This is a genomic window from Bradyrhizobium sp. WYCCWR 13022 (assembly GCF_030435535.1).
Taxonomy (GTDB): Bacteria; Pseudomonadota; Alphaproteobacteria; order Rhizobiales; family Xanthobacteraceae; genus Bradyrhizobium.
Genome location: NZ_JAUIZJ010000015.1, coordinates 113355 through 170599 on the forward strand (window position 1 = coordinate 113355; position 57245 = coordinate 170599).

Genomic DNA, 57245 nt, shown 5'->3' on the forward strand with positions numbered 1-57245 from the left:
ACCAGGTTGGGTGAGGGATCCCTCTTAAACTGATCTTCGTTGCGTACCATCGGCTGTCTCACTCTGCCTCATCGAGGCTATAGCGCTTGATCTTGTTGGAAAGTCCAACGCGCGAGAGTCCAAGTTCGTTCGCAGCCTTGCTTTGATTCCACCGATGCCGCGACAGCACTTCGGCGACAACTTGCTTTTCGAGGCATTCGACCTTTTCTTTCAAGGTGGTGCCCCGCAGCTCGTACCCGCCGGCTGACTTGAAGCGGGAGCGCGGCGGGGCCGCCAATATAGCGGGCGACATGTGCGTGGTGGTGACGTACTCCCCCTCCTCCGTCAGTGACACCATGCGGCGGATTTCGTTCTCAAGTTCTCGAACGTTTCCCGGAAAGTCGTAAGCGGAGAGCTTTTCGAGAACGGCTGCAGAAATTCCAAGGATCTTGCGCCCCATCGCCTCGCTGTGCTTGGCGGCAAAGAACTCCGCTAGCACCGGGATATCCTCTCGGCGATCACTCAGCGAGGGAACTTCCAGCTCGAATCCCCGCAGGCGGAAATAGAGATCCTGTCGGAATTTGCCCGCGGCGACCAACGCGCGGAGAGGACGGTTGGAGGCAGCGATAATGCGGACATTGCTGGTGACGATCTTGTCGGAGCCGAGCGGCTTGACCTCTCCCTCCTGCAGGAAACGAAGCAGGCTCACCTGAAAAGATGAAGACACCTCGGATATTTCATCGAGGAATACCGTTCCCCGGTCCGCGGCGCGAAAAAGGCCCAGCCGGTCTGAGACAGCGCCCGTAAAAGCGCCGCGCTTGTGCCCAAAGAGCTCGGATTGTAAGAGCTCATCGGACATCCCCCCGCAGTTTTGGACCAGCAACGGGCTGTCGCGGCGGCCAGAGTTGTAATGAATGGCGCGAGCGAGAAGCTCTTTGCCCGTCCCCGTTGCCCCCTGAATCAAGATAGGCAGCTCCGTTTTGGCTGCTTTTCGCGCGAGCTCGCTGAGGTTGTGTAGTTTTTCACTGACGTAGACGAGCTTTTCGAAACGGCGGCTCTCCGGCTGCATCGGCAGAATGGGCCTTGCGTGAATGCCTGTGGCATTCGCTGGAAATTTGAACTCTCGTGTAAGAAGGCGATGTCGACGGGCAAGTTCACGGGCCTCAAGGCCACGCTCCACCATAAGTCCAATCTGGTTGGCGTCCAGCGGCTTACGGATGAGCTGATAGATGCCGGCGGGCGCCATTTCCCGTTGGCCGATCTCGGTCTTGGCCTCGAGCGCCAGGATGCGGATCACGTCAGGATGAGATACTCGTAGATCAACGAGGAACTTCAGACCTTTGCCTTCGCCATACTCGACGAGAGCAATGTCTACTTGGGCGTCGGCCAGGGATGCCCTCGCATTTTCGACCGAATCGGCGGAAAGAACGCGGTAGTCGTATTGGTCTGACAAGGTGTCTGCGATGGCAGCCCATTCAGGGCCGCTCCGCGCGATGATCAGCACTGTTTGCAGGTCGCGCATGCAACATTCTTTCCAAAATGCAAAGCAGGTTAGCAATATCTGCAAGATAAATCAACTTCGCGAGGCTTGCGCTGTCCATAGTGGTTCGGCAGGTCCGTGAACCCGCAATTAACCCCGCCGCAATTCCCCAAAGGCCGGCAACCTTTTCGCAGCTTCCCCCACTTACTATCGCGGCCTCGCTGTTTGGGGGCAGTGCAAATGGCATTTCCGGTCAACTTTATCGCGGCGGCGCTTGCAAGCTGCATGAACGATGTCCGCTGTTGGTTGACTGCAGCAAAGCCTAGCCCGCTAGAATCATGTCGCTCTGGCGAAGCCGGCCCGCTCGAGCAGCTTAGATTGGACAATGACCGTTTGAGGCGCGAGCTCAAACGCCTGAGCGATTTCCTTGATACCTCTTCGGAGGTCGTCTGGGAAACCGATGACCAGCTGACGATTACAAGCGGCAAGGAAGACCTCGGGCTGCCGGCCGGCCAAATTGGAATCAAGTTGGCGGAGGCCTTGGGGATCAATCCGCTCGCGAGCAAATCCTGGATCGAATATCTGCAGGCTCTTTCCAATCGAAAGCCATTTCGGGGGTTCGAAATCTGCTTGGACGGACGTGCGGGGGACGAGCTTTGGCTGGAGATCAACGGCAATCCGACATTTGCGAGGGGTAAATTCCAGGGTTATCGAGGCACCTGCCGGAATGTGACCGAGCGCAAGCTGCACGAGGCGCAAATTGCATTTCTGGCGGCCCACGATCCCCTCACAAGACTGGCCAACCGGCGCAGCTTTCACGAGCTTGTGGAGCGCGCGGTTGGAACACGAGGGCGGCACAAGCGCATTGCGATTTTGTGTCTGGACCTTGATGGCTTCAAAAGCGTCAATGATACGCTTGGACATGGCGTTGGCGATGCCCTGCTGCTTGAGGTGGCGCAGCGATTGAAATCTTGCGCCAAGACGACAGACCTCGTCGCTCGGCTTGGCGGGGACGAGTTCGCGATTCTGCGGGTTGATGCCGCCGATCCTGAGGACGCCAGCAGCCTCGCTGAGAGAATCCTCGCATCCATTGGCGAACCCTACTTCCTCGATGAACACCGGGTGATGATTGGCACGAGCATTGGCATAAATATCACGGCATGCTCCGAAAACGGAACAGACGAAGTGATTAAGAATGCCGATGTGGCGCTCTATCAGGCAAAGTCCGATGGACGCGGCACCTATCGAATATTCCAGAACGAAATGAACGTCCGTTTGCAAGAGCGCCTGCAGCTCGAGGTAGACCTTCGCCAGGCTTTGCAACGATCTGAGTTCGAACTGTTTTATCAGCCCATCGTGAATATCGAATCCAAGCAGATTGTCACGTTCGAAGCGCTCTTACGCTGGCATCATCCGCAAAAAGGGACGATACCCCCTACGACCTTTATTCCCCTCGCCGAAGAGACAGGGCTCATCGTTCCGATTGGTGATTGGGTGCTTCAGCAGGCCTGCCGCGATGCCGCATCATGGCCGCAAGACGTAAGAGTTGCGGTCAATCTGTCGTCTGTTCAATTCAGGCGCGGAGCCTTGGAACTGTCCGTGACCCGCGCCCTGGCTGCTGCGGGCTTGCATGGGTCTCGTCTCGAACTGGAGATTACCGAGAGCATTCTGCTGCACGACGAAGAGATCACGCGCGACATTCTCAATAGGTTGCGGGTGCTAGGAGTTCACATCGCCATAGATGACTTCGGCACAGGCTACTCCGCATTGAGCTATCTGCGGAGCTTCCCATTGGACAAGATCAAGATCGACCGATCCTTTGTGCAGGATCTCAGCCGCGAGACGAGCGCGGCGGCGATTGTCAGGGCAATTTCCGAGTTGGGGCAAGCCTTGGACATGACCATTGTCGCTGAGGGGGTTGAGACAGCTGAGCAGCTTAGGATTCTTGGTGACCAACGCTGCACGCAAGCCCAAGGCTACTTCATCGCTTACCCCCAGCCTGCGGCGCAGCTGATCCGCGTCATTGAGGAGCTGAAAGCTGTTGCCTAATCTGGAGCTGCCCAAGGTTCGAGAACCCCTCGGCTATTTTAAAGCGGAAGCCACCCGCTGAGGTCTTGATGCACCTTAACACTTCGAGCCGTTCGCGCCAACACCGCGGCGGGCCGCTACTGATGTAGCCATTGGGGGCAAAGCTAGTCTACATGCTGGCAGGAGAGACTCAACGAGGAGATCAGGAGAACAAAACAGCCCTCAGGCAACAAAACGCCTTGCCTACTCCGATCATGGCTTTGAAGCTTTTCACGCTATTCTAGAAAGCCCGAATGCCTGAAAGGACCTCCCTACACTCTTGTGGCGGCCAAGTCAGGGAGGGGGCAGACAACCGGTCTTTTGGCGGAGCTCCCTCTCGTCTTTTTTGACCTGACACTGCGCCTTTGTATTGCTCAGGCCGCATGCATCGCGAGCCCAATTCGGGACAAGTGCGTGATCGTCTCGCTCATTGTCGTTTGGCACCAACGCTGAAATTCTGCCGATTGTCTGTCCTTGACTTGGCGCCTCCTGAAAACGGTAGTCTTGCGACGTTTCAAGGCCTGAGAGGCTACGCTGTTGAACAGGGCAGCAAACCAACTGCGGCTTGCCCGCCTCGCGGCCGACCCTAGTTGGTAGCATGGGAATTGCTCTGTCGATGATGGTGGTCTCAAGATCGGACAGTGCCACCATTGGTCGCTCAGGCAGCAGTCACGCGGACTGGCATACTTTTGAGCCCCCGAAGGGTGTTATTTAGCATGCGCTCGGGTTCGGCAATGAGTTCAATTGATTTTACCCGCTTCGCAAGTTCCGTTAGAACCAACTCACCCTCCAAGCGTGCGATCATCTGGCCCACACAAGCATGAATGCCGGAGCCGAAGCCCACATGTCCTGTTACAGGTCGCTCCACATCGAAGCGCTCGGGCTCTTGCCAACGAGCCGGATCACGGTTGGCGGATGCCATGAAGACCAGCACTTTGGTCCTCGCTGGTATGATATCGCCCGCCATTTCCACTTCACGCGAGGTGGTGCGGAAGAAGGTCTGCACAGGTGAATCATAGCGTAGCCCTTCCTCAAACGCATTGCGGGCGAGTGCCGGGCGCTCGTGTAGTTTGGCGAATTGCATTGGATGGCTTGCGAGTGCAAGCAAGGTATTCCCCAGTCCATTGATCGTCGTGTCGACACCCGCAGTTAGGAATGGCCGGACCAAATGCGTGGCCTCGTGTTCAGTAATCTCACCTGCATCAGCAGCTTCGTAGATCATCGTTCCAATGCCATCGGGTCTGAGCGCGCTGCGTGCGCAACGGTCCATGATCCATTTCTGCGCGGTCAGCCCTGGATCACGAGATCTGGCGAGAATGTGATTATCCGGTCCGAAGCTGTTGAAGACGAACGTGCTCCAGGCAAGCAGGTTCTCGCGTCCCTCCTCTGAGACGCCAATGGCGTCGGGGAACACCTTTAGGGGATAAGCTATGGCCAGATCTGTCATCGCGTCGAAGGTCCCCCGCTCGACGAGCTCGCCGATTTTCCTCTCGGCCTCCTTCTGAAAGGTGTCGCGCAGGTTCTTCGCTACGCCCGGTGACATGGTCCGGGCGAGGATTCGGCGTCCCTTCTCGTGATCGGGCGGGTCGATCTGTAGCGTCATCGGCCGGGGCAGCGCTGGGTTCATACCCTTTAGGCCGACGCCCTCTCCGCTGATGAAGGTCTGCCAATCCTTGAGCGTGGAATCAACCTGCTCATACCGCGCCATGGCCCAGATGTCGTACGGCTCGATCCTGAACACCGGTCCCAGTTCGCGAAAGGTCTGGTACGCCGGATACGGATCCCTCAGCACCTCATCAGCGAACGGATCGATCCGAGTAGAAGCAAACTGGCTCATGGCGGCCCCTCGACTTATTGTTTGCTGAGAGGACAATTGCCCTCGTTCTCGGGTCTGAAGGCATCTTCGCCCTTGATGATCCCGACAACCTTCAGGAGGTCCCACTTGGATTTCGACTGGTCGGGCGATTTGACCTGGAGGAGATAGAGCGGATGGATCTTACGTCCGTCCTTGCGGATGAAACCTTTGCCGAACAAGGAATCGTCGGTCGGAAGCTCCTTCATGGCGGCAACGACCGCCCTACCGTCTTTCGCGCCACCGACCTTGTCGACGGCCTTCAGGTAGTGAATGACGCCAGCGTAGACGCCGGCTTGCATGTCGTTGGGATAGGCCTTGGATGGGATGCGCTCCGAGAAGCGCTTGGCGAAGGACCGGGTGGCCTCGTTGAGGTCCCAGTAGAACGGATTCATGATTTGGGCGCCTTGGGCGAATTGCAGCCCGAGAGACGGAATGCCGTTCATGCCCAGAATCAGACCGACCAGTTTGTGATCTTTGGTCAGGCCGAACTCGGCGGCCTGCTTCATCGAAGTGATCGTATCGTCGCCGGCGTTGGCGATACCGATGATGTCGGCGCCGGAAGCCTGCGCCTGCAGCAGGAACGAGGCGAAGTCGGCCGTCCCGAGGGGATGACGGACGGCTCCGAGGACCTGTCCCCCGGATGCCTTGACCGATTCGGACGCCTGCTTCTCCAGATCGTGGCCGAAGGCATAATCGGCCGTGATGAAGAACCACTTTTTGCCGCCCTGCTCGACGATGGTCTTGCCGAGCCCGCGGCCATAAGCATAGGTGTCGTAAGTCCAGTGCACCGTATTCGGCGTACACTTTTCTCCAGTCAACAATGCCGTACCGGCGCCAGAGCCGACGAACACCTTGTTCTTTTCGGCGCTCATCCCCGCGACTGCCAGCGCAATCGCCGAGTTGGGGACGTCGAAGATTGCATCGACGCCCTCATTCTCATACCAGCGACGCGCGATGTTGACGCCGGTGTCCGACTTGTTCTGGTGATCCGCACTGACGACTTCGACCTGCCTGCCGCCAGCCTTTCCGCCATAATCCTCGACAGCCAATTGAGCCGCGATGACGGACCCAATGCCCTGATAGCTTGCAAATGCTCCGGACTGGTCATTGAGAACGCCGAGCTTCACCGTTTCCTGCGCATCGGCCGATCCGCAAATCAGCGCAAGCAAGGAGACGCACGTCGCCAATAGGCTTGTCACCCTCATGGATACTCCTCCCGGCTACCGTTGCGGTCTCAGCCGCATAATACTTATATTTTATAAGTATATTGGGCGATGTCAATTCGGCATGCGTCATGATAGATGCGAACGTGGATGACCCAGGGGAGCTAATGACAATAGCAACAACGGCGGCAGAGAAGCAGCTCGATTTGGCCGCACTTCGCAACGTCCCGGGCTTCGTGATCCGATTGATCCAGTTGAAGTTCTTCGACGGCTTCTATGAGACCTTCGCCGAGCTCGGACTGACGCCTGCGACCTACGCAATCCTCATGCTGGTGCGGGACAACCCGGGGGTCGTTCCGAGTAGCATCGCAGCACTGTTGCGGCTTCAACTCCCGAATTTGACAAAAATTCTGCACCAGCTCGAGGACGCGGGTCTGGTGAAGCGAAGCCGGTCCAAAATCGACCGGCGTGCGATTGAGATCACATTGACGTCGAAAGGCGAGAAATTGATGAGGGACGCCGTCCGGCTCACGGCGCCCTATAACCGCCGAATGCTTGCTCCCCTTAATGAAACGGAGCGATCCACTTTGATCGGCCTGCTAAATCGGATCTGCCCCTTTTAGACTCTTAATCAAATCTTGACCGTATCGTTTACAAGGAGAAGACATTGGCCATTCGCAATCAGGCGGCTGATGCGCGCGCATCCTCGCGCCAAGTTCACCAGGATGCCACGACTGGCCTTAGCGCGAGCTGATGCGCATGCGCCTCGACATCGAAGTTAGTCTGCTGCTGGAACGAAGCCGCGTGCCAGGCGGTCGAGAGCGAGGTGCACCTCACCGCTTTTTCGCTCGCTGCGCTTCATCGAAATTCAAACAGACTGCCTATTGAATTTCGGGTGGACCGCGGCGCCGGTCTGGACTAATCGTCGGCATCACAATCAGTCTGCTCGTCAACCCCGATATGAATGTACTTGCGATCGTTGCTCCGACCTTTGGGCTCATTGCTGTGGGCTACGCCGCAGCTGTTAGCGGACTGGTTTCAGAAGGTGCGCAGAAGGGCATTTCCGAGTTCGCATTCTCGATTGCAATACCAGCGCTTCTCTTCCGGACCATCGTCATCTCGCAATTTCCTGCTATGAATCCTTTGCTGGCATGGGGCGCCTACTATGGCGCTGTCGCCCTCACCTGGATCGCCGCTCTAGCTCTGTCGGCACGCCTGCTTCGCGTGACGCCCGCGGCCGGCGTTGTCGCAGCCACGAGCGCTGTGTACGGCAACATAGCGATGCTCGGTATTCCGCTCGCGCTCACGGCGTTCGGTCCGAAGGCGGCGGGGCCAATGGCGCTGATCCTTGCCATTAACACACCGTTGTTATGGCTCAGCGGAACACTTCAGATCGCCTGGATCGAGCGGAAAGATGGCGCCTCGATTTGGGCACTTGTGCTTCGCCTCCTGTTAGATCTTTTGCGCAATCCGATCATAATCGCGATTGCAGCTGGCTTCTTTTGGCGAATGACCGGGGCAGGACTGAATTCGCTGGTAGATCGGACTTGCGAGCAACTCGCTCAAGCCGGGTCTCCGGCAGCTCTGATCGCGCTGGGGGTCGGCCTTATGCGATTCGAACTCCGCGGAGAAGCACTGAGCCTCGCGGTCATGTGCTTTCTGAAGCTCATCATCATGCCCCTTGTTGCCTGGACGCTGGCCTTTCCCGTTCTACATCTGCCGCCCTTGGTTGGCGACGTCATCGTTCTATTTGCGGCCATGCCGGCAGGGGCCAATGCGTACCTGTTCGCCACGCAGTACAAATTGCTGGCGAACTCAACGTCTGCTGCGGTTGCTTTAGGCACGCTTTTGTCGGCAGTGACGCTTCCTTTGCTCATTACGATCTTGCTGATGAATCCACTCGAATAGCAACCCCGCGTTCAGCCGCCGAAGGCCTCATTGCGCACAGCCTCGGTGAGCGCTTTAGCGATCGCCGGGACCTCTAAACGTCAGCCAGGAACGCTGCAATTTGCGTCCACATGGCGATCGGATTGGAATACATCGGGAAATGGCCGCACGCCGGAATCTCGGTAAGGCGTACGCCATTTGTGCGAAGCAGGCCGAGATAGGATAACGTCGCATTCTGTTCGCCGTACATGAACATCTTCGGGCAGCGAAGGCCGATAAACTTTTGCATCAACTTTCCACTGTCCGACAGATCGACCATCGAGCGGAATATTCCAGGTACCGCAGCCGCCCTCACTTTGTGATGAAGACTGGAAGCGTAGAGCGCGCTGGCATAGGCTGGCATATGCCGGGTTCGGTCGATAAAATCGGCGAAGAACCGCTCCACGTTCTGCTCCGGAAATTGCAAGATCTGCCTGCTGAGGAAGCAGTCCTCGGGCGCAATGTTTCCCTCGATATTGACGAAGCTGAGTACGTGTTGGGGATACTTGTGCGCGAGCAGAAGTGCCGTCAGACCACCCATGGAGTGGCCAACGAGATGAAATCGGTCGAGCTTAAAATGCTCGATTACGCGCTGCGCAGTCTTTAACAAGAACGGAATTGAAATGTCTGATAGATCCGCGCAATACGTCTCTCCGCAACCCGGTGCGTCATAGGCGAGAAACGGATGCGCCGCGAGAGCTTCGTGGCGCACGATGTCAGCGTAGTCTTCTTTGGTAGATCCGAAGCCGTGCAGGAAGACGATTGGCGCCGCTTTTCCGGCGCGATGAATCGCTGACAGGTTCAATTCGACGCCATCAACTTGTGACGGCAACCGAACCAAGGCCAGTTCACGGTTTTCCGGCACGGCTTTCCCTTTGAAGCGTTAACGGGCAAAGCTGGCTCTCGCTTTGCAGCAAGAGCCAGGCCACTGGCTAAGTCTGTCCGAACCCGGATCCCGGCTTCTTATATTCGGGCCGGGGTGGGCTGAAGATGTCGAGCACACGGGCGCCCTCGGGACCAGCTCGCATGGTGTGAGGGACGTTGCCGGGCGTACGCCAGAAGTCGCCCTTGCGCACAGGGATCTCCTCCCCTCCCTGAATCCTAATGGCAGTGCCGTCCAGCAGCACGCCCCATTGTTCCTCAGGATGATGATGGAGCACGCCTTCGGCGTGCGGTGCGAAGCTCACCACCGAGAGCATCGCGTGTTCGCCCGAAAAGATGCGCGTGGTGAGTCCGGGCGCCAGCTCGCGAAGCAAGCCGTCATCCGGTGTATCAAGATTGTGAAATTCCTTTTTCTGGTCAGTCATGTCGTCCTCTGGTTCTGGTTACTACCGTCCGTAAGAGCCCTCGTAACGCCCCTCGCGAATAGCCTTCATGGTCTCCTCTTCGCGCGCGATCTGGGCACGAACAGCCTCAATCAGGGAATCTGCCATCGCGGCCGGAAAGGATACAACGCCATCCTCATCGCCAACGACGATGTCGCCAGGGGCGATCGGTGACCCACCGATCGACACTGGCACGTTGATGCAGCCTGGGCCACTTTTATAGGGGCCGCGGTGGGTCACTGCGCGGGCAAAGCAGGGGAAATCCGAACCGCTGAAGGCCGCGACGTCTCGGATGGCGCCGTCGATTACATAGCCGGCAGCTCCCCTCTCTTCTGCGATATTCTTCATGATCTCACCCACCAGTGCCCGCGTCTCGTCGCCGCCTCCGTCCACGACGATGACATCCCCGGGGCCGACCAGTTCAAGCGCCTTGTGAATTGCGAGGTTGTCTCCAGGACGCGTCCGCACGGTGAAAGCCGTTCCGACCAACCGTCCGGAACGATGGAATGGCCTCAAGCCAACAGCACCCGCCAATCGGTCGAGATTGTCCGAGATGACCGAAGTGGGGGCATCTTTGAAGGCTTCAATGAGAGCGGAAGGCGGCTTTGGCACGCTGGCAAGCGCGGTTTTGACGTTCATGGTTCACATCCGGTCAATCCGGCGATCTGGCGCCGCATCGCAAATGTGCGGCGCCAAATCGCACAAGGTGGCTAATCGATCTCGCGGCCGGCTTTTTCCGTTGCTGCCAACAAAGCAATGAGCGTGATGACGAGGGCTCCGGTCACGTAGGCTGGAATCGCATACGTGTCGGGATACTCTCTCAACAAGGTGGCGAAGATCAGCGGGGCAAAACCGCCACCGAGGACACCTGCGAAGGTGTAGGCGAGCGAGGACCCCGTGTATCGCACACGTGTTGGAAACTGCTCAGTGACGAAAGCACCTTGCGGACCAAACATCGCGGCTTGAAACACCATGCCGACTGAAACTGCGGCAATGATGATGGCTGGTGATTTTGTATCGAACAAGCCGAACAGGAGGAAGCTGCCGATGATAGATGCCAGAGCACCGAGCCCATAGACAGTGCGTCGACCAATCCGGTCAGAGAGCGCCGCAAGCAGGGGAACGGATATGGCATGCACGCCGGCGCCGATCAGAACAGCGGTCAGGGCCAATGTGCGGCTCAAACCCAGCTTCTGAGTGACATACGTCAAGGTGAATACGGCAAGCAGTCCATACACCACGTCCGAACCGATTCGAACGCTACCGGCCACTAACAGGTTGCGCCAATGGTCCCTCAGGACCTCGGCAACCGGCGCCTTGGTCGTCGCATGGCCGGCCTGCAGCTGATGGAAGTGGGGTGTTTCCTCAACGCTCCAGCGGATCCAGAATCCGAAGAACACCAGCACGGTGCTGGCCAGAAACGGAAGGCGCCAGCCCCAGGACAGGAAATCGGCCTCATTCAGCAGCGTCGTCGTGACGGCGATGGCCCCTGCGGCGAGAAGAGTACCGGCAGAGGGGCCGACTTGCGTCCACGACGCATTGAGCCCGCGATTTTGTGGCTTGCCATGCTCCACGGAAAGAAGGATGGCGCCAGCCCACTCGCCACCGAGCGCGATGCCCTGAATGGTCCTGAGACTAACGAGCAGCAGGGGCGCGGCGATTCCGATGCTCCCGTACGTAGGCAGCAAGCCCATCGCCAGGGTAGAAATGCCCATCAAAGCGAGCGTATAGACGAGGACGGCACGACGCCCGACCTTATCTCCGAGGCGACCGAAGATAATTCCGCCGATGGGACGCGAGATGTAACCTACGGCATAAGTCGAAAACGCAAGAATTGTACCGACAATCGGATCAAATGACGGGAAAAAGAGCTTATTGAAGATCAGAGCTGCCATGGAATTGTAGATTACGAACTCGTACCATTCCAGCGAGGTACCCACCATGCTGGCGAGTGCAAGCCGCGTCATCTTTCCTGCCGTGCTTGGGCCGACAGTGTCGAGCTGCGGCGTCAATGTCGTCTCTGCGCTTGTCGTCATCCCTATCTCCTGCGCGTTATCATTTGATCTGCCCGTCGTTGGCGCCCCGGCAAGCGTCACGACGTTTGATTGGTGATTGTGCTCTATGGGCTAGTGGATTGCCTCTGATAGACAGCGTGGTGCCTATTGCGGGTATGCGGCCTCACTTCGCTTGCCCATCTGCCCGCCTCGACTGCCTTTGCCCATTCGGCGCTCTTCAAGACGTCCGGATGGTCAATCTCATAAATGGCCGTATAGATCGGCTTGGGCGCCGGCATATCCTTGATGCCGTTGGCAATGGCGAACGCGAAGGGAACTCCTTTGACGCGCGTAACGCTGTGAACCCCTGGCACTTTCAGGAGATGCGGGACATGTTCCCCATCGTACACCTCGTTGAAGAGATCTTCGTGCGCAGGATCGACGTCCATTGAAGCAATCAGGACAAAGCGGGATTGGATCGGCATCAAGCGCTCCGTTGCTACTTGTGAGGAGGAGTGTATTCAAAGCCGTAGTCACGTTTCGCCGCCTCCGGCGTTACGTAACCGTCCAGCACGTCGTTGAGGATCGCCTCCCGGTCCCGACGTTTAACGTCACCGAATCCGCCGCCGCCGGGTAGCGAGAGCGTTAAAACCGTATCTGGCGGCAACATGCGGCTCAGCTTGGGGCGGACCTCCTCGCCATTCGAACTGGCGATCGAACCGGTCGCGCCGGATTTGCCATCGTACAAACCTGGTGCTGGATAGTGACATCGATCGTACATGCCTGAGAAGAGATAGGGCTTCTCGGTCAGAACCTCGACTTCCATTGTCTGGCCCAAGCCACCACGATGTTCGCCGGCTCCGCCGGAGTCAGGTCGAAGCGCTCTTTGCCGTACGACCAGAGGCGTCAAAGCTTCGATGATTTCCACGGGCACACCGGCGACACCGCTTGGATAGGAGGTGGCCGAGAGGCCATCGAGTCCCTTGAGGGCGCCAGTTCCGCCGGTAGAGAACCAAGTGTACGAGAAGAACTGATTGTCGCGCTTATCGAAGCCGCTGATATGCGTATTCCAGAGACTGTCGGCGCCGGGTGCCATCACCTTATCCGGCAGGATACCTGACAACGCGCCCATGATGGCTGAAGGGAGGAAGTGACCGACCGTATGACGGCCAGCGACGGCAGCAGGATGCTGAGCGTTGAGGATTGACCCGACGGCGGCGATCGTGCGTATCGGCGTGAACGAACCGGCGTTATTGGGCACGTCTGGCGCAATTGCGCACTTCACGCCATAGGTGGTGTAAGCAACGGTATAATTGAAACCGACGTTGATACCGAGATCAACCGTTGAGGAAGACCCTTCATAGTCGACGATGACCTCATCGTCCTTGATAGTGACCTTGGCCTGAATCTCGATCGGCTTGTCGAACCCGTCAATGGTGATCTTGAACGGATGCGATCCGTTGGGCAGAGCCGTAATGGCGGCTCTCATCGCCCTTTCGGTGCGCGCGACGATGGCGTCTGCCACCCCTTCGATATCCGCAAGATCGAACTCTTCGAGGAAAGACTTGAGCTGCTTTGCTCCGACTTCGTTCGCGGTGATCTGTGCATGAATATCGCCAATCACTTCATCGGGGGTCCGCACGTTGGCCGCGATCAGCCGATAAACGGCTTCGACGGGTTCTCCTTTCGAATGCAACTTCATGATCGGGATGAAGAGACCCTCCTCATAGACGGAGCGGGCATCACACGACAGCCCCCTGCCGCCGATATCGAGCGCGTGACAGCAGTTTGCAAAAAGCGCAACGACTCGCCCATTGTGGAATACGGGCGTTGCAATCGTGATGTCGTGAAGCTGAGAGACCGTAATCCAAGGATCATTCGTGATGATGACGTCCCCGGGCTGGAGCGTATCCAGCGGAAACGTCTTCAAGATGTGTTCCATTCCTGTCGCCATGGAATTGATGTGCCCCGGCGAGCCCGTGACCGATTGGGCCACCATCCGGCCGCGGCGATCGAACACGCACGCAGAAAGGTCTTCGGCGTCCCGGACGATGGACGTAAAGGACGAACGCATCAGGGCCGCGGCCTGCTCGTTCACGGCGGCAATGAGCCGCCCCCACATGATATCGAGCGTAATGGGGTCCAGTTCCTTGGCGCTCATCGGGCCACCTCGAGATCGACAATGAGATTACGGTTCTGATCGACGCTAATTTCGCCGGGTCCGTTGATAACAACGGTCGATTCACGTTCTTCGATGATGGCTGGCCCCTGCAGGCGATCACCGGCTCCAAGGCGATAACGGTCGTAGACCGGCACGTCGATGAGTCCTGCGTCAGGGACGTAGATCTTTCTGGAGCCCTTGAGTGGACCGTCGGACTTCGACGTATTGACCGGTAGCTTGAAGTCAGGCTTGGGCCCCGATGCGACCACTCGCCATGACATCACGTCGATTGGCGTGTTGGGTACGGTATGTCCGTAGAGTTCGGTGTAGACCCGCTCGAACGAAGCGGTGATTTCCGCGATGCTGTCTGGCCCAAGTTTACCGGAGGGAATCGGCACACGGATGTCAAAGCCTTGCTTGCGGTAGCGCATATCGGCCCAGCGACGGAACGAGACCTCTCGATCACCCATTGAATGAGCAAGACGGCTTCGCCCCTCCTCCTCCATTTCTTTGAGAGACCGATTGACTGCGCCCCAATCCAGTTGTTCCAGCCGTGCCGGGCTTGATCGCACAAAGTCAAATGCCAGTGGCGCGGTGAGGAAGCCGACGGCCGACATGACGCCCGCACCGAACGGATAGATGATCTTCGGCAACTTCAGGACGCGCGCGACGCCGTAGGCGTGAACCGGCCCCGCGCCACCAAACGCAAACATCGGAAACTGGGAAATGGTGCGCCCCCGCTCGATGGCGTGGATGCGTGCAGCAGAAGCCATTGCTTCGTTTGCCAGTTGATGGATTCCCCAGGCTGCGGCTATCGTGTCGAGATCAAGCGAGGCCCCGACTTGTTCGTTAATGGCACGTTCTGCGGCGGTCTTGTCGAGCTTCATATCTCCGCCGAGGAAGAAGCCTGCATTGAGGTAACCGAGCAGCAGATCGGCATCAGTGACCGTTGGTCGTTCCCCGCCCGCCCCGTAGCAGGCAGGTCCTGGCACGGATCCGGCGCTATGCGGCCCGACCTTGAGGCGGCCGAGTGCATCGATCTGCGCGATCGAACCGCCGCCCGTGCCGATCTCGATCATTTCGATGACGGGCACCTTGACTGGGAGACCGCTGCCTTTCTTGAACTGATATTGCCGATCGACCTCGAATTCCGGGGCCAGCAGAGGCTCGCCATCGACGATGAGGCAGGCCTTGGCGGTGGTGCCGCCCATGTCAAAAGAGAGCACGTCTGAAAGTCCGAGTGACTTGGCATAATGTGCCGCAGCCAACGCGCCGGCCGCAGGTCCCGACTCAACAAGACGGATCGGCGCTTCGATGGCTTGGCTGGCGGTGAGCAGACCGCCATTCGATTGCATCACATAAAGACCGGCTGCATCGCTGAGCTCGTCGCGCGTACGCGCTTCGAGCCGCGTCAGATATTTCTCGGCGATGCTCTTGACATAGACATTGCAGAGCGCCGTCGTCGAACGCTCGAATTCCCTGATTTCCGGGGAGATGTCGCTGGAGAGAGTTATCGCAACGCCGGGGAGCTTTTCCCGTAGGATGCGGCCAACGATGCGCTCGTGATCCGGACAAACGTAGGCGTTGATGAGACTGACGGCAACCGCTTCGATGCCTATTCTGCGCATCTCCTCGGCGATGCGCGCGACGTCGTCTTCGTTGGGGGCCTGGCGGATTGTTCCATCCGACAGAATTCGCTCGGCAATCTCAAACCGGTGACGCCGCCGGGCAATCGGGGCGGGACGACGCAGCCGAAGGTCGTACATGTCGTAGCGGTGCTCGCGCGCAATTTCGACGGCATCGCGGAATCCGCGGGTCGTGACGAGAGCGGTCAGCGCCCCCTTTCTCTCGATCAGCGCGTTGGTGAAAAGCGTCGTCCCATGCACAACATGCGAAACTTGGCCTGCATCACCGTTGATGACCTGCTTAATTCCATTGATTACGCCATTGTCAGGCTGATCTGGAGTTGTCAGGACCTTACCGAGCCGAAATAAACCGGTCTCATCGTCGACCAGGACGATATCTGTGAAAGTTCCCCCAATATCGGCGCCTAAACGCATCCGCTCCTCCAAATTCAGGATTTGGTAGGATTAGCGACTATGGGGTGACAGCCGAATTACCGTTTGGGCAATCCAGCTTTAAGGGAGCATTAGTCCTCCGCCCGCGGCTGCCTGCTGCGGCGGCGGCGTGCCCGACGCCCCCTTCTTGATCATCGTGTGAGAAGAGTTCCTCCCGTTCCGTGCCCATCTAAGCAGCCTCTTCTCCAGAGTCTTGATGCGTACGGTGACAAGCCTGGGAGGGCCAATCTGTCACGCGACAAAGTCAGCAAGGCCGTATTTCGCGAGAGATCCGGAGACGATGGCGAAGCCTGGATCTCTGCGACTGATTCACGGACGCGAGCGTCTGTGCCGGGAGAAGCGTACGCGGCCTGCCTTTCGTTTCCAGCAAATCGGAAGGAGCGGCGGGAGCTCGTCTCGTTTGTGGAGTTCGGGAAAGACCGATTGCTGGAGAAGGGGTTCGCAACGCGCAGCGTAGTCGCGCTCGAGCGCTTCCGTCAGCCGTTGTCCAGTGGATCAGACCGACCGGTCGGTGCCTGCGCAGGGCTGGGACCAGCAACAACATTAGTGCTTCGCACCTCCTTGACAACGCGCGTGACGATCTCGGAGGTCAACTCACGCTTCATCTCGCATCAGCTCCGCTATCCTTGCCGTAGTCATCGACGCCGAGTTGCCTTGCCCGGCACGGTCGTGTTGGTTGTCCTTGCAGATGCGCGAAAAATGATCCGCGCAGATTTCCTCGAATTTGTCCCAGCTCGGCGGCGGACGAAGCTGTTCGTTGTTGGCTCCAGACATGTTTCTGGATTCCGACCCGCCTGGTTAGTCGTGACTGGCGGCACCCTCGGTGCTGGTCCCAAATGGCTGCCCCTGACGAGTCAAAGAGCTTCCCAAATAGATTATCATAGGAACTTTCACAACTAATAGCTGCATATTTTGGTTACATATCCCGTTGATATATTTACGGCACTAGAAAATGGAATAAGTGCTCTTGAGAGCAAATTATCGCACATAAAGCGCTCTTAAAAGCAAAATATGGCAAACTGCAGGAAATTGCTGTATGCTCTTAAGAGCATAATAATCTGCTTAATGGCCTTCAAGAGCATGGTAGCAACCAACAAACTTCAAAAGGCGCCCCCTTACCCGGTGTCACGGACGCTCACGCAATTGGGAGCGGATCTGCGTACTGCACGCATCCGCCGCAACATGACCATGCAGGACGCAGCCAGCAGAATTGGAACGGGCGTGCGCGCTGTTATGGACGCCGAAAAGGGCAAAGCATCGACGGGTATCGTGGTGTATGCCGGGCTGCTGTGGCTCTACGATATGCTCCAGCCCCTCGAAGAACTCGCTGACCCCTCAAAGGACAGGGAAGGGATTGCTCTGCAAGCGACGCGGGAACGCAAGCGGGCGCGCAAGTCCGGAGGGCTCGACAATGACTTCTAAAGCAACACCGAATGCTTCGTCTACATCACGCTGCCGTGTCAGACCGAACCGATAACCGCCGGCCCGATTCTAGCTCGCTAAGGATCGCCGTGGCAATGCATTGGCTCGCTTCGTCTACGGCAAGTTGTACCTCTCAAACGGAGATGCGGTCGCGATTGATCCTATCGAGCTTGAATTATCGGATGAGACTTACGAAACAGGCCGACTGAATGGCGGTCTTTGGCGCGTTACGCGATGCAAGCTCGGACTATTGGGGTCGCCGCGTCATCGAGAAGCATGCCGGGGTTCCCCAGCTTGGCGAACTCGACTATCTGCTGAATTCAGCCGACGACGGCGTAGGGGCGCTTGGTTTGGACTTGGTCAACAACCTCCGGCACCACGTCGCAAATTCAACAAGACGCTCGAACTTGCAAAGCTTCAGGAAATCGCCGAAGCCTTGATGCTCTAGGAAGATGTAAAACCGAGGAAGGCGCCCAGGTTCGAGACTGGATGCTGCTCGGCACCTCCATGGGCGGAGCCCGTCCGAAAGCTGTCGTCGAAGATGACCACGGATTCTGGATCGCAAAGTTCAATCGTCCGGACGACCGCTGGAACAACACTCGCGTCGAACGCGCGATGCTCGAGTTGGCCAAGGTTTGCAGCGAAGGACGTTCTTCTCGTCAAGCGCTTTGATCGCACGTAGACGGGCAAGGGATATTTGCGTTCGCGGATGATCAGCGGGCTAACCGGTTTGCGAGCTGATGAAGCCGTCGAGATGCGCGATCGCTGGTCCTATGTGTTGATGGCGGAAGAGATGCGCCGGGTCACGGAGGAGCCGGGAAAGGATGCGAAAGAACTTTTTCGACGCATGACGTTCAATGCACTGATTTCCAACGTCGACGATCAGCCGGCCGCGTGCATCACTACGGACGCGACCGACTTCGTTCAAGGAGTGCAATGAGCTCGGCCATTATGGCTTGCCTTTCTTGGCTTTCGCCACAATGGCATCCAGATCGACGGCGGACTTCGGGGCGGCGTGGCCCGAGGAGAGATTGCTGTCTGCATCGAGCTTGATGCCGAGAGCATCAAGGACGCGAAGGATGAGCCCGAGTTCTGCGCGCTGGTGGCCATGCTCGACTTCGATGATCCATTGGCGACTGACACCAACCTGTTTAGCTAGCGTCGACTGATCGAGCTTGAGGCGCTTGCGCCGGTCGCGGATGACGGCGCCAAGATCGGCTGCGGTACGTGTGAGCATGGAACATCCAAATGTCAGCGATCGCTTACATTACCGTGTCGCCGTTCGCTGACAATCGGAAATGTCAGCGTTTGACAACATTTTAGAATGTCGCCGATCGACGACATCTGCGCCGGGATGTCCAATCATTTGAGACGCCGACAGCGGCTTAGTTTGGCATTGACCAAGCAAGCGGCGACCCCGCTCGACCGCAGCTGGGTTTTTTCCGCTTTTGGTTTTCCGACCGTTGCCAGGGACCTCGCCCGTTGAGAATCGACTTGGGGAGTTAAGTTGGGTTATGTGAACGTTTCGGTTGATCCATTGGTCACTTATGTCCTCTTCGGCCCTTTTTTGGATAGTTTCTTCGGAACCATTCGAACCGTGTTGACATTGTGTACACGAATGCAATATAACGCTTCATAAGAAGTGAGGAGTAACCGCAATGGAAGCAGCACTACAGCGCCCTGCGGCGCGAGTAAGGTCGCGCCGCGTCCGGAGCGAAACCAATATCCACATTCGCGCTACCGCACAGGTAAAGCACTTGATCGATACCGCTGCAGTGGCGGTGGGCAAGACGCTTAGCGAATTCATGCTGGATAGTGCGCGGCAACATGCCATCGATGTGCTTTTGGACCAAAGGTTATTTGTCCTTGATCCAGAGAAGCACGATGCCTTCTTGAATGCACTTGATAACCCGCCTCCGGCCGGGACCAAGTTGAAGGCACTGATGAAGCGTAAGCCGCTTTGGCAGAAGTAATCGAACATCCGAGGAAGCGTGCGGGCATAACCTCCCCCACGCTTCTCAAGCCGACGCATGACTTTAGCCGCTTTGATTGCGGTAATGAAGCCCTGACCGATTGGTTGAAGAATCGCGCCCTCGACAGCGAGGGCAAGACTGCTCGCACCTATGTTGTTTGCGAGGGCAATTCGGTCGTAGGCTACTACTGCATCGCCTCTGGAAGTGTTGAGAGGGCTGCAATTCCCAAGCCGCCCATAAAAAGGCACGGACTCCCAAATCCCGTACCTGTAGCCATTATAGGCCGCTTGGCGCGAGATCTTACCTACAAGGGCAAGGGGCTCGGCCAAGACCTGCTTCAACATGCCCTCCACCAAATCGTTCACGCATCTGAAACGATCGGTATTCGCGCCATCCTGGTACACGCGATCGATGAGAAGGCTGCCGCTTTTTGGAAAGAAGCGGAATTCATAGAAAGTCCGATTGGGTCCCGAACATTTTTCCTCCCTATCGAAACTGCCATCGACGCACTCTAATGGCGTCACAATCCAACTGCCCCAGTACCGAATGGCCGAGCCGCTCCTGGACCACCTTAGGCGCCGCAATTCAAGCCCGCCATCAACCTTGCGGTTTATATATCAGCTCGCAAAGAAGTGCCGAAAGAGAGTGAAGCCCGGATATTTTGCGGCGTCCATGGCCTTCTCGTTGGAGCCTTACCTAACTTGGTGATACCGGCGGCGATTTGCACCGGTCACAGGGCCCCGTTTGACCATGTAATCGCGGGTGACGATCTCGACGTCCTTCACCGGACTGGAAACACCGATCCGAGATCGGGCTTGGGACATTGCAGCCTCCATTCACGCAACGCATTGAATGCGATCGGCGGCAATGGGACGAACGCTCCTCCGAGCCTGATTTCGGGCGGCCGAGCTGATTGTATTCGTCGGCGCGCTCATGAACATGAAACTTACGCTTGGTGAAATCGACATTGACCCCTGCCTGCCCCACAATTCCGACGCGGAAAGGCCAGTGAAGATCACGGTCTGGGAAATTGAGCCTTGGCTGGAGTTGCTGCCGTTCACGGCGGCCGGAATCCGTGCGACGGTTTGGCGAAGGTCAACCTCAGACGCCCCATCTCAAACGCGCAGAAACAGTTAGGCCGACAAAGGGATCACGCCTTCATTGCGAAGTCGCCAGCGCTTAACACCCATGATGGCCTTTGGCTCCGGTACCATTGCCTCGTTTCGAGTGTTGCGCACCGGCCTTTACGAGCAGTGGACACTATCGAGCTATGTGGGCACGCGCTTCTGGCTGTCGGCGATTTGGCTACGTCTTTGCCTTGCGGCGGACGCTGGCGCGATGCCGGATCTCGACGAAACCATTCGGCTCCTTTTTGGAAACGATCTGGCGTAGGATTTCCAGAAGCATGTCGATCACCTCGGATGCCACTCGCGTTGGCGGACGATCGGCAAGGTAAATGAGGTCCAGATCGCTTCTGATTTCGGGGGTGACAATGGGGCTGGCGCTCAAGACGCCAGTCTCGAGCTCGTATTTGACAGCGCCGAAGGGGAGGACAGCGGGAGCAAGGCCCTGTCGCACGAGGTCTTTCAGAAGGGTAACGGAATCGATCTCCAGCACCGTGGATACGGAGAGATTGAGGCCAGCGGCGCCCGCATCCAGCAAACTTCGGATCGGATTTTGAGCCGACGGAAGCAGCAGAGCATGTTCAAGGAGGCTCGCAAGGCCGACCGGATCGCCAGCGAACATCCCTGGTGGCCCGATGGCGAACAGCCGCTCGACGGCAAGGCACTCACTGACGAGGCGCGGGCTATCTGGCTGAAGGCCGTTGACTAATGCGACATCGATCGAGCCGGTCAGCACCCAGTTTTGCAAATAAGCGCTATATCCCTCAAGTAAGCGCGGACGAACGCGAGGCAGACGTTCGCGACAGGCCCTGATGAGCTCCGCTCCCGCCATGGCGATAACCGACGGCGTGGCTCCGATAATCACGTCGCCGGTCAGGTGTTTTCCTTCGGCCATGACCTCCTGACGAACAAGCTCCACGTCGCGCAGGATTTGGGATGCGCTTCGGTGCAGCATGAGGCCTGCTTCCGTCATCTGCATGCCTCTCCCGTCTCGGTCGAACAGCGGCGTTCGCAGTTCGTCTTCGAGAGCACTGATTGACCGGCTGATGGCAGGGCCTGCTACGCCGAGGTGAGCCGAAGCGCGGGCGATGCTCTTCAGATCCGCGACGAAAACGAAGTACCGAAGCTGTCGTAGGTCCATGGCTTATGAACGGGCGAATTGATACATAGCAAATGCCGTTCGGCTTGTGCGGACGGGACCGCGACAGCTCTGCAACCAACCGTCAAACCGAGCTTGCCGCATGAATTTTTGGCCCTCACATGTTAGCCACTCAGCTTATGCGAGCCTGGCAGAGCGCACCAGTAGACGTTGGTTTCTTCCTCGCCCATTCGCCAGCTAGCTTGGGCAAACGCATCGCAAGGGCGGCGGCTGCCGAGCTCTCCGGCATCGTAGGTATGAATGGGTCTGCGGGGCCTGAACGGCGATCTGCGAAAAGGACCGCGAGAACGTGCTTCGTTGAGCCGCAATCCGCAGGACCCCTTTCCGACCTTGACGCCTGGTGAGCAAGGATGGCAAGGCGCGTGCGGCGGCAACTCTTTCGACCGCGGCTCGTTCTCGCCCAGTGCAAGTTGGATATTCGGCAATGTCAGTCCGAGCGTCTCAAGCCTGAGGAGACTAAATCGCAGCTAGGCAGCAGGATAATCAACTAGTATTGTATGATACCAATTACCGAATTAGTACAAGGAATTACTGCGTGAAGGTTTCCAAAGTCCAGCGCGTACCGGCCAAGGCCGCACCGCTCCGGCAACAGGTCGCAAGCAATCTGCGCACCGCCATCATTGATGGCCGCTTTCAACCAGGCGAGCGGTTGAAGGAAGGCGAGCTGTGTGCATGGACCGGCGTCAGTAGGACTGCCGTCCGTGAAGCCCTGCGGCAACTGGAGGCCGAGGGCATCGTCGACAACATCCCCAATCAAGGACCCGTGGTGGCGCGGGTATCCCCCGACGAGGCGCGGCAACACTATGAAGTCAGGGGTATGCTGGAAGGGCTGACGGCAAGGACCGCCGCCGAGCGGATCTCTGAGCGCGAAATCAAGGACTTGCACCGGCTCAAACGAGATTTGGACCGCGCCTTCAAATCAGGTAGCGTTGCTAAGGTGCTCGAATGCAAGAATCAGCTCGACGAATTCCTGATGAGCGTTTCGGCCAACAGCGTCGTCAAGGGCTTCGTGAGCGTCATTCGCGCACGTCTCAGCTATCTTCGTCCCATTGTTCTGTCGCAGCCCGAACGCCTGAAGGAAAACGCTGTCGAGGTCCATGCGATAATCGACGCGATCATCACACGGAAGCCGCAGGCGGCGTGGCAGGCTGCCGTCAATCACGTCAACATGGGCGCGAGAGCAACCCTCAAGGTGCTGGAGCAGCTGGAGGTGGCGGCGGAACACCAGGCCGCGCTGGACGCGGAAGCCGCGCTTCGGGCGAAACGTCCGCGGGGACGGCCGCGCCGTGACGCGGCACCAAATAATCCGGTCGGTAGGGTGACGATGTAAAAACCGGTCCGCGCGATGGTCTATCTGCTATCCACCCTCGGCCTGGAGACCGTTGTCTCGAACCACCTGCCCCCAAATATGCGCCTGCTCCGCGTAAAAGTTGCGCATGTAGTCCGGATCGCTCGCAGCGACCGTCAGCCCCATCGCGTTGATCCGTCCCGTCACGCTGGCGTCCTTCAGAACCGCGCGCATCTCTGTATTGAAACGCGCGATGATCTGTTTGGGCGTCTTCCCGGGCGCATACAGTCCCCACCAAGGCGTCGCGACGAGATCGGGAAACCCGCTTTCGGCGAGCGTCGGTACGTCGGGAAGGGTCGGGTGGCGTGTTGCGCCGGTCTGAGCGAGAGGGCGCAGCAACTTGGCGTCGATCTGGCTGTTGAGCACCGTGGTCGCTGCGATGATCAGGTCAATATGTCCCGCAATCGCGTCGTTCACCGCGGGGGCTGCTCCCTTATAGGCAACGTGGCTCCACTGCGCGCCGGAGCGTTTGGCAAGCAGCAGCATCGTGAGATGGCCAAGACTCGCCGTTCCAGCCGACGCAAATGCGAAGCCGCCCTGCTTGGCTTTCGACGCAGCGATCAACTCAGCCAAAGTCTGGTAAGGGCGTGACGGCTGACAGGCAATGATGTTCGGCGCCGTACCGACCAGCATGACCGGATCCAGATCTGTCTCGGAATTATATGGCAGGCTCGGCTGCGTCACCGGGTTGGTCGCGTGAGTATCGAATACGAACAGCCACGTGCGGCCATCTGGCGGTGACTTCGCCACTGCCGCCGCGCCGATGCTGCCCGCTGCGCCCGGACGGTTTTCGATGATGATCGTCGTTCCCAGTCTCTGCTGCAAACCCGGCTGAACCAGACGGGCGATAGCGTCCAGCGTTCCGCCGGCAGGAAACGGGATGATGAACTTCATCTGACCCGCAGGCCAGTCCTCTGCCCTGGCAACAAAGGGGGTGGCGAGTGCGCCGGCGAGCACGGCACGTCGTGTCAGTTGTCCCATGTGTTTCTCCCGAGGTGATGATCGAGAACAAGACTTCGGACCAACAGTTCGGGGGGTGGCCCAGGACGGCATGCAAGCGTCGCCGGCCCCGCCCATTCTCCTTATCGCTGCGCAAACGTTGCGATCGGCCCTGCAACAGGTTTTCCGCGGTGCCAGACCGCCGAGATCTTGTGGACGTTGGCTATGTCGGCCGATGGATCGGCGTCGAGCACGACGAGATCGGCGAGCTTGCCAGCTAGCAGGACACCGCGGTCATCCAGCTTGAGCAGCTTCGCCGCGCCGCTGGTCGCGATGGTCAGCGCCTGCATCGGCGTGAGGCCGGCTTCAACCATGAGATCGAGCTCACGATGTTCGGCAATGCCGGGGAAACGCAGGCCCACGCCGGAATCGGATCCGAACCCGATGCCGATACCTGCCTTGTAAAGCGTCATCAGGTTCTTCTGGTTCATCGCCAGCGCCTTGCGGGCGCGCTCGGAAGCTGGTGCGTCATGGACCTTCTGCTGCCAAGCCGGATCCTCCAATTGCGTCTTCACGGCGGGATCCAGTGCCCGGTTCACGAACGGATCCGCCGAGACCTGCGGCTTGTCGGCAAAAATGAAATTTGAATCGTCGAGCGCCAAGGTGGGAACGTACCAGGCGGCATTCTTCTTCATCAATTCGATCGTCGGCGGATCGATCTCTTTGTCACGGATGCCGTGCGCCAGAATGTCAGCGCCGGCCTTCAGGGCGGCCTGAGCATCTTCGAGGTCGTTGATGTGGAAGGCGACCCGAAGCGCGTTCTTGTGGGCCTCGTCGACGGCGGCGGTATAGACCTCCGGCTTCACTTTGACTGGCAGCAGCTTGCCGAAGTCGTCAAGCCAGATCTTGATCAGGTCGGTCTTGCGTCCCGCCATCTCCCTCACCGCTTCGCGCGCTGCGTCGGGCGTATCCGGGCGATAGATCTGGTTCGGGCCGACGGGAACGATCGCCACGGGCGGTGCTCCCATCGCAACCCCAATGCCGCGGTCGGCGCCAAAGATGTCGGCCCCTGGCGCCTTGCCGGCATGTAGATCCGCTCGCAGATCGTAGAATTCAGGTGCGTTCAGGCCCAGCGACGTGATCGTGGTGACGCCATAGGCCTCCCACTGTCGAAGTTGGGACAAGATGTAGTCGCGATTATAGTTGTCCGGACTCGCCTTGAGGCCCCTGACGATACCCACATGGGAATGATCCGAGATCATGCCGGGGATGATGGACTTGCCCTTGAGGTCAACGACATCGGCATCGGATGGCACCGGCACCGCCGTTACGGACCCAACGGCCGCGATGCGTCCGTCGCGAATGACCAAGACGGAATCGGGAAGCGGCTTTCCACCCGCTCCGTCGATCAGAGTGGCTCCCTTCAGGACGACTGACTTTGTTTGCGCCTGTCCCGGCATGCCCGATAGACACAGGCCCGCGATGGCCAAGATGACGACCGATGCGGCTCTCATGCGGCGCTCCTCCCTGTTTCCTCGTTCCCCACGGGTTGGTCCCAGGGGCCATTAAATCTTATAGTACTATATTACGAGCAATTAGCAATTGATCCCGAGACGATGCGCCCTGGATCACCTAACTCAGCGATTTATCGCAGCACGAACGGATAGGGCTCGTCGCCGCTGCTCATCCAGACGGTCTTGGTCTGCATGTATTCGTTGATGGCCTCGATGCCGTTTTCGCGACCGAGACCGCTGCGCTTGTAACCGCCGAACGGGGCCATGTAGCTCACCGTGCGGTAGGTATTGACCCAGACCATGCCGGCCTTTAGCCGGTCAGCCATGACATGGGCGCGCTTCATGTTCTGCGTCCAGACGCCTGCGGCCAGACCAAAGAGGATGTCGTTGCCGATCTCGACGGCTTCCTCCTCATCGCGAAATGGGATCACGGACAGGATCGGGCCGAACACCTCCTCCTGCGCGATCCTCATGCTGTTCTTGACGCCGGTGAAGACCGTGGGCTCGACGAAGAGACCCTTGCCGCATTCCGGCCGATGGGCACGATCGCCTCCGAGTGCCAGATGCGCGCCATCCTTCTTGCCGATCTCCATATAGGCGAGGACCTTGTCGAACTGCGGCCGGTTGGCGACCGGCCCGACCTGTGTTTCGTTCTGCATTGGATCGCCCATCTTGATCGTGGCCGCCGCCTTCAGGAGCTTTTCGACGAAGGCGTCGTGGACAGATTCCTGTACCAGCATTCGCGAACCGGCGATGCACGCCTGCCCGACGGCCGCGAAGATTCCGGCAATGGCGCCGTTGACCGCATTGTCGAGATTGGCGTCGTCGAACACGATATTGGGCGACTTGCCGCCCAGCTCCAGGCTGACGCGTTTCAGGCCGCGCGCAGCGCCCTTGTAGATCTTCTGGCCGGTGGCATCGGAGCCGGTGAACGCGACCTTGGCGACCTGAGGATGCTCGACCAGCGCCGGCCCGACCTCATTGCCAAAGCCGGTAACCACGTTGATGACCCCAGGGGGGAAGCCCGCCTCCTCCACCAGCGCCATCATCTCGAGGAGCGATGCGGAGGTGAATTCCGAGGGCTTGAGCACCACGGTATTTCCGGCCGCCAGCGCCGGCGCAAGCTTCCAGGCGACCAGCATCAACGGCGAATTCCAGGGGATGATACCGACGACGACGCCGACCGGCTCGTGCTTGGTGTAGGTGAACATGTTGGGCTTGTCGATCGGGATGACCGAGCCCTGAATCTTGTCCGCGAGGCCGCCGAAGTAATAGTACCATTGCGGAATGTAATTGAGCTGCCCTCGCATCTCGCTGATCAGCTTGCCGTTGTCCCTCACTTCGATCTCGGCGAGCCGCTCTGCATTCGCCGCGATCAGGTCCCCCAGCTTGCGCATCAGCGCGCCGCGCTGCGTTGCATTCAGCTTGGGCCACGGCCCCACATTCATCGCCCGATGCGCCGCCTGGACTGCGCGCGCGGCATCCTCGGCATTGCCGCGCGGGATCAACGCCCATGGCTCGGCGGTGTAGGGATTCATGGTCTCGAACCACTCGCCCGAGGCCGGATCCTCCCACTTTCCACCGATATACATCTGGTACTTCTTCACGGAACGCCTCCCTGCAGCATAAATATCTGGAATCATAATATCGTATTATTGGCTTTTAGTGAGGTCAAGCTATTGCTTACTACGCGCCCTGAGGGAGGTTTGACAAAATATCTTTTGCAATAATACGGTATGACATACTTTATTGACGTTGCAGGTCGACGAACCCGCGCGGGGAGGACTAGAATGACAAACAACGTGGCCACCGACATCACCGCTGCGCTAAAGCATGCCGGTGTCGAGAACTTCTTCCTCCTCACCGGCGGCGACCAGCCGTTGTGGATCGCGCTTCGCGATGCCGGAATTCGAATGGTGGTCGCACGCAGCGAGGCCAGCGCGGTCTACATGGCGGACGGTTATGCCCGCGCCAGCGGCCGCGTCGCGCCGGCCTATGGGCAGGCCGGGCCCGGCGCCGCCAACGTCGCGGCCGCACTGGCAGATGCCGTCTGGGCCCAATCGCCGGTATTCGCGCTGACAGGAGCGACCGCGACGCAAGCCCTGCACATGAACGAGTATCAGGACCTCGACCAACATGTCATTTTCCAGCCCGTCACGAAGTGGAACGGTGCCGTCGCCGCTCCTGAGATGACAGGGAGTCTCGTCTCGCAGGCGCTTCACATCGCGGCGACACCGACATGCGGACCCACCCATCTCGACGTGCCGAAGAATTTCTTCGCGCTGCCCGGGGACCCGCAAACCGCGAACCGGCTAGAACGTTCCTACTCAAATGCCGCCAGCAAGGTGCGTGCGCTCGGCACCGAGGTTGCTACGGCGCTCGACCTCCTCAAGCGCGCGGAGCGCCCGGTTCTGTTTGTCGGCGAGGGCGTGCGGCTTGCCGGCGCGTGGGCCGAACTGGCACTGCTGTCGGACCTTGCGGGCATCCCGATCGTCGCCACGGCTGGCGGCAAGCCGGCCATTCTGACGTCACACCCGAATTTCTGCGGCATCGTCGGACGCTATTCCTCGGTGAGCGCCAACAAGCTCGTGGCAGAGGCCGATTGCGCCCTCGCTCTCGGGACCCGATTGGGCGGACTGGCAACCAACGGCTACACTTTGCCGAGCCGCAAGGCGACCGTGATCCAGATCGACCATGATCCGGCTTCCCTCATTAACACCTACGCGCCACGCCTCGGTGTCCGCGCCGACATCAAGATCTTCCTCACCGACCTACTTGACCTCGTTAAACAGCAGAATTTGCGGACATCGTCCGCCTGGCTGGACCGCTGCCGCCGCGATACTGATAAATGGACAGCTAATCACCGCGAACAACTCGCTGCGTCAGGTGGCAACACGGCCCTCTCCCCGCTTTCGGTGCTCGACGAGCTCTCCCGCTATGGCAGCGAGATCACGCTGGTCGCAGACACAGGTTACATGGCTGCCTGGACCGGCGTGCTGTTCCCGACGCTGCGTTACGACGCCTTCTTCCGCGCAGTCGGATCGCTCGGCTGGGCGCTCCCCGCCTCGCTCGGCGTCCAGATCGCGCGATCGGAGAAGGTGGTATGCATTACCGGCGACGGCGGCGCCGGCTATCACCTGGCTGATGTCGAGACGGCGGTTCGCTACAGGCTGCCGGTCGTGATCATCGTCATGAACAACAGCGCGCTCGCCTTCGAATATCACGAGAAATATCGCTGGAAGGGAAATGTGGTTGCGGAAGCGAACGATTTCGGGCGCGTCGACTTCGCCGCGGCCGGAATCGCGCTGGGTGCAAGGGGCGCACGCGCCACCAATCGCGAGGAATTTGTGGCAGCCATGGCGGTCGCAATGAAGGCATCCAATCCGTTCGTGATCGACGTCGTCATCGACAAGGAAGCCTTTCCGCCCGTCACCAATTTCGATGCCGTGATGGAACGGAAGCTCTAGATTGGCGGACGGCGCGCCGGAGGAGCGGGCACGCCGTCAGCGATCCAACCTACGACAATCAACAATCATAAAGAACCAGGGTGGAACCATGAAGACCCGTCGAGCTATTGTTGGAGTTGCCGCGGTCGGCCTGTTGCCGCTGACCGCCCCCTCTGTCGTCCGAGCGCAAAAGGCCACGATCCGCTGGCGCCTGGCGTCCAGCTATCCCAAGAACCTCGACACCATTCACGGTATCGCCGTTCGCCTTGCCAAGCACGTCGAGGAGATGACGGATGGCGGCTTCCAGATTCAGGTGTTCGGCCCCGGGGAAATCGTGCCAGGCCTGCAGGTACTCGATGCCGTGCAGAGCGAAACGGTCGAGATAGGACACACGGCATCGATCTACTACAGCGGCAAGAACAAGGCGTTTGCGATCGACACCGGGCTGCCGTTCGGAATGACGCCACGCCAGCATCTGTCGTGGATGTATCGCGGCGGCGGGCTCGAACTGTTCAGGGAGTTCTTCAAGTCCTACGGCGTCGTGAACTTTCCCGGCGGCAGCACGGGCGTGCAGATGGGCGGTTGGTTTCGCCGCGAGGTCAATACGCTCAATGATCTGAAGGGCCTCAAGATGCGCATCCCCGGCATTGCGGGCGACGTGGTCGCACGCCTCGGCGTCGTTCCTCAGAACATTGCCGGCGGCGACACCTATGCTGCACTAGAAAGAGGCACGATTGACGCGGTCGAATGGGTCGGCCCCTACGATGACGAGAAGCTGGGCTTCAACAAAGTCGCAAAATATTACTATTACCCGGGCTGGTGGGATTGCACGGGGCAGTTGGCCTTCTATGTAGGAGCGAAGGCTTGGTCGGCCTTGCCTGCTCATTATCAGCGGGCATTCGAGGTGGCCGCCGCGGAGGCCTCCTGGGACATGCTGTCGCATTACGACGCCAGCAACATGGCGCCGCTGCGTCGGCTGATCGCAAACGGCACCGAGCTCAGGCCATTCTCGCGCGAGATCATGGAGGGCGGCTATCGCGCGGCATTCTCGCTCTACGCCGAAGAGACGGAGAAGAATGCCGAGTTTCGCAAGATCTACAGCGAATGGCTGAAGTTTCGTGAGGACATCGTGACCTGGTTCAGGGTCGCAGAAGCGAGCTTCGAATCCAATCTGTATAGCTTGTACAAGACGTGACCGGATCGGTCTCTAGGGCTCGGGGGCCCGCGCTTCGCATCGGCAACTCAGGCGACTTCCAGCAGCCGCGTTCAAACGATGCCCAAGAAGTTTCGTGCTGGCTATCCTTCTTGGACTGGCTGCGGCCGAATATGGATCGTGAGGGTCTTACCGCGCACGCTCCGTCATCCCCTCGAACTGTGTGCGGTAACACAACTCTGGGCCCTGACGCGATATATATAGTGCTACGCCGCAGAGTTCTTACTCGGCAACGACGCCCAGTAACGAATTCAGCACGAACACAGGACAGCCCGAGCCGGCGCATGCGGAGTAGGTTGGTGCCGCCGGAAGGCGATGCAATCATGTTGGACGGATTGGGACCGCCAAAACCGCTCGGCGCCGGGGCGGCAACTCCGGCAGACCTTGTCACCCGCCCATGGGACTGACTTTCCGCATTTTATAGCCAAATTGCCGGGCTGGCTCCACGTGAATACGCAAGCAAGGCGTAACTTAAGAAGGCACGGCAATGATCTGCTCGCTGTGAATTTCGCTATTCCGAGCGAAGGAATTGAGCAGAAGGCGCGCAAGACCGGTGGCTCGTGCGCCGAACCCGAGCAGATCAGAACCGACGTCGACCGCCACGCCGCCGAACCGAGAGTCTACAGATGCATCCTAGCTGCGCCGCGAAAAGCGACGGCTAGCACCATTCGCACATGATCGAAGAAGGCCTGGTCGGAACCTCGAAAAGTGGGATTAAGGTGCCGTTCCGGGCCGCCATTGAATGGCTAGCCATTGAGCTTGGCTGAGTTGTGCAGGCGTGAGATTATTGGCTACCGCGTCTCTTGTTCGAAGGTAATACGGGCGCCGTAGCTGAGGAGCGTGGGCGGCAGCCAAATTCAGCCACATGTACGCAAGAACGCCATCCTGCGCAACGCCATGCCCCTTATCGTAGGAGAGGCCGAACAAATATTGGCCTGTCGGATCACCGCATGCGGCTGCCGTGTGGTAATACGCCGCGGCTATCTCGTAGGACTGCGGGACATTGAAGCCATGTTCGTGCCTGAAGCCCAAGACAGCTGCGGCTCGAGCGGACCGGCATGCTTCAATCGCACCGCCCGCCGCCGAAACATGTCGCCGCGCGAATGAGCGCCCGTTTTCGGAGAGTTCGGCGCCGAACACGTTGCCGATAGTCCACAGTGTGAGGAACAAAGTTCCGATCAGGGGGCGTGCATTCTTCATAGATGTTCCCGAGTCGATTTGCAATCTGCAACGATCATTCGAACCTCACCAGACCTTCCATATCAGCCATGTGACCCAAATGGCTGGCGCGAAGAACAGACCGAACGGCAGCCGGGTGATGGCTTGGATGCTGTCGCGACGGAGAAGCGCCGCAATTCCGCAGGCGATTAAAGCTGATCCGGCCGCGACCTCGATTGCGATTGGAATCAGATTCCAATCGAGCCAGACTCCAGCAACGCCGGCGAGTTTGACGTCCCCCAACCCGATGCCGTCGCGCAGACGGACGGACCTGTAGGCGATGCGCAATAGCCAGAACATCGCGGCTAATGCCGCTCCGCGCGATGCTGCCGTCGCGAGCGTCGGCACCATCCAGTCTGGAGGTTGCACGAACACGTTTGCCAATCCGAGTACAAGCGCCAGGATGGTCAGTTCGTCTGGTATTACGAAGAGTCGCGCATCTATAACGGCGATTGCGATGGCAACGGCGGAGAATGCCGCCCCGAGGAGGCCTGCGGAGCTCGGATCCGCTGCGACGCTCGTCGCCATGCAGACGGCGCAGAGGACGAATGCCGCCGTGACCGTGACGTGGGTCGGTGCTCGGAACGTGAGAAACTTTTGCGAGCAACGCGAGAGGCGTTCCGGCATTTTCCTCGTTGCTCCTTCATTGAAGTAGTGGCGGTTGTCTTCCCTTGGAAGGAAGGGACTCGACCGTTCCGCGCAGCTTTGCCCGAAACTCCTCGGCGACGTAGTGGGCGGCAATGCTGTCCCGAATGACTTGCGGACGGATGAAGATAATGAGCTCGGTCCGGGTCGTCGTCTTGTTCTGGTGCGACAGGAGGTCGCCAATTTTCGGTATCTCGTCGAGAACCGGAATCCCACCACGATCGACTTCAGTGTTTTCCTGAATGAGGCCTGCCAAGAGTACGGTTTGCCCGTTCGGCACGGCGACAGAGCTCTTCACTTTGCGTTGCGAGACGGTCGGCGTGAGCGAGTTCGCGGTCGCGTTCGTCGCCTGACTGATTTCTTGCTCGATATCGAGGCGCACGTTGCCGTCGGGACTAACCCGAGGAATGACGCGCAAGATAATGCCGGTGTTGCGATAGTCGATTGAGTTGATGATCGTGTTGTTGGTGCCGGTCGCCGAATTGAGAACGTTGCCGGTGCCGGTCGATACCGGGATCTCGTTCCCAACGAGTAGTGTGCCGACCTGATTGTCGATCACAACCAGCGAAGGGTTCGATAATATCTTGACATCTGTCACCGCGTGCAGCGCATCTATGATCATGTTGGGCTGCGCCTCAGGGCCGACGAGGAAATTAAAGCCTGGGAAGGCGCGGTTAAGGAAAGCGGATGCGACGCCATTGAGGACGCTCGACTGCTGTCCTGGGGGGGAGCTTGGGACGTTCAGGGCGGAGCCTCGATCGGGAGCCATACCGAGGTTTTTGCTTTGGATGAAAAATTGAACCCCGTAGCTCAGATTGTTGTTGAGCGTAACTTCAGCGATGGTCGCATCGATCGCGACTTGAGCCTGCGGTTGGTCGAGCTGGCGTATGGTCTGTTCGACGGTCCGGTAATTCTGAGCGTTCGCATAGATAAGCAGGGAGTTCGTGGAAACGTCGGCTGCGATGCGAATCCCCTCCATCACGGGCCTGCCGCTAAGGCCAGCGCTCTGTAGCTCCGAGCCGCCAGTGTCGTTCCCTGTTCGCGATCCGCCCCCGAGTGCGCCTCCGCCGAAATCAGTATTGCCTTTTGTGCTTGTGGAGGAGCTGGAAGTCGTTGAGATGGCTGGTAGTCGGTCGGCATTGGACGATGTCCTCACCAAACCGCTCCCAGGCGCGACCTGTCCCGCCGCGCTGTCGGTTGCATTTGAGCTGCCTCCGCCGAAGATTTCGCCGAGCACTTTCGCGAGCTGCCGGGCGTCGCCGTACTTGACCCGGCGGACATGTACAACAACACGGGCAGGATCTGATGCGTCGAGTCGGCCAATCCAAGTCTGGACCGTTCGCAGGAGCTGCGGCTTGGAGGTTACCGCCAAAATCGCGTTGCGGCGCTCCATTACCTGAAACTTGACAAGATCGTGCCCAACGTCGCCTTCCTTTGAATTCAAGATTTTTTCGAGTTCTGTCAGGACAGGCTCAGGAGCGCTGTTCTGGAGTGGAAAGATACCGACTGACTGCCCCCGCATCCAATCAACGTCGAAACCAACAGCCGTATCGACGACCGTGCGACGCTCGGGCCCTGTGCCCTGAACCAGCAGCATGTTGCGAGCCTTATCCACGCGAACCGCACCGGGCTTCGTAGCAAAACTATCCAGGAGCTGCATCAGCGTCCCGGCCGATATGTATTGAAGCGGCACGACAGAGACGCCAAATCCCGGCTCCACGTTTGCAGGCTGCGAATCAAGACTGCCGGCTGCGAGTGCCTCTGTCTGTGGGACAATTCGATAAGCGGCGCCGTCGCGGACGAGCGCGACTCCTGCCAATCGGAGCGCACTCTCGAACACGAACAGCAAGTCCTGCTTCGGAACCGGCCTTCCCGACGCAATATTGATATTGCCCTGAGCACGCGGGTCGATTGTGTAGCTCGTCTTCAGGATGTCGCCGAGTACAGTTTTTGCAACCGACGCAATCGTGGCGTTTTCGAAATTCAGTTCATACCCGGGACCGGTGCCGGTACTCGTCGCCGGGGCCACGATTGCCTGCATAGAAGAGACCGGCTCGGCCGAAAAGAGTTGGGCGCGACCTGGCCGGACAGTGCCTTGCAGATCGGCTTCTGCGGTGCGTTCCGGAAATCGGGGAAGCAGATCCTGATTACGAACCTCATCCATTACGTCAGGTTTGGTGTGAGTGTCCTGCCACGTGAGTGGCGCGCCGCATCCCGTCAGAGCCCCCGCGGCAACTAGGGCAATTGTCTTCTTCAGCTTCGCGCCACATCGCAAACGGTGCAGGCGTGTCAACATAGCGCGTAGCCTCTCACTCTCTCGCGTCTTCATTACAAATGCGAGCAGATCGTCGAGCGCGTGAACCGCGCGGCGCCCAATCTTCTCAATGATTGACGTTACTCCTTATGTTGTTGTCGCAACGGCTAAGCCGCATGCAACAATATCGCTGCACCGACACTTTCGTTTCGCCCGTGACAATTCTGCAAAGCAATGTCTCCGCGCGCGAAATCGCTCATAAGACAGCTTGTTCAGCGTCGAGCGGCGACTTCATTCGGTTGAGCAAGGCTGTAATTGCCTCTAACTTAGACATCGCACCGAAACCTTGTTTGAGTATTGCGCATCCCAACCGACCGGTTGAACGTTGGGATTGAGATAAGCATCGCCGAGAAGTTCCCGTTGAGCGGCGGCATCGCCTGGCCGTGCGACGACGAGCGCGCAGTCTTTGGGTGCCTTCGTCATGATGACGGCGTCTCCTTCTTGGAAATCGAACTCGATCTCGTCTGTTTCATCGAAGAGCTCGAGCGTGAAATTGCTGTTGCTCACGGGCTGCTTGAAGTTGAGAGCCATATGCAATGTTAGCACCGATCCATCCCACTCGAGCCATGAATCGGATGCGCCATCGAATGGCTGCTTGGTGCCATTGACGCGCGCGAACGTATAGAAGTCAGACGCGCGCAGCGAATTAACCGTCGCCCTGGCCAGCGGATCAAGCTGGTCACGCCCGAGGTGTGGGGCGCTTTCGTTGAGGCCGCTACTTCGCAATGCCGTCACCGACGTTTCCCTATCGTAGGTCCAAGATACGCGGACGCCGCTGATAGAGCCATTTCCATCAAAGATAACCGCATCATGCATGTGAACCAATATATCCGGATGAGCGTCGACGTGCCTTGCGTGGATGCACACACACAGCGTTGCGACGATTACGAACCAAATCAGAGAGCGTTTCATTGCATCATTTCAGTTGCATCCGGCGCGCGGATCGTGGAAGGGCGCGACGGCTCCTCTTTTCGAGCAGCCGTCGGCGCGGTGGTCACGGCTTCCCGTGGTCGTCGTGGTGGTCGTCTGGATCAGAACCGCAATAATGCTTGATGGCGGGCAGCTTCTTTGGATTGTCCCAGCGCGGGTCCCGAATGTCGTAGACGATGGGCTTTGCGTAATCTTCGGGATCAACGAGCCATCGTGTGTCTGGCCATTGATCGAGTGTCAGGCCGAGGCGCTTAATTTGATCCAGGTATCCGCCGTAAACGGCGGGCGAGATGGATTCCTTGAAGGTCGACCCGGTGGTCAGATGCAACGGAATGAAGATCTTCGGGTTCAGCGCTTGAATATACGCGAAGGGATCACGATAAGAATTGTTATCGAAATTGGCTGTCGCAATCGTACCGGCATCCACATCGGTGGCCGGTAAACTCTTCAGGATGTTCGTGATACGCTGGCCGTCAGCTGGCGTGCCGTTGGGCCACCCGCTTCCCAATCCTTCTTTGAGTGCTCCCGACGAGTTATACCAAGCAAAGGTGAAGTGACGACCTTCGCGCAACACAAAATCGAAAAACAGCGGAATAGGGCCACCCGGACCACCACTGCCGCTGGTAGCAATGTTGATCTGCCCAGGCAGCGTCCCACTTTTCCCGGGCGCAAGCGGCGTTCCGGCCGGAAACAGCCCCGGATCGCGCGGGTCAACCGCATAATAAACGGACGGATTAGGTGCCCGCGGCCAGGTCGGGTCGACCGGGACTGCAACCGAGTGCAAGTGTCGGAAGGCGATTACGCAGGCGTCCGGTTCCAGGAAGTCCAGTTTGACAATTTGGGTGCCGGGAACCGAACCGGTCGTCGTGACCGTGTTGCAGGAGATCGACGCCTTGTGAGGAAACGCCGTAGCCGGATTACCTTGAATCGCCGGGTCGGCCTGCTCGCGCGCGAAATCGGCTTGCAGGGCAACGCAGGTTTCCGCGGTGGCGTAGAGTTTCGCGCCGGTCATCGCAGCGATGTAGGCCGCGTTGTCCGCGTGATCGAAGTGACCATGCCCGATTAGAAGGCCTTCTGGTTTGAGAGCAACCAAATCGCCGATAACGAAGGGCGTGCGGCCCGGCGAAACTTCGAGCCGAGTGACGTAAGTGTCCAAAAGCAAAACGTGGCCGGCAATGGAAGCCGCCAGAGTTGAATTCGAGAGCCACGACAAGATGACCTTGTCGGGACTGACCCGCCCGGACTCGGGATCGACGTTCTCGTCGCCGAAAAATTTCTGACGCGCTGCGATCAAGTCGCCATTGTTTGCGTGAGCCGTGGTCGACAACGCCGAACCTGCCATGAGCGTCGCGGCCAAAGCCAAGGCACACTTGGTTGGGATTGAGTTCCTGCGTAACATATAAAGGTTCCTCTTTCGGTTGTTCAATCGTTAGAGTGAAGGTCGCCATCTCGAAAAGCCTCGCTCGTGTTTCCGAGTAGATAGGCGACAGATCGGATCGGGCCATTGATGTTTGAAAGTCCCCCGCCAGCCGCGCCAAACGAAAAGCGGTTCATAAGGCGCTTTCTCGCGATGCTAGGGACTGAATGACGGACATCAATATCTGAGGTGTGTTGTCGAGCGACACGAAGTGTTGCTTGTCAAGATGAATTGCCTCTGTGCGCTGCAACGTAGGGTCTGCGGCATTGCACGCAATGGCACGAGCGGCTACGAGATCGTCGTGTCGGTGTACCTGAAGGCGACCCATCGCAGCGCGGCACACTTGGCGGTTGCGATTGATCCGCTAACATAATCGCATTTACCCTTAACGCTTCGCAGGATGCCGTATTGAAGCGGTGCTGGCTTCCACAGGCGCCGGATCTGCGGTCGTGCCGGGCAAGGCGAGAGCCAGAACCTTGATGTTCTCGCCGTTCGAAAGCGTGGCTTCACGCGCTCCGATGTCGCGCAACGTCCATCCTGATTGAACTTCATCCTGCCGCAACTTCACCGTCTCGCCAGTCGCGCGATTCACAAAGACGGCGATGCTGTCGGCGCCCCCAGTTATCGTGCCCACGAGTTCAAATGGCGGAAGCTCAGGCTCGAGCGGCTTGGGAGCCGCGACGACAACGGGGATAGTGGGCGCGTTCGGCGGCGGCAGAGACGGAGGGCGGCGTGACGGAGAGAATAGCGGGCGCTCTTGCGTTTTATTGAGCTGCGCAAGGGGGACTTTGGCAATGGGATTATGCTCCGATCGGGTAGCCTCGAATGGCTCCTTCGCAAGCAGGTACTCCATTGTGGGCGACACTGGCGGATTCAGGCCAGTAGCCGTTGAAGTCTGACTCGCCTCGGCAGGCCGCCTCCCCGATTCGACTGCCAAGATCAGGAAGGCCAGCGCGAGAGCTTGAATCGTGAGGGGGCACTTCATTTGACACTCCGCCACCATCCGGAGACGACAATTGCGACGCGCACCTTCGTCGCGGCGTGTCTTGTCGACGACTCGGGTACCTGTATGACCAATTGATCGATGAACAGGAAGGGCGATCCCGCCTCCAGCTCGTAAAGGAGGCCTTGAAGGGCCGGCTGCTCGATCTCGAGATCGACAGAGACTCTGACGATCCCGTGTTGTGCTCCTGCGTCCTGCAGATCGACCTGCGACGATAAGATGTTGCTTCCCATCCGCGTCGCTTCTGCAGAAACGTGCTGCAGCACCACGGCGGCCGCGACTGTGACCGTGGGACCTTCGACAACTGGTGGACTCACAGCGAGCGCCCCGTCGTTCGTGCTGCGGGCCGCCCGCTGTTGTGACTGCAACCTGTCGAACATTTCGTTCGCGTTCGCCAGCGTACGATGCTGTTCCGCCAGGTCCAACGCCGTCCAGCCCGTGATCAGCAATAGAAATCCCGTCATTGCCGCGTAACAAATTGTGGCAACGAACGGAATGGCGCTGACGTAGCGTCTAATGCGGTAGGTCTGGTTCATGGATAGCGGCGAATGCGGGGTTGATTTGAGCCTCGACGTGGAATTGCTCTTTGGTTGCTCCTTCAGACCGTGTGGTTGGAGCGAAGAAGATCGCGTGTGAAAACTGGGGCGACTGCTCGATCAGGCGGATGAGCGATGCGGCGTCGCTCGTAAGGCCCGCTATCTGTAGTTTCGCGTGATCGATACGCAGCTCCGTTAGGAACGTGTTGTCTGGCAGTAGATCCGACAGCGCCTCAATCGCCATTACGGGCGAAGGAGTGTTGCGCTTCTGTTGTTCGAGCTCTCGCAAAGCGGATTCGGCAACAACATTCTGCGACGCTCTTGTGAGCACCGATATCTTTCGAGAGAGTTCTTCCCGTCTCAGGGCCAAACCGTCCGAAATGAGCGCTGAAATGCAAAGCGACGAAGTGGCAGCAAAGCCGCTTAACAGCAGAACTACCATCAGGCACGTACGAACACGACGGAAATCGGTCGGTCCGTGTATTTGTGTCTCAACGATCCTAATTGGCACGTTCGAACGTGACGTGGAGACCAGGATTGACCAAGTCCCAAGCGATCCGATAGCATCGAGCAAGGGCGTTAGCTTAGCGCGAGGCGTGGCAGCGATTGTCAGCTGAATGCGGTCGCCAGTCTCGTCAGGTGAAGCACTCCAACCATAGACCGCTTCTTGCACATCCCACGGGGTTAGTCGGTCGATTTGGGACCTCACGACACCCGCCGCATATTCGGCAGCGCGCCTCGGCAAATCCAGCGGGCGAAACAGAAATCGCGCCGGGTGAAGGACAAGTTCAAGCTGACTTCCAGTCAGAGCTAACTTCCATGCTGGAGGGATTGGGCTAGCAACCGCTCCCTCCAGGACCGCGAGCGCGTGGTCAGGCGCTTTCGCGTTTTTGGGGTCGGTCACGAGATGAAGGGTGAATTGATCCTTCTCGAATTCCACCATCCGAACCTGCGAGCGTCGGCGCAAGCCGTTCGAGAGCGATGAAACTTCGGACGCCACGGCTTGTACCCACGAAGCGAGGCCTGCCGCTATCGAATTAAACAGGATCATGGCGGGTTCGCCGTTGCCATGCCCTGACGACAGTCACCGCGCAAACTGTCATCCCAGGCAAGGATATGAAAAGGATCGTCCGGACCCTGTAGCAAGATGACCGCTTCCGCACAGCTATTCCATCCCCCTGCGCCCCCTATTTTTATGTCCAGCCGGAACGCGTCACTTGCATCGGCGGTCGCGGCGGTTTGATCTGAACCGAGCAGTCGGACTAGAGCGTCCTTACTGGGAGCCACGAGCTGCCGTTGGCCAAGAAAACCATTCAGACGATCTAGGGTCATGCCAGGCAAAGCCGCAACAAGCTCGGGCGGCGCGTCGAAGACGTTAATATCGGACCTGCCGCTGTAAACGGTCACCAGAGGCAACATTCGTTCTATGATGACCTGCGGCAGACCTTGAACTAACCATAACTCTCCTACATGTGCGAAGGGAGCGCCTCGCGGTCCATAGCCGCGGCCGGCGGCGCGGTAAAGCTGCGCTTCATTAGCGCGATCGGATGGTCTTAAGCGCTCTCGCCAACCAACAATCCGCGCAGCAAAACGCGGGGCATCCTCCTCCGATGCGCCGATCGCTATGAAGAAACTCGATAGTAGTTCGCGCGGGGCCTGATTGAGATCGAGCCGGGCCGCTTCGGAAACGAATCTGACCGATGCGTTGGCTTGGCCTAGCCGGAAGCTGAAGTGGCCATGCGTAGGTCGATCGCGCTGGTCTGCCACAGCAAGGCGTTGGGTCGCGAGATTAAGGCTGGCTGACACCAATTGATCGGCTTGCAGACGGCGCTCGATCACCGAACTCGACCAGGAAGAACTGCCTATGTAAATCGAATAGATGGACGCAAGTGTCGCGAGTGCAATCAACATCCAGAGGACCGCAATGAGGATAAAGCCCTCCCGCCCCCCAGATAAGTGTCCTTCCTGCGGATTGCAAAATATCATTGTGGCCTCAGGTCCGACGGCTCTCGAGAGAGTCCGCTGCGGGAGCCGTATCGGGACTAGTGTCGGGCTCTCCCGTGCAATCCGTGCTCTTTCCGCTGATGCATAGTGCAGGCGCGTCAACATGAATAAGCGTCGTGGTCGAGATTACCCTCGCCTCCCCAAGGGTGTGATCTTGGACCGTGAGGCGGATGGCGGCCGGCAAGTGGCCGACATTCAGCCAGTTCGCCTTCCACACGCCGCCGGGTCCCGCATAGGCGAACTCGGCCCGATAGGGCGATCGCAGCAGGACGACGGGATTACCAAAGCCAGACGGGTCAATCGCACCTTCAAACAAGACGAAGGGCCTCGAAGAGCGTATGAGGACGAGACCAGTAGGGTCCTTGATTGTTTCGATTTTAACGATCTCGAGGCCCGACTTGGCGTTGGGGCTTGTAACCGTGCGCACAAAAGTGACAGATCCTTCTGTGCCGTTGAACAGCGGCTTTTTGCTTCCGCCGTTGGCGGAAATGAACTGCGATGCCGCAAGATCGGCGGTTAAACGGTCAAGGGCGATGCCAATAAGCTCGGCGCGTTGCGCGCGCGCCAGGCCACGATCCCAGCTGGGTAGCCAATGCGTCGCGATTGTGCTTAGACAAAAAACAACAATCCCCATAAGTACGATCGCCGCGAGAGCTTCGAACAGCGTGAACCCCGCGATACTCGCGCGGTGCAAGGCTTGGGAGAGGTGATCCCGGGCTATCACTGCGACCTCCGGCCCAGACGCGCAGTTTCCAGGGCGAAGCTCGTACCTGCTGAAGATTTAACCTGGATCCGGACCCGTTTCGGCACCCATTGCTGCTTGTCGGACGCTGTCCTGAGCAAGGGCGATATATCGACGCGCCAGACAATGCCGTTGAGTTCACCCGACGTTACGCCCGTGGTTGCGTCGCCGCGCGGCGGCAATGCTGCCGCCAGAGTGCGCGCCGTCTCCACCAAGACCATGCGATCATCAATCCTCCGCGCGCCTTTTATGCTGGTCGACATGAGCGAGCCGATCGCCGCCAGCATGGCGGTGGCGATCGCGAGAGCGGCCAATGCCTCGACGATCGTAAACCCCGCGACGCTGCGGGAGGCATTACACAGCCGGAACGCGCACAATCTCGATTCCCCCCGTAAGCCAATTCACACGAACTTCGTAGACAGTATTCAGACGCGAGAGTCTAAGCGTGCCACCGCACGAGAACCCGCTCGGGAAAAAACTTATGGTCGAAAGGGCGGGTCGTCCTTCGCAATCCCGTGGCAATAGTGCGTCCAGCGTCACATCGTCCGGTACCACGAGAACGCTGCCGTTCGAACCTGATTGCAGGCGCCGGGTGCTCGCGTCGATTCTGGTCAGCACGCGCATCCCGCTCTTAACTGCCGCGTTCCGGTCGATCTTCAATAGGGACGCGATTTCGAGTGCCGATGCCTCGAGCCGCGGCCGCGACGTTCCAGGCGAAAGCCGTGGCAGAAGGATACCGACCAGCATTGCGACGATGGACAACACGCAGACCATCTCAAGCAAAGTAAATCCGTTTTGTGCTTCCGGGCTATTTCTCATTGCTGTTTGACGAGATATCGGCGGCAGAATCCGCACCGCCCTCATGCCCGTCAGCCCCGTAGGACATGATCTCAAACTTGGCGTTCCCACTGGGCGACCGGTAAACATAGGGCCTACCCCACGGGTCGTTCGGTAGGCTATTTCCATCGATGTAGGGACCGTGCCATCCGGCCATCGAAGCTGCGGGTTTTACCAGGGCGTTAAGGCCTTCCGAAGATGACGGATAGCGTCCCGTGTCGAGAAACATGAGATCGAGCGAACTGGCGAGGCTGCGGATTTGTATCTTGGCCGTCTTGACCTTGGACTCAGCGAGATAGTTCAACACGCGGGGGCCGATCAGTCCCATGATCAGCCCGATGATCGTAATGACGACCAGCATCTCGACCAAGGTGAATCCATTCTCGCCCGCTGCGAACGACCGCCGCCGCCAGGCCATTGCGCGGGATGAGATAAGCGTCATTTGCGCTCGCTGTTTTGAGATCACGATACGAGTTGAGTGATAGACAGCAGGGCCGTCATAATGGAAACGATGAGACCGCCGACAACCACGCTAATGCCGATCACGGCCGCCGGTCCGATAACGGCGACGAGCCGGTCAAGACTCCTCTGTAGCTTGGCTTCGTAGAACTCCGCGATGCGCCCGGCGAGTATTGGCAGCTGGCCGGTTTCTTCGCCAATGCGGATCATGCGGATCGCCATCATGGGCAAGACCGTTGACTGGGAAAGGGCGTCAGAAAGCTTCGCGCCGTGTCGTACTTGATCAGCCGCGGTTGTCCAGGCGGGAACATCGCCCGAAAAGGACATGATATCGACGAGGATGCGCAGGGTGGTGGTCAAAGGTACCTGACTGCCAGCAAGGATGCCGAGATTGCGGCAGAACACCGCAGTTTGGTAGGCCCGAAAAATCGAACTGGGGCCCGGCAATCGCATCAGTGTTGCGAGCAGCCGGAACCGGATCACGGGCCGGCGGAGGACGGCATAGGCTGCAAAGATGGCGGCCCCTGCGACTCCAAGAATCGCCAGACCGTTGGAGCGCGTCCATTCAGAAACGCCAAGCACCGTGACAATCAGCGAGTCCTGCTTGGCGCCGAAATCGCGCAACACAGCTCCGAACTGTGGCAGTACCACGAGAACAAAAAATGCCAGCACGCAGGATGCAGCGAGCAACACGAATGCAGGATATTGCAGCGCATCAGTAATTCTTCGGCGCAAGGCCTCCGTGCGCGCGCGCTCGCTTGCCAGCATATCGAGAAGGTGGCCGAGCTTCCCGGACGTTTCGCCGACTTGCACGAGCGCCGCATAGATAGGCGGAAAGCAACTCGGATATTTGCCGACGGCTTCAGCGAAGCTTTCGCCCGCAAGCACTGCGACGCGGAGTTTACTCACAATCGGGCGCAGGCGGCCGATGTCGTCATCTGAGCACAACAACTCCAGTGCATCGTCAAGCCTCGCGCCCGCCTTGAGCAGCAAAGAAAGATCACGTGTAAAGATGGTCACGTCTTCGGCGCGTGGTCGCCCAAGAAAACCAGCAGCGATATGAGCGACCGCAACCTTAGTGTCCTGAGCGACTGTTTCGATCGGAACGAGACCGAGATACTCGATACGCGCGAAAACTTCCTTCGCGGTGGACGCGGAGATCATACCGTTTACGAGCTCACCGCTCTGGGTCATAGCTAGATAGCGAAAGGTTTGCATCACGTTATCGTATGGTCGTTACGCGGAGAACTTCCGCGGGCGACGTGACGCCGGCTCGGCATTTCGCGAGGCCGTCTTGGATCATGGTGGTCATTCCAGATCGAACCGCTGTTCGATCAATCGACACGGCGTCGCAGTGCGCATTCATCAGCTGACGAACCTCATCGGCCACTTCAAGGACCTCGAACAGGCCAACGCGGCCGCGGTAGCCCGTTCCGCCGCAACGCTCGCATCGGCCTGCCTTGTAAACTTCATCACCAACCCGAAGGCCGATCGCGGCGTACCGCCGATCGGCCGCAAACTCCGAGTGCTCGAGCCGGCTCGTTGTTTTGCACCGGTCGCAAAGCTGCCGCACCAGCCGCTGCGCGATCACGGCACGGAGGGTTGAACTCAACAGAAACGCCTCGACGCCGAGGTCCAGCAGTCGCGGCACGGCGGCCGCAGCGGTTTCGGTGTGCAGCGTGGTCAGGACGAGGTGCCCGGTCAGGGCAGCGTGGATCGCTACTTCCGCTGTCTCGGCATCACGGATCTCGCCCACCATGATGACATCCGGATCTTGCCGCACGAAAGCGCGCAATGCCTTCGCGAAAGTCAGGCCGATAGCAGAGTTTACCTGGGACTGATTGATGCCCTTGATTTCGTATTCTACCGGATCCTCGATCGTCAGTATCTTCCGGGAGGATTCGTTGAGGAGGCCGAGCACGGTCGCAAGCGTCGTGGTTTTACCGCTGCCGGTTGGTCCGGTGACCACGATGAGACCGTGCGGGAGCGTCAGGACTGCGCGGAGCTTTGCTTCGTCGTCGGGCGCAAAGCCGAGCTTCTCGATCGCAAGGAGTCCCCGCTCCTTGGGCAGAAGCCGAATGACGGCAGACTCACCATGCTGCGTCGGCATGATAGCGACGCGCAAATCCATTTCAGCTCGCCCAAGTTGGACACGCGCGGCGCCATCTTGAGGCAATCGGCGCTCGGCTATGTTGAGACCCGCCAGGATCTTGATGCGGGAGACTATGGCCTGTGGGAGTACATGGGATGGTGAGGGGATATGGCGAAGCAGGCCATCAACCCGCATACGCACTGCCAGTTCCGTCCTGAAAGGCTCAATGTGTATGTCACTGGCGCGAAGCTCGGCGGCCTTTTCGATCAATTCGGAGACGGCACGGACGACCGGCGCGCCGCTAGCTAGGTCGCGGAGGCTTTCGATATCCTCCTCGCGGACAGCGATGGTATTATCCCTATTCGCTGCGGTGGTCTCGCCTTCGCTAAGGCGCTGAGAGAGCGCGGTATCAATGTCCTCAAACGACGCGATGGCGACCTTTACCGCGGGGCCGAGTACAATCTCCGCGGCGCTGATCGCTGCCGTGTCCGTGGGATCGAACAGGGCAATCACGGCGCGTCCATTCGCGAGCTGATACGGAAAAATCGCCATTTCCCGGAGGAAGCGAGGCGAGAAGTGTTCGACCAAGCTCGTCCCAGCCAAGAGGTCGGCTAAAGCCGCACGGTCATGTTTGAAAAAGGCTGCGACCGCGTCGGCAAACTCCTGGGCCGACAGGTCGGACGATTCGAAAAGCTGGCGCAGCGTGAGCTTTTCGGCGACAAGGCCGCCCATGCCGGCTGCGACATGCGCATCGCCCCGAAGGCGCTCTGCAAACTCAGTCACGGTTTCAGGCCTCATGAAGCGCGGGAGCCTCCTCAAGTGTGAGCTCTGTTTCACCTGGAGTCTCGGGCCATCGCTTTGTGGCAAGTGCGAATGGCCCGTCACGGAGCCGCTCGCGAATATAGCGGACGCAAAGATAATATCGGTACACACTGCTTGAGCGGACTTTGGTGACGGCAGATATATCAGCCGGCTGCCACCAGAGGGGAAGCACGTGGACTAATTGGCCATTCGCGAGCCCCTTGGCCACGTCCCAATAAGAACGCAGCATTATCCCACGGCCGGCAATCGCCCAATTGCGGATGATATCGCCATGGTTGGTGGAGAGGGCAGCGGTGACGTTGATGGTGCGCATCCCGATGGGACCATGCAAAGTCCAGCGCTCGAACACCTCGTCACGTTCGCGCATGACCAGGCACGAATGTCCAGCGAGATCGCCGAGTTCCTCCGGCATGCCGCGTCGATTGAGATAGCTGGGAGCCGCGCAGAGAATGCGTCTTCCCTGCGCAATAGGATGCACGAGCAAGTGAGGCTCGCGTACCCTGCCGACCCGAATGTCAATGTCGACATTCTCCTCAACCAGATCCACGCTCCGATCGACGATTTCCAGCCGAATATCCAATTCCGGGTGTAGGAGCGCCAACTCCGATACAAGTGGTGCGACATGATTGCAGCCAATACCCGAGCTTGCCGTAATTCGTACGCTGCCGCGGGCGACGGAATCGGTCTCAGGACCGTCAGCTACAAAATCCGCATAGGCATCGAGAACGCGCTGCGCTTTGGACAGCAACACTTCCCCATCGCTGCTGAGCACCGCTTGTCGAGCGGTACGCAGGAACAACACGCGTCCGAGTGCCCGCTCAAGTAGCGCGACGCGCTTGCTGACGTAGGCAGGCGACGCACCTAACTCTGTCGCCGCCGCAGCAAAACTTCCCCGCCGCGCCGCAACGATAAACACCTCAAGATCTTGTGCTAATGGTTTCACCCCGACGTTTCCCGATTGCAAAACGGAACTTATTCGCCCGCTAATCTATAATCTTAAGGTCACTGGCTCGCTGACCTCAATGCTCATTATAATATACAAACGATTAGAATAATTTCTTGCGAGGACGTGATCTGCTGGGCAGTTGCGCAAGGTTGGGCCGGCAAACGGCATAGGCCGCGCTGCGACGTCAGCTGGTTAGAGGAAGGGGGCGGCCAGGATGGCGGCGAAGCGCTTAAGCAATCGTCACCACGCGTAAATTATTGGTTGTGCCGGCATCGCCGAAACGTATGCCGGCCACGGCGACGATGACATCGGCATTCTCCGCAAAAGTTCACGTTGAGAGCGGTTTGCGTCGCGCGTTCGACCATCTCCTCGTAGGAGCTTATGTTGGGGGACTTCATGCCGTGGGCGCCCCCACAACAGGCATAGTTGGCGCGAGACCCGTTCCTCCGGTGTGATCGCGAGGATCAGTACCTTGGGACGTTTGCGCGCGATGCGCGTTGCAGTCGTACCGCTCGAGGTGAAGGCGAGGATCGCTGAGGCTCCGATCATCGTTGCGAGATCCGCAGCCGCCGCGGTCGGGGCGGTCTGCTCCTCGTCCGGCTCCGACGCATTGACGATCGAACGATACATTTTATGTCGCTCGGTGCTTTCGATTATGCGGCTCATGTTGGTGGCGGCCTCGCACGGATATTGCGCGGTCGCAGATTCCGCGGACAGCATGATCGCGTCGGCTCCGCCATAGATCGCTGTGGCCGCATCCGAAGTGTCGGCGCGTGTCGGCGTCGGCGCAGCAACCATTGAGCGTCGAGGCGGCACGATCGGATCAATTCCTTTTGTCGGCCGGGAACCTCCGCATGCGGAATTGCGACGCCAAGATCAACGCGCGCGATCACTATCCCATCGGAGAGGCGCACGATGTCATCGATATGCCCGGACGCCGACCGACGGAACAAAGCGAACGGCGTCACCGGCACTGAGGGAAAATCTGCCATTCCTTATGGTACCAACCCGGATCTTTGGCCCCTGCAAGTCCTGAAGAATACCAATAGGGCGGCTGAATCTTCGTTCGAGTTGACGAATTGCGCCATGACGCCTTGCGTGATCTGCCTGTAAGTCGGAACGTATCCGCCCGCCTGGCCCAATGCCGCGAGCATCTCTGGCGAACGGCTGGCGGGTCCGACGGTCGCAATAATCTTGGCTCGCCGACGATGCATGTTTTACCTCGCGAAATTGCGGGGCCGCCCATCAAACAGCCCTGACATTGCCGACGTTCGTGCGTATCGAATCGATGCGAATGAGAGCGCCGACGCGATCAAGAAGGCCGTTGCTATCGCGGGCCGCGAGGCAAGAGCGGATCGAAGTGTGCCGCATGTGCCTGGCCTAGCGCGCTCGGCGCACGATCGTGCCTGGCGCACTCGGCGTCTCCGTCCCAGCCAAGTAGAGCAGCATCACTTTCGCAAACCGGACCTCCAGATCGTTCGTCAAGCCGGATGGGCTCCTGGCCCGATCGGCGTTTGATTGTTCTGCGCATCGACGGCGCTATCGAGAAAACGCTGCAATCAAGGCAGAGCGGATTCAATCTCCAATCGTTTATACAAAAGAATGACATAATAAGACCGGCGTTTTTGATGTTATCGTCGTCGTACGGAGGAACTGATGGACCTGCAACAACTGCGCTGCTTCGTAGCAACAGCCGAAGAGCTTCACTTCGGAAGAGCGGCGCAACGAATGAATATGCTTCCCTCGGCCCTGGGGCGGTTTGTTCGGCTGCTGGAGGAGGATCTCGGCACGCGGCTTCTGACGCGCACGACGCGAAACGTCGCGCTGACGGACGACGGTGTTGTCTTGCTTAAAGATGCGCGTGCGCTGCTGACGCAAGCCGATGCGCTTGCGGTCAGATTTCGGACGCGCTCGCGCAAAGGGGCAACAATCATACGCGTTGGTGCCATCGACAGTGCTGCCGCCGGACTTATTCCGAAACTTCTTAAAGACTTTCGCAAGCGTCGGCCTGATGCAACGATTCAACTGGTCGAGGATAAGACCATTCGTCTGTTGCCGCGCCTTTTGACCGGACGGCTTGATCTCGCCTTCGTGCGCCCCCCAAAAGACGCCAACAAGCGGCTGGAGTTTCTATTTCTCTTCTTTGAGACAGCCGTCGTAGCCCTTCCGCACCATCATCGACTTGCGTCGAGGAAGATGGTCAAGGTTGCGGATCTCAAGAACGAGCCACTGATCGTTCCCGAACGGCGGTCCAGGCCTCATAGCCACGATCTAACGATGAAGCTCTTTGCGGAAGCCGGGCTAGACGCCCGGATTGCTCAGATTGCGGAGGAAAAGCAAACGATCGTCAACCTGGTGTCGGCCGGTTTGGGGATCGCTATCGTACCTAGCTGGACGTCGCGCCTGGCGAGCCGCGGGGTTCGCTATGTCCGGCTCGTGGCGTCGGACATGAACAAACTTCCCCTTGCGGCTGCTTGGTCGCGCGGGACCAGGGATCCCATCCGAGACGACATATTGAAGATGCTGCGGGCCGATCTTGCAGCTTACGCAAAGGAAGCTTGAGTCGCACCCGATCGCACTACTCTCTCCCGCAGACTGCCCGCCACCTATGGCGGGCGTTTTTTTGGGAGTTAGGCAGACTGGGAAAACCACCGGGCCGGAAGGCTACATCATTTCGGGCCACTCGAGGTAGATTCGGAAGAAGCCCATGGGGTTCAAGCGGCCGCGTTATAGACACCGCGGATCTTGGTTTTGTTGTGCTTCCAAAGTTGGTGGAGCGCCGCCTCATCGCGCCATCGCTGTATATTTAGGGGCCTACTATCTTAGGCGGTTATCGGATCGACGAAACCGTGTCCTCTCTTTCCGGAGACGATCTTGCGCAGGATATACCGAAGCGGGCAATCAGCTCGGAGGCGACGCGCGTCGGCGGCCGGATCCGCAAGGCAGATAAGGCCCAGATCCCTTCTGATTTCGGCCTGACGATTGAGCCGGCGCTCAAAGTTCCGTCACGAACTCATGTCTGACCGCGCAGAACGGGAGGACGCCGGGGCAAGGCGCTGCCGGACGAGGTCTTTTAGAGGAATCATCGTGTCGATCTCCAGCACAATCGACACCGACAGATCGATGCCCGCGGCACCGGCGTCGAGAAGGCTTCGAATCGGATTTTGAGCAGAGGGAAAGAGTATAGCAAGCAGGCTCGCGGGGCTGACCGGATCGCCGGCGAACATTTCTGGCGGCCCGATTGCGAACAGCCGCTCCACTGCGAGGCGCTTGCTGATTAAGCGTGGGCTTTCTGGTTGAAGACGTGGACCAACGCGACGTCGATCGAGCGCGTCAACGTCCCTCTAGCAAGTGCGGGCGTACTCGGGCAGACGCTCCCGGTAGGCCCTGATCAGCTCCGCGCCTGCCAATGCAATGACGGACGGGGTAGCACCGATGATGACATCACTGGTGAGATGCTTTCCGTCGGCCATGACTTCCTAACCGGCAAGGTCACGCAGGATCTGAGATGCGCTCCGGTGCAAGAGAAGGCTTGCCTCGGTCATCTGCATTCCTCGACCGTCGCGGTCGAACAGAGGTGTTTGTGAAACGCAATAGTTACGGCTCGGGGGCTAGCAGCGGATCGCACCCCCGATCGGTCGTCCAACTTGGATCGCGCTGATGAACATCGAAACGCACGCGAAGTGGGCTTGCAGGATGCCTCGACAATCGACGGCTCATGAGTATTCGTGCTCCTTGCCTCCCTTTCCAGATGCGCTCAACGATGACCATCGGTACCCGACCGAACACGGTTCAAACACTTTCGGACCGGCGAGCTTGACATTTGCGCTCGCATCGGAGCTCGGCGCCTGGCTTTCTGCAAGAATCATCAGGCACCTTTGGCATAAGACCGCAACCGCTTTTCGAGGACCGTCAAAAGCGTATCGCGAATAGGATCGCGGGAACCACGCAGCCAACTTGCAGCGAGCGGAAGCCGTCCAACTGCTCCAAAGCGCTCCAGCTTGAGCGGAACAAAGCGAACGCCCGCAACAGCCATGCGAGAGGTCCAGCGGGGGACGACGGCCAGTCCCAGTCCAGCCGCAACCATGTTCACGATCGTCTGCTTTTCATCGGCGAGCTGAGCGATGCGGGGCGTCAGCCCGGCGTCCTCGAACAGCTTCATGGTCAAGTCGTGGCTGTGGGGCCGAGATCGCCGATCAGGAACGATCATCGGTTGATGAGCGATCGCCGAGAGCGACAGACATTCGTTACGTGCAAGCGCGTGCCTGCGGGGAAGGGCGACCACTGCGGTTTCCATGAGCAGAGTTTTACATTCGAGCCTTCGGTCCATCTTCTCCGGAGGACGGATGAAAACGAGATCGAGCGCTCCGGAAAGGACCTTGGGAAGCAGCCGGAACGTCTTTTCCTCCAGAAGATGAACGGTGACGTCGGGGTATTTCGCGCGGAAGTCTCGCAACAGCTGCGGCATAAGCCCGGCCGCAGCACTGTCTATGGCGCCTACCTTGAGATTCCGGGCTCCGACCGAACGCGAGCGACCGCGCAAGACGGCCTCCACGGTCGAGACCTTTGAGAGAATGATGCGCGCCTCCCGAAGAAGTAGCGCGCCGTCGTCGGTCAAAGAGACGGCTCGCGTGGTCCTTGCAAACAGCCGCGTACCAAGATCCTCTTCCAAGAGTTTGATGTGGCGGCCGAAGGCGGAAGGTAGCATCTGCAGGTGTTGGGCCGCGCGGCCAAAATGCAGCTGCTCGGCGGCGGCGACGAAACATCTCAATTGACGCAGCTCCATGAGCAGGCCCTTTTGTCGAATCCGAGCCATTATACCATTTTTTTGTACAAATAAGGGCGTATTGAGTGACGCCGTCTCTTCCTTCTAGGCTGGCCGTAGATAAAAGGCATGGCTGCCAGCCGGGGCGCCAGCCGAAAAACGAGGAGGCCCAAGGTGGTGAACGAGGTTCAGAAGCGCACGATCCGTCGAGTAGCTTACCGGATCGTGCCATTCGTGATGCTACTCTACTTCGTCGCGTTTATCGACCGAGTGAACATCGGCTTCGCAGCGCTGACGATGAACAAGGATCTTGGTTTCTCCTCCTCCGTATACGGATTTGGTGCGGGCATTTTCTTCTGGGGTTACTTCCTGTTCGAGGTGCCCTCCAACATCATTTTGGACAAGGTGGGAGCCCGACTGTGGATCGCTCGGGTCATGATCACCTGGGGCTTGATATCCGGGGCAATGGCGTTCGTCCAAGGGCAAACAAGCTTCTACGTTCTTCGCTTCTTGCTCGGCGCGGCCGAAGCTGGGTTCTTCCCAGGAATTATCCTCTATCTGTCCTATTGGTTTCCCGCGCGCCAGCGTGCCGGGATCACCGCTCTGTTCATGGCAGCGGCGCCTCTTTCAACGGTCCTCGGATCGCCCGTCTCGGCCGCTCTTCTGGAGTTGCACGGCTTGTTCGGCCTTAAGGGGTGGCAATGGCTATTTCTCCTCGAGGCGCTACCCGCCATCGTGCTTGGGTTCATCGTGCTCGGATTCATGACGGATCGGCCGGAACAGGCGAAGTGGCTTGCCGATGATGAGCGGGCCTGGCTGGTCGAGGCCATGAATGCGGAGCGGGCGGCCAAGGCAGGGTCGGCGAGCCATAGCGTCTGGCGGGGACTGACGGATCTACGCGTTCTGGCTTTGTCCCTCGTCTACTTCGGCACGTCGGCGGGACTGTACACGCTGGGGGTATGGGCGCCGCAGATCATCAAAGGCTTCGGCCTGTCGAATATGGCGGTTGGATCGCTCAATGCGATCCCGCCGACGATCGCCGTGGTGGCCATGTATCTGTGGTCAAGGCATTCGGACCGCACCAACGAACGGACGTGGCATGTAGTCATCGCTTGCCTCGTTGCGGCGGCCGGGCTCGCGCTGGCAGGCATGTCGACTGGCGTTGCTTCAGTTATCGCTGCGCTGGTGCTGGTGAACGTCGGCATCAGCGCCGCCAAGCCGCCGCTTTGGAGCATGCCGACACTGTTCCTGGCCGGTCCGGCCGCGGCGAGCGGCATCGCAACCATCAACTCCATCGGCAATCTCGGCGGCTTCGTCGGTCCGGCCATGATCGGATGGATCAAGGACCTCACCGGCAGCTTCGAGGGCGGGCTCTATTTCGTCTGCGCACTCTTGTTGTTGTCCGCCACGCTGACGTTGCTGCTCGCGCGCTCGATCGGCCGCCATCAGGCGGCCGTCGCGCACTAATCATACGGAAGAGGAAGGATATCTCTCATGAAGACCTACAACGTTGCGGCAATCCCAGGCGACGGTATCGGCTCCGAAGTTGTGGATGCCGGCGTCGAAGTTCTTAAGGCGCTGGCGAAGCGCGATGGGGCATTCACCTTTCACTTCGACCACTTTGATTGGGGTGGGGAATATTATAAGCGGCATGGCCGCATGATGCCCGAAAACGGGCGCGATCTGATCCGTAATCACGATGCAATCCTGTTTGGCTCCGCAGGGCACCCAGAAATTCCGGACCACATCACGCTTTGGGGCCTGCGGCTCGCGATCTGTCAGCCGTTCGATCAATATGCGAATGTGCGTCCGACCCGCATCCTTCCCGGCATCACCTCGCCCTTGCGTGCCGTCAAGGACAAGGAGCTCGACTGGGTCATCGTTCGGGAAAATTCGGAAGGCGAGTATGCGGGCGTCGGCGGACGGGTCCATCAGGGATCTCCTTTGGAGGCAGCAACCGATGTCGCTATGTTCACGCGCGCCGGTGTGGAGCGGATCATGCGCTTTGCCTTCGGCCTTGCACGGTCTCGTCCCCGCAAGTTGTTGACCGTCGTGACGAAATCCAATGCACAGCGGCATGCAATGGTCATGTGGGATGAAATTGCAGCGGAGGTCGCGCGCGAGTTTTCTGACGTGACGTGGGACAAGATGCTGGTCGATGCCATGACGATGCGCATGGTCATGCGCCCGCAGAGCCTCGATACGATCGTGGCTACCAATCTCCATGCTGATGTGCTGTCCGACCTTGCCGCTGCCCTTGCCGGTTCGCTTGGCATCGCCCCGACCGCCAATCTCAATCCCGAGCGCAAATTCCCATCGATGTTCGAGCCCATCCATGGCTCCGCCTTCGACATCACAGGCAAGGGCATTGCCAATCCCGTCGGGACATTCTGGTCGGCGGTTATGATGCTTGAGCATCTGGGGGAGAATGCAGCCGCGCAGCGGCTCATGAAGGCAATCGAGCGCGTCACCGCCAACCCCGAACTGCATACGCCAGACCTTGGAGGATCGGCGAACACCCGCAAGGTGACAGACGCTGTCGTGAGCGCGATCCAAGCGGAAAACGCGTGAAGCCCCCCAATGTCCGCTGTGTGGACCGACGCACGGGCTCGCAGCTTGCTGCGGCAACTCTTTGATGCCGCAATCGCGAGCGCTGATCCGCGCATAGCCGTCACGACGCATCTGCCGCCAAAGCCCAGCGGACGCTGTATTGTTGTCGGAGCCGGCAAGGCGTCCGCGGCAATGGCTGCGGTGGTCGATGCGGCCTGGCCCGACGTCGAATTGTCGGGGGTCGTTGTGACGCGGCACGGGCACGCGGTGCCGGCGGGCGGGATCGAAGTCCTTGAGGCGTCGCACCCCGTCCCGGACCACTCGAGCGAGGCCGCGGCGCTGCGGATGCTGGATGCGGTCAGAGGGCTGACGAAGGATGACCTGGTCCTAGCGTTGATGTCCGGTGGCGGGTCCGCACTGATGGCCCTTCCCGCCCCTCCGATGACCCTCGCGGACAAGCAAGCGGTAAACCGGGCATTACTCGCGAGCGGGGCGACGATTGCGGAGATGAATGTGGTGCGCAAGCACCTGTCGGCGATCAAAGGCGGTCGGCTGGCGCTTGCAGCGCGCCCTGCGCGCCTCCTCACCCTCGTGATCTCAGACATTCCGGGGGACGATCCGGCTGCGATCGCCTCCGGCCCGACGCTGCCGGATGCCAGCACGAAGGCCAATGCGCGCGAGATCGTTCGCCGTTTCGGGATCAAGCTGCCCGACTCTGCGCAAGCCGTTCTAGACGGCGGACAAGATACGGCGAAGCCTGGGGACATTGCCGAAGATGTCCGTATTATCGCCGCGCCACTCACGGCCCTTGATGCTGCAGCGCAGCTCGCCAAGCGCGAGGGATTGAGCGCTGTTGTACTTGGGGACGCAATCGAGGGGGAGGCCCGAGAGCTCGGTACCATGATGGCCGGAATTGCCCGGTCGGTCGCTCAGCACGGGCATCCTGTAAAGGCGCCGGCCGTTCTGCTTTCAGGAGGAGAGACGACAGTTAGCATCGGTCATGGCCGAGCAGGTCGTGGTGGTCGCAATACCGAGTTCTTGCTCGGACTTGCGGTGGCCCTTGATGGAGCGGCGGGCATTTGGGCCATTGCCGGGGATAGTGACGGGATTGATGGAACGGAGGATGCCGCCGGCGCTTTGGTGACGCCAGATACCTTGCATCGCGCCGCTGCGAGCCAGCTCGATGCCCGCGCGCTTCTGACGGCTCACGATAGTTACACCTTTTTCGAGCGTCTTGGTGATCTCGTTCGAACAGGTCCCACTCTCACAAATGTCAATGACATTCGGGCCGTTCTGATTGCGCCGACTAGGCAACAGACGTCGTAAGCTGGCAAAGCTCGTTCGTTCGCCTACATAAGGCGCCCGCTCGTGCGAGAGCTCCCGCGAGCGCGTCGTGCAGAGCTGCATGCTCAGAGAGCAACCATTCCACACCAGAACATCCAATCTTTGCCGATATCGACCTCGTATTTGCGAGCGAAGTTCAGTTTGCCATCGTCGGCGACGTCGAATACTGTCAACCCTGCTGGAACCGTCCGAACGGCGCCACCGTCGCGAACGTCAAGCGGCGCAACCGCAGCTGTGACCAGCATTCGTCCGGCCGGATGGATTGAGAATGTCCTGCAATGGAAGGTCAGGGTATCAATGGTCTGGATGAGCGTCGGCTCTCCGCTTGCGGGATTGATCGAAAACACGGCGACAGTATTTTCTCCCTCCCCATGGACCTTTCGGCCCGCGAAATCGATCGTTCCGTCCGAGCGGTTGGCAAGATAGACGAACCGGCCGTTGGGGTGCACGTGGATGGGGCCGACGAACTGGACCGGTAGCCTAGCTTCGTGGTTTTCAGCAGTATATCTTTCGAACAGCGGCTTAGGATCGATGCCTTCGTCACTCGTCCCATAGACCAGCAGCTGGTTGTTGCGTTCCATCGATACGAACATCCACGGTTTTTCCGGATGAAAGTCGACGTGCCGCGGGCCGAAGCCAAGTCCGTTTCCTTTAGTGATCGAAGTCTCATGCGAAAGCTGCCCCGCTTCAAATCGGAAGACTTTCAGGGCTCCGGGATCTTCGGGCTTGCCGGCGCCCGGATCGTTGCCGCGCGTCGGAAGCACGACGAGCTTGCCAGACGGTGAGACACGGACTTGGTGAGCATAGATGCCGGCATCGATTGAGCCGGACTGCTTGATTTCAACTCCGATGGAGCCGTTCTCCCCGAGCGCATGGACGGTCAGATCTGACGGCATGTTGTAAGCAACAAGCAGATAGCGCCCTGCCGGATCGAGCGTGAGGTTAACTGGGCGGTTCTTGAGAAAGACAGGCTCTCCAAATTGCTGCAGCCGCCCCGTGTCTTGATCGATCGCATAGACCGCGACCCCGTGCCGGTCGTCAGCCTTGGAGGTATACCGGTTGCTAAAAGCCACGTAGAGCAGCGGCTTTGATGGATGCTTCCAGGCGTACTGAACCGCCTCTGGCACGCGAATAGTGTCAATTTTCTGCAAGGCGAGCTTCGTGTCGTCGGCCTCGTAACACATCAGCTCGGACCCAACTGCGACGTAGAGGACCGCGCGAGCTGTGTTCTGCGCAGCAACTGCTCGTGGCGATAGCCCCGCTGCGGCAAGGAGGCCTACAAACGTACGGCGGCTGAGTGACACTGCGCGGTTCATGCGTTCAACTCCTCGTAACGTGCTGCTAAGTCTACTCGGCCTCAAAAGGCTGGGCCGGCGGGGCCGGACCAGCCTTCTGTTTATTAGGGCCGCTTTCCGGCTTCGTGAGTGGCGCGAGTCCATGCCCGAGCCTGATCCGAGAGGCTGAAGCCGAGGCCCGGTCGGTTTGGCACGATCATGCGTCCATTCACGACATGGAGTTTCTCGTTGAACATGGCTTCCGACCACTCGAAGTGCTCGACCCAGGGCTCGCGGCCGTAAGCCGCCGTCAGATGAAGGTGGATCTCCATGCAGTAATGGGGAGCGAGCTGCAGCTTCTTATGGTCGGCAAGCGCGAGGATCTTCAGGAAGGGGGTGATGCCCCCGACGCGGGGGGCGTCTGGCTGAATGAAGTCGACCGAATTGTGCCGGATCAGCTCGTAATGTTCATCGACGCTTGTTAGCATCTCACCCGTGGCGATCGGGGTTGCAAGCTCCTTGGCGAGCGCGGCATGCCCTTCGTAATCGTAAGCATCCAGCGGCTCTTCGATCCAGGTCAGGCTGAACTGCTCGGCAATGCGACCAAACCTCAGTGCAGTCGTGCGGTCCCATTGCTGATTGGCATCGATCGCCAGCGGTACGTCGCCAATATGTTTGCGCACTGCCTCGATGCGGGCGAGATCAACCATCGGGTCGGGCTGGCCGACTTTGAGCTTGATGGCGCCGATGCCCTTTTCGAGCGCCATCGAGACGCGCTCCTTGACCTCCTCGATGGGCATGGAGAGATAGCCGCCGGATGTGTTGTAGCAGCGAACCGAATCTCGGTGGGCGCCGAGCAATTTGGCCAGCGGCAGCTTCGCTCGCTTGGCCTTGAGATCCCACAACGCAATGTCAAAGGCGGCAATTGCCTGGGTTGACAGTCCACTACGCCCGACGGAAGCGCCGGCCCAGACCAGCTTGTCCCAGATGCGCGCGATGTCATTGGGATCCTCACCTATAAGTTCACCGGCAATTTCCTTGGCATGAGCGAACTGCCCGGGCCCTCCCGCGCGCTTCGAATAGCTATAGCCGATGCCACTATGGCCCTGCTCGGTTTCGATCTCCGCGAACAGGAACGCGATCTCCGTGAGCGGCTTTTGGCGGCCGGTAAGCACCTTCGC

At 59.0% G+C, this 57245-nt stretch carries 52 protein-coding genes and 1 pseudogene (1 of these 53 only partly in view); 16 read left to right on the forward strand and 37 right to left on the reverse strand.

What is annotated here, in order from left to right; genetic code table 11:
• Window positions 1–58: 58 nt before the first annotated feature.
• Complete coding sequence (locus tag QY049_RS21990; RefSeq protein WP_128930101.1) at window positions 59–1501, reverse strand: sigma-54 dependent transcriptional regulator; 1443 nt, start codon at window positions 1499–1501, stop codon at window positions 59–61.
• Between the two features lie 198 nt (window positions 1502–1699).
• On the opposite strand from QY049_RS21990, the gene QY049_RS21995 reads away from it, so the two are divergent.
• On the forward strand, window positions 1700–3508 hold the full coding sequence (locus tag QY049_RS21995; RefSeq protein WP_128930100.1) for a bifunctional diguanylate cyclase/phosphodiesterase: 1809 nt from the start codon (window positions 1700–1702) through the stop codon (window positions 3506–3508).
• 676 nt (window positions 3509–4184) lie between these two features.
• Here QY049_RS21995 and QY049_RS22000 read toward each other — a convergent pair.
• Window positions 4185–5363, reverse strand: coding sequence for a cytochrome P450 (locus tag QY049_RS22000; RefSeq protein WP_128930099.1), 1179 nt, complete (start codon window positions 5361–5363; stop codon window positions 4185–4187).
• A 14-nt stretch (window positions 5364–5377) separates the two neighbouring features.
• Window positions 5378–6586 carry an ABC transporter substrate-binding protein gene (locus QY049_RS22005; protein WP_128930098.1) on the reverse strand — a complete coding sequence of 403 codons (1209 nt, stop codon included), beginning with the start codon at window positions 6584–6586 and terminating at the stop codon, window positions 5378–5380.
• 125 nt (window positions 6587–6711) lie between these two features.
• Here QY049_RS22005 and QY049_RS22010 point away from each other — a divergent pair, with 125 nt between their 5' ends.
• Window positions 6712–7167, forward strand: a complete 456-nt coding sequence (locus QY049_RS22010) for a MarR family winged helix-turn-helix transcriptional regulator (RefSeq protein ID WP_128930097.1) — start codon at window positions 6712–6714, stop codon at window positions 7165–7167.
• Between the two features lie 337 nt (window positions 7168–7504).
• Entirely contained in the window at window positions 7505–8452 is a 948-nt protein-coding gene (locus tag QY049_RS22015) for an AEC family transporter (RefSeq protein ID WP_128930096.1), read from the forward strand.
• A 73-nt stretch (window positions 8453–8525) separates the two neighbouring features.
• Here QY049_RS22015 and QY049_RS22020 read toward each other — a convergent pair whose 3' ends face one another.
• From QY049_RS22020 to QY049_RS22055, 8 genes are all read right to left on the reverse strand, one after another.
• Window positions 8526–9335, reverse strand: a complete 810-nt coding sequence (locus tag QY049_RS22020) for an alpha/beta fold hydrolase (RefSeq protein ID WP_128930095.1) — start codon at window positions 9333–9335, stop codon at window positions 8526–8528.
• 67 nt (window positions 9336–9402) lie between these two features.
• On the reverse strand, window positions 9403–9777 hold the full coding sequence (locus QY049_RS22025) for a cupin domain-containing protein (RefSeq protein WP_128930094.1): 375 nt from the start codon (window positions 9775–9777) through the stop codon (window positions 9403–9405).
• A 21-nt stretch (window positions 9778–9798) separates the two neighbouring features.
• The gene (locus tag QY049_RS22030) at window positions 9799–10434 is read right to left on the reverse strand and encodes an RraA family protein (RefSeq protein WP_128930093.1); all 636 of its coding nucleotides are present in this window, start codon (window positions 10432–10434) and stop codon (window positions 9799–9801) included.
• A 71-nt stretch (window positions 10435–10505) separates the two neighbouring features.
• Window positions 10506–11831, reverse strand: a complete 1326-nt coding sequence (locus tag QY049_RS22035; RefSeq protein WP_128930092.1) for an MFS transporter — start codon at window positions 11829–11831, stop codon at window positions 10506–10508.
• Window positions 11832–11914: 83 nt separating this feature from the next.
• Window positions 11915–12274 carry a DUF4286 family protein gene (locus QY049_RS22040; protein WP_128930091.1) on the reverse strand — a complete coding sequence of 120 codons (360 nt, stop codon included), beginning with the start codon at window positions 12272–12274 and terminating at the stop codon, window positions 11915–11917.
• A gap of 14 nt (window positions 12275–12288) precedes the next feature.
• A complete protein-coding gene (locus tag QY049_RS22045; protein ID WP_128955152.1) occupies window positions 12289–13950 on the reverse strand; it encodes a hydantoinase B/oxoprolinase family protein in 1662 nt (553 codons plus the stop codon).
• Window positions 13947–16010 (reverse strand): hydantoinase/oxoprolinase family protein, encoded by a 2064-nt coding sequence (locus tag QY049_RS22050; RefSeq protein WP_128930089.1) that lies wholly within the window; start codon window positions 16008–16010, stop codon window positions 13947–13949. Before QY049_RS22050 ends, QY049_RS22045 begins: the two co-directional genes overlap by 4 nt.
• A gap of 612 nt (window positions 16011–16622) precedes the next feature.
• A complete protein-coding gene (locus tag QY049_RS22055) occupies window positions 16623–16802 on the reverse strand; it encodes a hypothetical protein (protein ID WP_128930088.1) in 180 nt (59 codons plus the stop codon).
• 291 nt (window positions 16803–17093) lie between these two features.
• Between QY049_RS22055 and QY049_RS22060 the strand changes: the two genes are divergently transcribed.
• From QY049_RS22060 to QY049_RS22075, 4 genes are all read left to right on the forward strand, one after another.
• On the forward strand, window positions 17094–17450 hold the full coding sequence (locus QY049_RS22060; RefSeq protein WP_232995558.1) for an XRE family transcriptional regulator: 357 nt from the start codon (window positions 17094–17096) through the stop codon (window positions 17448–17450).
• Between the two features lie 209 nt (window positions 17451–17659).
• On the forward strand, window positions 17660–17890 hold the full coding sequence (locus QY049_RS22065) for a hypothetical protein (RefSeq protein WP_188637395.1): 231 nt from the start codon (window positions 17660–17662) through the stop codon (window positions 17888–17890).
• A 49-nt stretch (window positions 17891–17939) separates the two neighbouring features.
• A complete protein-coding gene (locus tag QY049_RS22070) occupies window positions 17940–18122 on the forward strand; it encodes a hypothetical protein (RefSeq protein ID WP_188637394.1) in 183 nt (60 codons plus the stop codon).
• Between the two features lie 37 nt (window positions 18123–18159).
• The gene (locus QY049_RS22075) at window positions 18160–18390 is read left to right on the forward strand and encodes a hypothetical protein (RefSeq protein WP_188637393.1); all 231 of its coding nucleotides are present in this window, start codon (window positions 18160–18162) and stop codon (window positions 18388–18390) included.
• A gap of 9 nt (window positions 18391–18399) precedes the next feature.
• Here the strand turns inward: QY049_RS22075 and QY049_RS22080 are convergent, their stop codons facing one another.
• Complete coding sequence (locus tag QY049_RS22080) at window positions 18400–18687, reverse strand: type II toxin-antitoxin system Y4mF family antitoxin (protein WP_128930087.1); 288 nt, start codon at window positions 18685–18687, stop codon at window positions 18400–18402.
• A 421-nt stretch (window positions 18688–19108) separates the two neighbouring features.
• Between QY049_RS22080 and QY049_RS22085 the strand changes: the two genes are divergently transcribed.
• Together QY049_RS22085 and QY049_RS22090 are read left to right on the forward strand one after the other, a co-directional pair.
• A complete protein-coding gene (locus tag QY049_RS22085; protein WP_128930086.1) occupies window positions 19109–19423 on the forward strand; it encodes a DUF1778 domain-containing protein in 315 nt (104 codons plus the stop codon).
• Window positions 19411–19938 (forward strand): GNAT family N-acetyltransferase, encoded by a 528-nt coding sequence (locus QY049_RS22090; protein ID WP_128930085.1) that lies wholly within the window; start codon window positions 19411–19413, stop codon window positions 19936–19938. Before QY049_RS22085 ends, QY049_RS22090 begins: the two co-directional genes overlap by 13 nt.
• Before the next feature lie 790 nt (window positions 19939–20728).
• Here the strand turns inward: QY049_RS22090 and QY049_RS22095 are convergent.
• Window positions 20729–21688, reverse strand: coding sequence for a LysR family transcriptional regulator (locus QY049_RS22095; RefSeq protein ID WP_128930084.1), 960 nt, complete (start codon window positions 21686–21688; stop codon window positions 20729–20731).
• Window positions 21689–22241: 553 nt separating this feature from the next.
• On the opposite strand from QY049_RS22095, the gene QY049_RS22100 reads away from it, so the two are divergent.
• Window positions 22242–23036 (forward strand): GntR family transcriptional regulator, encoded by a 795-nt coding sequence (locus tag QY049_RS22100; RefSeq protein ID WP_128930083.1) that lies wholly within the window; start codon window positions 22242–22244, stop codon window positions 23034–23036.
• A 27-nt stretch (window positions 23037–23063) separates the two neighbouring features.
• Here the strand turns inward: QY049_RS22100 and QY049_RS22105 are convergent, their stop codons facing one another.
• The 3 genes from QY049_RS22105 to QY049_RS22115 all read right to left on the reverse strand — a co-directional run bounded on the left by QY049_RS22105 (window position 23064) and on the right by QY049_RS22115 (window position 27114).
• The gene (locus tag QY049_RS22105) at window positions 23064–24035 is read right to left on the reverse strand and encodes a tripartite tricarboxylate transporter substrate binding protein (RefSeq protein WP_164933595.1); all 972 of its coding nucleotides are present in this window, start codon (window positions 24033–24035) and stop codon (window positions 23064–23066) included.
• A gap of 101 nt (window positions 24036–24136) precedes the next feature.
• Window positions 24137–25507, reverse strand: coding sequence for an amidohydrolase family protein (locus QY049_RS22110; protein WP_128930081.1), 1371 nt, complete (start codon window positions 25505–25507; stop codon window positions 24137–24139).
• A gap of 131 nt (window positions 25508–25638) precedes the next feature.
• On the reverse strand, window positions 25639–27114 hold the full coding sequence (locus QY049_RS22115; RefSeq protein WP_128955150.1) for an aldehyde dehydrogenase: 1476 nt from the start codon (window positions 27112–27114) through the stop codon (window positions 25639–25641).
• A gap of 129 nt (window positions 27115–27243) precedes the next feature.
• Here QY049_RS22115 and QY049_RS22120 point away from each other — a divergent pair, with 129 nt between their 5' ends.
• Both QY049_RS22120 and QY049_RS22125 read left to right on the forward strand, forming a co-directional pair.
• Window positions 27244–28974: a thiamine pyrophosphate-binding protein gene (locus tag QY049_RS22120; protein WP_128930079.1), complete on the forward strand. Its 1731-nt coding sequence runs from the start codon at window positions 27244–27246 to the stop codon at window positions 28972–28974.
• Between the two features lie 88 nt (window positions 28975–29062).
• Window positions 29063–30148, forward strand: coding sequence for a TRAP transporter substrate-binding protein (locus QY049_RS22125; protein ID WP_128930203.1), 1086 nt, complete (start codon window positions 29063–29065; stop codon window positions 30146–30148).
• 732 nt (window positions 30149–30880) lie between these two features.
• On the opposite strand, the gene QY049_RS22130 is transcribed toward QY049_RS22125, so the two are convergent.
• The 17 genes and pseudogenes from QY049_RS22130 to QY049_RS22210 form a co-directional block, all read right to left on the reverse strand.
• Window positions 30881–31366, reverse strand: coding sequence for an SEL1-like repeat protein (locus QY049_RS22130; protein ID WP_128930077.1), 486 nt, complete (start codon window positions 31364–31366; stop codon window positions 30881–30883).
• 45 nt (window positions 31367–31411) lie between these two features.
• Window positions 31412–32011, reverse strand: coding sequence for an A24 family peptidase (locus QY049_RS22135; protein ID WP_128930076.1), 600 nt, complete (start codon window positions 32009–32011; stop codon window positions 31412–31414).
• Between the two features lie 16 nt (window positions 32012–32027).
• Window positions 32028–34325: a type II secretion system secretin GspD gene (gene gspD, locus QY049_RS22140; RefSeq protein WP_128955149.1), complete on the reverse strand. Its 2298-nt coding sequence runs from the start codon at window positions 34323–34325 to the stop codon at window positions 32028–32030.
• A 279-nt stretch (window positions 34326–34604) separates the two neighbouring features.
• The gene (locus QY049_RS22145) at window positions 34605–35255 is read right to left on the reverse strand and encodes a DUF1007 family protein (protein ID WP_128930074.1); all 651 of its coding nucleotides are present in this window, start codon (window positions 35253–35255) and stop codon (window positions 34605–34607) included.
• 82 nt (window positions 35256–35337) lie between these two features.
• Complete coding sequence (locus QY049_RS22150; protein WP_128955148.1) at window positions 35338–36615, reverse strand: MBL fold metallo-hydrolase; 1278 nt, start codon at window positions 36613–36615, stop codon at window positions 35338–35340.
• Between the two features lie 460 nt (window positions 36616–37075).
• Complete coding sequence (locus QY049_RS22155; RefSeq protein ID WP_128930072.1) at window positions 37076–37675, reverse strand: hypothetical protein; 600 nt, start codon at window positions 37673–37675, stop codon at window positions 37076–37078.
• The gene (gene gspM / locus QY049_RS22160) at window positions 37672–38229 is read right to left on the reverse strand and encodes a type II secretion system protein GspM (RefSeq protein WP_128930071.1); all 558 of its coding nucleotides are present in this window, start codon (window positions 38227–38229) and stop codon (window positions 37672–37674) included. The genes QY049_RS22155 and gspM overlap by 4 nt, the downstream gene beginning before the upstream one ends.
• Window positions 38207–39280 carry a PilN domain-containing protein gene (locus QY049_RS22165; RefSeq protein WP_128930070.1) on the reverse strand — a complete coding sequence of 358 codons (1074 nt, stop codon included), beginning with the start codon at window positions 39278–39280 and terminating at the stop codon, window positions 38207–38209. The genes gspM and QY049_RS22165 overlap by 23 nt, the downstream gene beginning before the upstream one ends.
• Entirely contained in the window at window positions 39277–40140 is an 864-nt protein-coding gene (locus tag QY049_RS22170) for a general secretion pathway protein GspK (RefSeq protein ID WP_164933593.1), read from the reverse strand. The genes QY049_RS22165 and QY049_RS22170 overlap by 4 nt, the downstream gene beginning before the upstream one ends.
• 82 nt (window positions 40141–40222) lie before the next feature.
• Window positions 40223–40957 (reverse strand): general secretion pathway protein GspJ, encoded by a 735-nt coding sequence (locus tag QY049_RS22175; RefSeq protein WP_128930068.1) that lies wholly within the window; start codon window positions 40955–40957, stop codon window positions 40223–40225.
• Window positions 40954–41352 carry a general secretion pathway protein GspI gene (locus tag QY049_RS22180; RefSeq protein ID WP_128930067.1) on the reverse strand — a complete coding sequence of 133 codons (399 nt, stop codon included), beginning with the start codon at window positions 41350–41352 and terminating at the stop codon, window positions 40954–40956. The genes QY049_RS22175 and QY049_RS22180 overlap by 4 nt, the downstream gene beginning before the upstream one ends.
• Entirely contained in the window at window positions 41330–41902 is a 573-nt protein-coding gene (locus QY049_RS22185; protein ID WP_313753858.1) for a prepilin-type N-terminal cleavage/methylation domain-containing protein, read from the reverse strand. The genes QY049_RS22180 and QY049_RS22185 overlap by 23 nt, the downstream gene beginning before the upstream one ends.
• The gene (gene gspG / locus QY049_RS22190) at window positions 41784–42254 is read right to left on the reverse strand and encodes a type II secretion system major pseudopilin GspG (protein WP_128930065.1); all 471 of its coding nucleotides are present in this window, start codon (window positions 42252–42254) and stop codon (window positions 41784–41786) included. Before gspG ends, QY049_RS22185 begins: the two co-directional genes overlap by 119 nt.
• Window positions 42255–42274: 20 nt before the next feature.
• Window positions 42275–43489: a type II secretion system F family protein gene (locus tag QY049_RS22195; protein WP_128955146.1), complete on the reverse strand. Its 1215-nt coding sequence runs from the start codon at window positions 43487–43489 to the stop codon at window positions 42275–42277.
• Window positions 43490–43493: 4 nt separating this feature from the next.
• Window positions 43494–45095, reverse strand: a complete 1602-nt coding sequence (locus QY049_RS22200) for a GspE/PulE family protein (protein WP_237864945.1) — start codon at window positions 45093–45095, stop codon at window positions 43494–43496.
• A 55-nt stretch (window positions 45096–45150) separates the two neighbouring features.
• Window positions 45151–46128: a LysR substrate-binding domain-containing protein gene (locus tag QY049_RS22205; protein WP_128930062.1), complete on the reverse strand. Its 978-nt coding sequence runs from the start codon at window positions 46126–46128 to the stop codon at window positions 45151–45153.
• Window positions 46129–46360: 232 nt separating this feature from the next.
• A pseudogene (locus QY049_RS22210) lies at window positions 46361–47345 on the reverse strand (pyruvate kinase).
• 442 nt (window positions 47346–47787) lie between these two features.
• Between QY049_RS22210 and QY049_RS22215 the strand changes: the two are divergent.
• Window positions 47788–48693 carry a LysR family transcriptional regulator gene (locus QY049_RS22215; protein WP_128955145.1) on the forward strand — a complete coding sequence of 302 codons (906 nt, stop codon included), beginning with the start codon at window positions 47788–47790 and terminating at the stop codon, window positions 48691–48693.
• Window positions 48694–49136: 443 nt separating this feature from the next.
• Here QY049_RS22215 and QY049_RS22220 read toward each other — a convergent pair whose 3' ends face one another.
• Both QY049_RS22220 and QY049_RS22225 read right to left on the reverse strand, forming a co-directional pair.
• The gene (locus QY049_RS22220; RefSeq protein ID WP_232995554.1) at window positions 49137–49391 is read right to left on the reverse strand and encodes a hypothetical protein; all 255 of its coding nucleotides are present in this window, start codon (window positions 49389–49391) and stop codon (window positions 49137–49139) included.
• 608 nt (window positions 49392–49999) lie between these two features.
• On the reverse strand, window positions 50000–50917 hold the full coding sequence (locus tag QY049_RS22225) for a LysR family transcriptional regulator (RefSeq protein WP_128930059.1): 918 nt from the start codon (window positions 50915–50917) through the stop codon (window positions 50000–50002).
• A gap of 153 nt (window positions 50918–51070) precedes the next feature.
• Here QY049_RS22225 and QY049_RS22230 point away from each other — a divergent pair, with 153 nt between their 5' ends.
• Genes QY049_RS22230 through QY049_RS22240 form a run of 3 tightly spaced genes read left to right on the forward strand, consistent with a single transcriptional unit; the run spans window position 51071 to window position 54772 of the window.
• Window positions 51071–52363 (forward strand): MFS transporter, encoded by a 1293-nt coding sequence (locus tag QY049_RS22230; protein WP_128930058.1) that lies wholly within the window; start codon window positions 51071–51073, stop codon window positions 52361–52363.
• A 27-nt stretch (window positions 52364–52390) separates the two neighbouring features.
• Window positions 52391–53467 carry a tartrate dehydrogenase gene (locus QY049_RS22235; protein WP_128930057.1) on the forward strand — a complete coding sequence of 359 codons (1077 nt, stop codon included), beginning with the start codon at window positions 52391–52393 and terminating at the stop codon, window positions 53465–53467.
• A gap of 9 nt (window positions 53468–53476) precedes the next feature.
• Window positions 53477–54772: a glycerate kinase gene (locus tag QY049_RS22240; protein ID WP_128955144.1), complete on the forward strand. Its 1296-nt coding sequence runs from the start codon at window positions 53477–53479 to the stop codon at window positions 54770–54772.
• A gap of 83 nt (window positions 54773–54855) precedes the next feature.
• Here QY049_RS22240 and QY049_RS22245 read toward each other — a convergent pair whose 3' ends face one another.
• Both QY049_RS22245 and QY049_RS22250 read right to left on the reverse strand, forming a co-directional pair.
• Window positions 54856–56106, reverse strand: a complete 1251-nt coding sequence (locus QY049_RS22245; RefSeq protein WP_164933592.1) for a beta-propeller fold lactonase family protein — start codon at window positions 56104–56106, stop codon at window positions 54856–54858.
• Between the two features lie 83 nt (window positions 56107–56189).
• Window positions 56190–57245 carry the 3' portion of a mandelate racemase/muconate lactonizing enzyme family protein gene (locus QY049_RS22250; protein WP_128930202.1) on the reverse strand. It continues 132 nt past the right edge of the window, so only the last 1056 of its 1188 coding nucleotides appear in the window; its start codon lies beyond the right edge, outside the window; its stop codon occupies window positions 56190–56192.

What these genes read in the sequence shown, in the direction of transcription:
- QY049_RS21990 (WP_128930101.1), bottom strand. Translation starts at nt 1,501, where the DNA reads ATGCGCGACCTGCAAACAGTGCTGATCATCGCGCGGAGCGGCCCTGAA.
- QY049_RS21995 (WP_128930100.1), top strand. Translation starts at nt 1,700, where the DNA reads ATGGCATTTCCGGTCAACTTTATCGCGGCGGCGCTTGCAAGCTGCATG.
- QY049_RS22000 (WP_128930099.1), bottom strand. Translation starts at nt 5,363, where the DNA reads ATGAGCCAGTTTGCTTCTACTCGGATCGATCCGTTCGCTGATGAGGTG.
- QY049_RS22005 (WP_128930098.1), bottom strand. Translation starts at nt 6,586, where the DNA reads ATGAGGGTGACAAGCCTATTGGCGACGTGCGTCTCCTTGCTTGCGCTG.
- QY049_RS22010 (WP_128930097.1), top strand. Translation starts at nt 6,712, where the DNA reads ATGACAATAGCAACAACGGCGGCAGAGAAGCAGCTCGATTTGGCCGCA.
- QY049_RS22015 (WP_128930096.1), top strand. Translation starts at nt 7,505, where the DNA reads ATGAATGTACTTGCGATCGTTGCTCCGACCTTTGGGCTCATTGCTGTG.
- QY049_RS22025 (WP_128930094.1), bottom strand. Translation starts at nt 9,777, where the DNA reads ATGACTGACCAGAAAAAGGAATTTCACAATCTTGATACACCGGATGAC.
- QY049_RS22030 (WP_128930093.1), bottom strand. Translation starts at nt 10,434, where the DNA reads ATGAACGTCAAAACCGCGCTTGCCAGCGTGCCAAAGCCGCCTTCCGCT.
- QY049_RS22035 (WP_128930092.1), bottom strand. Translation starts at nt 11,831, where the DNA reads ATGACGACAAGCGCAGAGACGACATTGACGCCGCAGCTCGACACTGTC.
- QY049_RS22040 (WP_128930091.1), bottom strand. Translation starts at nt 12,274, where the DNA reads ATGCCGATCCAATCCCGCTTTGTCCTGATTGCTTCAATGGACGTCGAT.
- QY049_RS22045 (WP_128955152.1), bottom strand. Translation starts at nt 13,950, where the DNA reads ATGAGCGCCAAGGAACTGGACCCCATTACGCTCGATATCATGTGGGGG.
- QY049_RS22050 (WP_128930089.1), bottom strand. Translation starts at nt 16,010, where the DNA reads ATGCGTTTAGGCGCCGATATTGGGGGAACTTTCACAGATATCGTCCTG.
- QY049_RS22055 (WP_128930088.1), bottom strand. Translation starts at nt 16,802, where the DNA reads ATGTCTGGAGCCAACAACGAACAGCTTCGTCCGCCGCCGAGCTGGGAC.
- QY049_RS22060 (WP_232995558.1), top strand. Translation starts at nt 17,094, where the DNA reads ATGGCCTTCAAGAGCATGGTAGCAACCAACAAACTTCAAAAGGCGCCC.
- QY049_RS22065 (WP_188637395.1), top strand. Translation starts at nt 17,660, where the DNA reads ATGGCGGTCTTTGGCGCGTTACGCGATGCAAGCTCGGACTATTGGGGT.
- QY049_RS22070 (WP_188637394.1), top strand. Translation starts at nt 17,940, where the DNA reads ATGCTGCTCGGCACCTCCATGGGCGGAGCCCGTCCGAAAGCTGTCGTC.
- QY049_RS22075 (WP_188637393.1), top strand. Translation starts at nt 18,160, where the DNA reads ATGATCAGCGGGCTAACCGGTTTGCGAGCTGATGAAGCCGTCGAGATG.
- QY049_RS22080 (WP_128930087.1), bottom strand. Translation starts at nt 18,687, where the DNA reads ATGCTCACACGTACCGCAGCCGATCTTGGCGCCGTCATCCGCGACCGG.
- QY049_RS22085 (WP_128930086.1), top strand. Translation starts at nt 19,109, where the DNA reads ATGGAAGCAGCACTACAGCGCCCTGCGGCGCGAGTAAGGTCGCGCCGC.
- QY049_RS22095 (WP_128930084.1), bottom strand. Translation starts at nt 21,688, where the DNA reads ATGGACCTACGACAGCTTCGGTACTTCGTTTTCGTCGCGGATCTGAAG.
- QY049_RS22105 (WP_164933595.1), bottom strand. Translation starts at nt 24,035, where the DNA reads ATGGGACAACTGACACGACGTGCCGTGCTCGCCGGCGCACTCGCCACC.
- QY049_RS22110 (WP_128930081.1), bottom strand. Translation starts at nt 25,507, where the DNA reads ATGAGAGCCGCATCGGTCGTCATCTTGGCCATCGCGGGCCTGTGTCTA.
- QY049_RS22120 (WP_128930079.1), top strand. Translation starts at nt 27,244, where the DNA reads ATGACATACTTTATTGACGTTGCAGGTCGACGAACCCGCGCGGGGAGG.
- QY049_RS22125 (WP_128930203.1), top strand. Translation starts at nt 29,063, where the DNA reads ATGAAGACCCGTCGAGCTATTGTTGGAGTTGCCGCGGTCGGCCTGTTG.
- QY049_RS22130 (WP_128930077.1), bottom strand. Translation starts at nt 31,366, where the DNA reads ATGAAGAATGCACGCCCCCTGATCGGAACTTTGTTCCTCACACTGTGG.
- QY049_RS22135 (WP_128930076.1), bottom strand. Translation starts at nt 32,011, where the DNA reads ATGCCGGAACGCCTCTCGCGTTGCTCGCAAAAGTTTCTCACGTTCCGA.
- gspD (WP_128955149.1), bottom strand. Translation starts at nt 34,325, where the DNA reads ATGTTGACACGCCTGCACCGTTTGCGATGTGGCGCGAAGCTGAAGAAG.
- QY049_RS22145 (WP_128930074.1), bottom strand. Translation starts at nt 35,255, where the DNA reads ATGAAACGCTCTCTGATTTGGTTCGTAATCGTCGCAACGCTGTGTGTG.
- QY049_RS22150 (WP_128955148.1), bottom strand. Translation starts at nt 36,615, where the DNA reads ATGGCAGGTTCGGCGTTGTCGACCACGGCTCACGCAAACAATGGCGAC.
- QY049_RS22155 (WP_128930072.1), bottom strand. Translation starts at nt 37,675, where the DNA reads ATGAAGTGCCCCCTCACGATTCAAGCTCTCGCGCTGGCCTTCCTGATC.
- gspM (WP_128930071.1), bottom strand. Translation starts at nt 38,229, where the DNA reads ATGAACCAGACCTACCGCATTAGACGCTACGTCAGCGCCATTCCGTTC.
- QY049_RS22165 (WP_128930070.1), bottom strand. Translation starts at nt 39,280, where the DNA reads ATGATCCTGTTTAATTCGATAGCGGCAGGCCTCGCTTCGTGGGTACAA.
- QY049_RS22170 (WP_164933593.1), bottom strand. Translation starts at nt 40,140, where the DNA reads ATGTTGATTGCACTCGCGACACTTGCGTCCATCTATTCGATTTACATA.
- QY049_RS22185 (WP_313753858.1), bottom strand. Translation starts at nt 41,902, where the DNA reads ATGTTTACCGGTCGCCCAGTGGGAACGCCAAGTTTGAGATCATGTCCT.
- gspG (WP_128930065.1), bottom strand. Translation starts at nt 42,254, where the DNA reads ATGACGCTTATCTCATCCCGCGCAATGGCCTGGCGGCGGCGGTCGTTC.
- QY049_RS22195 (WP_128955146.1), bottom strand. Translation starts at nt 43,489, where the DNA reads ATGCAAACCTTTCGCTATCTAGCTATGACCCAGAGCGGTGAGCTCGTA.
- QY049_RS22200 (WP_237864945.1), bottom strand. Translation starts at nt 45,095, where the DNA reads ATGGGCGGCCTTGTCGCCGAAAAGCTCACGCTGCGCCAGCTTTTCGAA.
- QY049_RS22215 (WP_128955145.1), top strand. Translation starts at nt 47,788, where the DNA reads ATGGACCTGCAACAACTGCGCTGCTTCGTAGCAACAGCCGAAGAGCTT.
- QY049_RS22225 (WP_128930059.1), bottom strand. Translation starts at nt 50,917, where the DNA reads ATGGAGCTGCGTCAATTGAGATGTTTCGTCGCCGCCGCCGAGCAGCTG.
- QY049_RS22235 (WP_128930057.1), top strand. Translation starts at nt 52,391, where the DNA reads ATGAAGACCTACAACGTTGCGGCAATCCCAGGCGACGGTATCGGCTCC.
- QY049_RS22240 (WP_128955144.1), top strand. Translation starts at nt 53,477, where the DNA reads ATGTCCGCTGTGTGGACCGACGCACGGGCTCGCAGCTTGCTGCGGCAA.
- QY049_RS22245 (WP_164933592.1), bottom strand. Translation starts at nt 56,106, where the DNA reads ATGAACCGCGCAGTGTCACTCAGCCGCCGTACGTTTGTAGGCCTCCTT.